Here is a 57,257-nt window from a genome sequence, read left to right as displayed (position 1 = left end):
ATGGGGTCGACGATTCCAACGGCGAGACGCTCTTCCTGCGCTTTGAGGGGGCTGATCTCGCCGACTGACGGTGTGAACCGCTTTTTGGACGGCCCTGTACATTCCGCTACGTGGCCGTCCTCGCGGGCAGACACTCCGGGTCTCCGTGCTTTCCGTCCCCGGGCGATTGTGTTATCGCCGCCAATGCCGGCCTGCCGCGCATTCGTGGCGTATAACGGCCGATGCCAGCCAACGGATTTTCGCCCATGCAAGATGTCGCCAGGCCTGTGAGCGCCACGCCCTCTGATTTCTTTTCTGCCTCTCTGCGCGATGCCGATCCGGATATCGCCGCAGCCGTGAAGGCCGAGCTCGGTCGCCAGCAACACGAGATCGAGCTGATTGCGTCAGAAAACATCGTCTCGCGCGCCGTCCTGGAAGCGCAGGGCTCGGTTCTGACGAACAAATACGCTGAAGGTTATCCGGGCCGCCGCTATTACGGCGGCTGCCAGCATGTCGACGTGGTCGAAAACCTGGCGATCGAGCGCGTTACGAAGCTCTTCGGATGCAATTTCGCCAACGTGCAGCCGAATTCCGGCAGCCAGGCCAATCAGGCGGTTCTTCTCGCGCTCGCGAGCCCGGGCGATACCGTTATGGGCCTCAGCCTCGATGCGGGAGGTCACCTGACCCACGGCGCCAAGCCGAACCTTTCCGGCAAATGGTTCAACGCCGTGCAGTACGGCGTCCGCAAGCAGGATGGGCGGATCGACGAGGACGTCGTGGCCGAACTTGCGCAGGAGCATCAGCCGAAGATCATCATCGCTGGCGGCTCGGCTTATAGCCGCGAGATCGACTTCAAGAAGTTCCGCGAGATCGCCGACAAGGTCGGCGCGTATTTCATGGTCGACATGGCCCACTTCGCTGGCCTCGTCGCGGGCGGTGCCCATCCGAGCCCGTTCCCGCACGCGCATGTCGTGACATCGACGACGCATAAGACGCTGCGCGGTCCTCGAGGCGGTCTCGTTCTGACCAACGACGAGACGATCGCCAAGAAAATCAACTCGGCCGTTTTCCCGGGACTGCAGGGTGGGCCGCTCATGCATGTGATCGCCGCAAAGGCTGTCGCTTTCGGCGAGGCGCTGCATCCGCAGTTCAAGGAATATGCGAAGAACGTCGTTGAGAACGCTAAAATACTTGCAGAAACGCTTCAGCGCGGCGGCTGCGACATCGTCTCCGGCGGCACCGATACGCACCTTCTTCTGGTCGATCTGCGCCCCAAAGGCCTGACCGGAAAAGTGGTCGAGACGGCACTCGGCCGTGCCAATATCACCTGCAACAAGAACGGCGTTCCCTTTGATCCCGAGAAGCCGACGGTCACCTCCGGCATTCGCCTGGGCACGCCGGCAGCGACCTCACGGGGCTTCGGTACGGCGGAATTCAAGCAGGTGGGCGAGCTGATCGTGGAAGTGCTCGACGGGCTTGCCGCCAATGGCGAAGACGGCAACGAGGCTGTCGAAGCCTCGGTGCGTGAGCGCGTCGCGGCTCTCACCGATCGCTTCCCGATTTACAACGACTGAGCGAGGCGTCATGCGCTGTCCCTATTGCGGGGCCGACAATTCGCAGGTGAAGGATTCCCGGCCGACAGAGGACGGGAATGCGATCCGCCGGCGGCGTATCTGCGGCGATTGCGGCGGCCGTTTTACGACCTTCGAGCGCGTGCAATTGCGCGAGCTCACCGTCGTGAAAAAATCCGGTCGTCGCGTACCCTTCGATCGCGACAAGCTGATGCGTTCGGTTCAGGTCGCGGTGAGGAAACGCGACGTCGACCCGGATCGCGTCGAACGCATGGTGTCGGGGATCGTCCGACAGCTCGAATCGCGCGGTGAATCGGAAATTCCTTCAAGCGACATCGGCATCCTCCTCATGGAGGGCCTGCGTCGTCTCGATGACGTGGCCTATGTACGTTTTGCCTCCGTCTATCGCGATTTCCGCGAAGCCAAAGACTTCGAGGAGTTGCTGACGGAAATCAGTGGCGGACGCCACGACGATCTCAATCGCGACATCAAGGAGCGTTTGGAGCTTCCTGAGCGTCCTTTCGACGACGATGTCTGAGGCGCAGCCTCGGGATCTCGACAGCCGCTTTCTTGCCTCAGCCATCAGGCTCGGTCGGTTGTCGCTCGGAGAGGCAGCGCCAAACCCAGCCGTGGGCGCCATTGTTGTGAAGGATGGCGCCGTCGTCGGGCGAGGGCGCACCGCGATCGGCGGGCGCCCGCATGCCGAGACGGCGGCACTTCTCGAAGCCGGCGACAAAGCGCGGGGAGGGACATTGTACGTCTCTCTGGAGCCCTGTGCCCATCATGGCCGTACGCCCCCTTGCGCGGACGCGATCGTTGCAGCCGGCATTGGCCGCGTGGTGATGCCGATCCGCGACCCCGATCCGAGGGTCGACGGCAAAGGTGTTGCAAAGCTCCGTGCTGCCGGCGTCGAGGTGCGGGAAGGTCTCCTGGCTGAGCCCGCCAGGGATGCCCATCAAGGATATCTGACGCGCACCACAAAGGGCCGGCCTTATGTTCTTCTCAAGCTCGCTCTCTCAGCGGACGAAGGTATCGGCCTCACGGGGCACGGACAGATTGCCATCACCGGACCGCTCGCCCGACGCCACGTGCAGGTATTGCGGAGCCGGGTCGATGCCATTCTCGTCGGCGCTGGAACCTTGCGGGCGGACGATCCGCTTCTGACATGCCGGCTGCCGGGCCTATTGGCGCGTTCGCCGATTCGATCGGTCTTGAGTCGGTCGGGCGTTTTGCCCGAGCATGCCAAGATGTTTGTCGCAGGCCCTGACACCTGGGTCTTGAGCCCGAAATCTCCATCTCTTGTCATGCAAGAGCTGATCGATGCGCGAGACGGAGCTCTGCGCTGGCTTCAACTCCGGGCCGAAAGCGATGTGCCCGCAGAAGCGCTCGCTCAGCTCGGGGCGTGCGGCGTCAACACGTTGCTTCTCGAAGGCGGGGCGCAAACGGCCTCGGCCTTCCTTAAGGCGGGCCTCGTCGATGAGCTCCTGCTTTTCCGCAGCCCCATTCTATTGGGTGAGGAACGCATTGCCGCTTTTCCCGACAGCTCAGTTTCCGATATGATCACCCCGTTTCGGGCCGTTGAGCAGCGGCATTTCGGACCCGATGATTTCACCCGCTACAAGCGAGCAGCCTAATGTTCACAGGCATCATCACCGATGTCGGCGAAGTCCTGACCACGTCCGACCTTGCGGCCGGGCGTCGCTTCGAAATCGCCACCGCCTATGATCCTGAAACGATTGCGATCGGTGCGTCGATCGCCTGCGCCGGCACCTGTCTGACGGTGATTGAGCTCGGCACGACCCAAGGCGGCGGGTGGTTTGCCGTCGAGGCCTCGACCGAGACTTTGGAGCGCACCGCCCTTGGCAGCTGGCAGACGGGAACACGGATCAATCTTGAACGCGCGTTGCGCGCCTCCGACGAACTCGGCGGCCACATCGTGACCGGACATATCGATGGGGTGGCCGAGATCATCGGGCGGGCGGACGAGGGCGACATGGCGAAGTTCACCTTCGCCGTTCCCGACGATCTCGCCCGTTTCATCGCCGAAAAAGGCTCCGTTGCTCTTGATGGCACGTCGCTCACCGTCAACACGGTGGAAGGCGCAACGTTTACCATCATGCTCATTCCTCACACGCTCCAGGTCACCACTTGGGGCGAAAAGAAAGTCGGCGATCACGTCAACCTTGAGATCGATCTCATGGCGCGCTACCTCGCGCGTCTTCAAAGCGCATAAGGCTTCGGCAAAACTCAGATGAGTCATTTCCTTTTGATTGAGGCGCGGTTCTACCGCGACCTCTCAGACGAACTCGCTCGCGGCGCGATCGCGGAGCTGGAACGTCGTGGCGCTACGTACGATCGTATCGCCGTCCCGGGCGTCCTCGAAATCCCGGGCGCCCTTTCTATGGCCTTGATTGCGGCCGAAGAGGGAAACATAAGCTCTTATGACGGTTTCGTTCTCCTCGGCTGTGTGATCCGCGGAGAGACGTCGCACTACGATATCGTGGCCGTGGAATCGGCGCGCGCCGTGATGGATCTGGTGTCTGCCTATGGTCTTGCGCTCGGAAACGGCGTCTTGACGGTCGAAAACGGCGATCAGGCATGGGCCCGGGCCGGCGTTGAGGGAAAAAACAAGGGTGCGGCTGCGGCCGCGGCGGCCTGTGAAATGGCCGAGTTGCGCGAAAGGTGGGGCCTTGCCTGAGAGTGAGCCAGCCATAGCGGCCCGAGGGGCCAACCAACGCGGCGCTGCACGACTGGCTGCCGTACAGGCCCTCTATCAGATGGATGTGGGGCGGGTGAGCCTGCCCCGTGTCGTCGCGGAGTTCGAAGCCTTCCGCCTTGGCCAGGAGATGGAAGGCGAGACGCTGCGCAGCGCCGATGCCGCATTTTTCCGTCTGCTCGTGGCAGGCGTCGTCGAGGAGCAGGAGGTCATCGATCCCCTCATTCACGCGACGTTGCCGCCTTCCTGGCCTTTGGCACGCCTCGATGTGACGCTTCGCTCGCTGTTGCGCTGCGGCGTCTATGAGCTGAAGTCGCGTCGCGACGTTCCGGCCCGCGTCGTCATCAGCGAATATCTCGACGTGGCCCATGCCTTCTTCGAAAAGGAAGAGCCGGGGCTTGTGAACGCGGTGCTCGACAAGGTGGCGCGGGATGTCAGGCCGGACGAATTCGGCAAAGCGGGTGCCGGCTAAATCTTCATGGATGAGCTGGAACTGATTGACCGCTTTTTCCGACCACTCGCCGGAGAAGGTGCGCTTGGGCTTCTAGATGACGCGGGATTCGTGAGCCCGTCTTCAGACCGGGATCTTGTCGTTACCAAAGATATGATCGCGGAGGGAGTGCATTTCCTTCCGGGTGATCCTCCAGAAACCGTGGCGCGCAAAGCATTGCGGGTCAATCTCTCGGATCTTGCGGCCAAAGGGGCAAAGCCCCTCGGCTATCTTCTCGCCCTTGCCCAGACCCCCGGTTGCGACGAGGCCTGGCTGAGGGCGTTTTGCGACGGTCTTGCCAGCGATCAAGAACGGTATCGCATCTCGCTGATCGGGGGCGACACGATCGCATCCCCGGATCGCGTGACGGTCTCGATTACGGCGATCGGCACGCTGCCGAAAGGCCGAATGGTGCATCGCTCCGGCGCGAAAGCTGGCGACATTCTGTATCTCTCCGGGACGATCGGCGGATCCGGCGCCGGTCTGGCGATTCTTCAAAACCGTGCGGATGCAGATCTACTTGCAGACGACAGGGCGCAACTCGTTCTGCGTTACCGCGAGCCACAGCCACGCACAGATCTGGCCGAGGCCGTCTGTCGCCACGCCAGCGCCGCGCTCGACATTTCTGACGGACTGGCCGGCGACGCGGACAAGCTCGCTTCCGCAAGCGGCATCCGTGCCGTGATTGAGGCACAGAACGTTCCGCTCGACCCGGCTTTAAGCCAGCTCTTCGGCCACGGCTTCTCCTTGGAGGAGGCGCTGACCGGCGGGGATGATTACGAGATCCTGGCAGCGATCCCGCCAGGCGAGGAGGGGGGCTTCAAGGAGGCTGCGGCGCGCGCCGACATTCCCGTGACGGCCATTGGCTGTGTCGAGGCGGGTGGCGATCGCGCCGTGATTTTGAAAGACGGGCAGGAAATGGCGTTTTCCCATAGGTCTTTCGTGCACGGCAGCCATTGATGGACAATTCCCCCGACGCCGCCTTTCACCCGCAAGTGGACAACCGGGTCGCCCGGCGCAATGTGGTGGTCCTCGCCACGGCTCAGGCCATTGCGGGCGCCGGAGCGCCGATCAACTTTTCCATATCTTCGCTTGCGGCTCACATGCTCTTGGGGCCGGACAAGTCCTGGGCGACTTTGCCGCTCAGCGCCTTCGTCGTCGGCACCGCGATCGGCACCATGCCGGCCGCGCTGCTGCAGCGGCGAATCGGGCGTCGTTTCGGGCTCATCTGCGGAATGCTGATCGGCGCGATGGGCGCACTCATGGAAGCGGTGGCCGTCACGGTCTTCTCGTTTCCAATCCTGTGCCTCGGCGTCTTCATGATGGGATTTACCGCCGCCTTCGTGCAGCAGTTTCGTTTCGCTGCCGCTGATACGGCCAGTCCATCCTTCCGGCCGAAGGCGATGTCGTACGTGCTGATCGGCGGCGTGATGGCGGCCATTATCGGACCTCAAACCGTCATCCACACCCGCACGGCTTTCCCGATCGAATTTGTCGGTGCTTATGTCGGCGCTGCCGGACTGATGGTGCTTGCGGCAATTGTTCTTGCGTTCTTGCATGCTCCGGCCGTGACGGCCGTCCACACCCATGCAGGACGACCGTTGCGGAAGATTGCTGCGCAGCCACGCTTCATCGTGGCCGTCGCCTGCGCCGTGACGGCCTATGCCCTCATGAATTTGATGATGACGGCCGCGCCGCTGGCGATGGTCGGCTGCGGCTTTCCGACCGATGCGGCGGTTCTCGGCATCCAGTGGCATGTCATCGCAATGTTCGCTCCAAGCTTCTTTACAGGGTCATTGATCCTGCGCTTTGGAGCAGAGCGCGTGGTTGCGGCGGGACTTGTGCTTCTCATCCTGTGCGGCTTCATCGCCTTTCAAGGCATAGATCTCATCAATTTCTGGGGCGCTCTCGTTGTTTTGGGCGTTGGCTGGAATTTTGGGTTTCTCGGCGCGACAGCACTTGTTGCAAGCACTTATGAGCCGGTCGAGAAGGAGAAGGTGCAAGGCCTCAACGACCTGCTTGTCTTTGCGACGGTGGCGCTGGCCTCGTTTTCTTCCGGTCAAATCCTGTCTATCGGCGGCTGGTCTGCAGTGGCGCTGACCGTGATACCGATCGCCGTCGTCGCTCTTCTTGGGCTTGCATTGCTTCTTTTGCGGCGTGGTCGCCAGGAGGCGTCCCGCTAAACCAAGCGGGTAGCGCGATTTTGCAGCCCTTGACGGGGCTTGTTCTTTCGTCAATACCCCGCCGCGATACAGGAAGCCGCCCCCGGCTCTGTCGGAGGGTTCGGCCTCCATTCCCGGTCGGCAATCCGCCGGCCATCTTCCGGGGGAAATCAATGATTTTGCTTTATTTCGTCATAGCATGCGGTGTCTTGGCCATCGTCTATGCCATCTGGGCGATCCAGTCCGTGATGGCGGCCGATGCGGGCAATGCGCGCATGCAGGAGATCGCGGGCGCGATCCGTGAGGGTGCGCTCGCATACCTCACACGCCAGTACACGACCATCGCCATCGTCGGTGTCGTCGTGTTCATCCTGGCGTGGTGGCTTCTTTCCGCAGAGGCTGCGATCGGCTTCCTGATCGGTGCGGTGCTCTCTGGAGCTGCCGGCTTCATCGGCATGCTCGTATCTGTGCGTGCGAACGTACGGACGGCGCAGGCCGCGTCGATCTCGCTCGGTGGCGGTCTTGAGATCGCCTTCAAGTCGGGTGCCATCACGGGTCTTCTCGTGGCCGGTCTCGCGCTTCTCGGCGTCTCAGGCTACTTCACCATCCTGACTCAGTTCATCGGCTATGGCCCGACTGAACGCGTCGTGATCGATGCTCTCGTGGCCCTCGGCTTCGGCGCTTCGCTCATCTCCATCTTCGCCCGTCTCGGCGGCGGCATCTTCACCAAAGGCGCAGACGTCGGTGGCGATCTCGTTGGTAAGGTCGAGGCCGGCATTCCGGAAGACGATCCCCGCAACCCGGCCACGATTGCCGACAATGTCGGTGACAATGTCGGCGACTGCGCGGGCATGGCGGCCGACCTTTTCGAGACTTACGCGGTGACGATCGTCGCCACGATGGTTCTGGCCTCGATCTTCTTCACGGGCGAGCAGGCGACGACCCTGATGCTCTTCCCGCTGTTGATTGGCGCGACCTGCGTCATCACTTCGATCGCCGGCACCTTCTTCGTGAAGCTCGGCGCCAACAATTCCATCATGGGCGCGCTCTACAAGGGCTTCATCGCCACCGCCGGTCTCTCAGCGGTCGCTCTGGCGCTGATCGTGCTCTTCTTCACCGGCTGGGGCACGCAGTTCACGAGCCCCGTCGGTCCGTCCTTCTCGGGCGGCAGCCTGTTCTTCTGCGGCATCGTCGGTCTCGCCGTGACGGGCCTGATCATCTGGATCACCGAGTACTACACCGGCACCAACTATCGCCCGGTGCGCTCGGTCGCTGACGCCTCCGTCACCGGACATGGTACCAACGTCATTCAGGGCCTCGCGATCTCGATGGAATCGACGGCGCTTCCGGCGATCGTCATCATCGCGGGCATTCTGGCCTCCTATGGTCTTGCTGGCCTCTTCGGCATCGCCATTGCCGTGACGACGATGCTGGCGCTTGCCGGTATGGTCGTTGCCCTGGACGCTTTCGGCCCCGTCACAGACAATGCCGGTGGTATTGCCGAGATGGCGGATCTGCCGGCCGAGGTGCGCAACACGACCGACGCCCTCGATGCCGTCGGCAACACCACGAAGGCGGTCACCAAGGGCTACGCGATCGGCTCTGCCGGTCTTGGCGCTCTGGTGCTCTTCGCGGCCTACACCTCGGACCTCCACTTCTTTGCCGAAGAGGCGGCGCCGGGCACCTTCTTTGACGGTGTCAGCGTCGACTTCTCGCTGTCGAACCCATACGTCGTCGTCGGCCTGCTCTTCGGCGGTCTGCTGCCTTATCTCTTCGGCGGCATCGCGATGACGGCAGTCGGTCGCGCGGGCGGCGCGGTCGTGGAGGAAGTCCGTCGGCAGTTCCGTGAGAAGCCCGGCATCATGCAGGGGACCGAACGTCCGGATTATAAGCGCGCGGTCGACATGCTGACCAAGGCTGCGATCCGCGAAATGATCGTGCCGTCTCTGCTGCCCGTCCTGTCGCCGATCGTCTGCTTCTTCGTGATCTACCTGATCGGGGGCAAGTCGAATGGCTTTGCGTCTCTCGGCGCCATGCTTCTGGGCGTGATCGTGACCGGCCTTTTCGTCGCCCTCTCCATGACGGCCGGCGGCGGTGCCTGGGACAACGCCAAGAAGTACATCGAGGATGGACATCACGGCGGCAAGGGCTCCGATGCCCACAAGGCTGCGGTGACCGGCGATACGGTGGGTGATCCTTACAAGGACACGGCCGGACCGGCGGTGAACCCGATGATCAAGATCACCAACATCGTCGCGCTTCTGCTTCTGGCCGTCCTGGCCCACTAAGCAGATTGCTCGAAACAAAAACGAGGCCCCGCGGTACGCCGCGGGGCCTTTTTTGTGTCTGCAGCCCAGCGCTTGGTCGTGGTCAGACGAGGCCACACTATCCCCGTATCCCCACCTAGAAGCAGGCTTTCAGGGCGGGATCGTCGTTGTAGATCGCCATTGCACTTGCGGCTGGTCGCCCCTTGGCCCGGCACGCCTGTCGCGCTTGACGCATCAATGCGCATCATCATCCGCAGAGCCAGCACGTTTTGGCCACCACTCCGGGCACGGCGTGAGGGGCATCAGGTTGCGCGGGCCAGGTCGCCCCGAAGGATTTTGCGCGATCCGCGCCGGCTCATTTGAAGCACAACGCCGCGTCTTCTTTTTCAGGCGTCGTCGAATCGTCGAGCCAATCATCCACCGACGTTTTGTCGAGGCTTGCGAGCTCGTTGGCATAAGCGTGGATGAGGTCGGAGAGCACGGCATATTCGGTCCGATGCACCATGTATTCCTGCTCATTGACCTCCGATTTCCCGTCCTCTTCGTGGCGCATGTAGAGCGTCGTATAATAAATAAAGACGCGCGGTCGTGAGAGGTTGGAGAAATCGATCGTCGACTGCGAAAACAGATTGCGCCATTGCTCCGACTTGCTTTCACCGAACACTGATTTCGCCATGTCGGTGATATCCTCTTTGAGCTTCTCCTGGTCTCCGGCGCTGACCGAATCGTAAAGGCTGACGACTTGATCGATCAGCTTGTTGTAGTCCTTCGAATAGAAGGTCTGTTTGACGTAATCATGCTTCTCAAGATGAAAGAAAGGCGTGTCGTCGACCTCGGTGATATAATCATTGTATCGCTCATAGAGATCCTCTGGCGGACTGCTGGCCGGGTGAAAGTTTGAGCGCTTCTGCGCATGGTTCATGATGCTCGATATCGCGGTCGGGAGATTTTGTGGCTCGGAGTAGATCTCAGTGCCATTGGCCTGGGGATCGGAATTGTCATCCCCAAGAGTTGAGCCGCGTGCGGTCGCGGCCGCGGCATCATCACTGAGCCTGGTTGCCGTCCGGGATAGGCGAGGAACGACATGGATCCATTCGGCGACGATTTGCGGGATCGTTACGGTGGCCATAGTGTTAACCTCCATCGCAGGGAATGACGGTGTTTGCGTTGTATTGATATATTAAGGAAGCACCGAAATGTGAGTGTACATACGATGAAGATAAGTCCTCACGGATCGGATCCGAGAAGAAAATAGAGCATAAAATAGATAGAGGAAGGGTATATTGTGATCAATCCCGTAATACATATAGAATCAAGCAAATGTGATAGTATTATATACTAAAAATGGAAATAATTATAAGAAATATTGACGTTCTGCTGAATGCGGGAGGGACGCCATCGCCGGGGCGAAGAACGCGAGATGTCGTGGGCATGAGCCGAATTCGGCCAGCGGCCCATTGGCTCAGACACTAAAAAAGGCGGCCAGATAGGGGCCGCCTTTTGTTGATCCTGCGTGATGCAACGCTCGACCAAAGCTCTTCACGCAGGAGCTTTGGTCGGCTGAAGCTAGCCGATGAGCGGCATCGTGTGTCTAGAACGCCACCCGTCCAGCAGCCGACAGAAGCTGAGACACGAACGAGAAGTCCTTGCCGGCGGTCGGTGTGGTGCGAGAGACGAAGTCGAAGACCTTGCCGTCCTTCAAACCGTAATTCGCGACGCGCGTGACCGTCTGGTCCTTGTCGAAATAGACAGCGAGAACGCGCTGGTCGACGATATGCGGGTTCAAGAAGGCGACAGGTCGCGAAGCCGTCTGCGAGATGTAATAGAACACCTCGCCTCCGAAGTCGGCCGTCGTGGAGGGGGTGCCGAGCACGATAAGCACCTGGTCGCGGCTAGATCCTTCCGGAATCTGTTCCAGGGCGAGCTCGTTGGCGATATAGCCGCGGTGCTGGGTTTGCCCGATGCAGCCCCCCAGGGCGCCGGCTGCGGCGACCGAAACGAGAAGGGCGAGAACGTGAGATTTTTTGGTCATTGGCGGTCCCGTTGAACTCCGCTTGCTAGCGGGGTGAATGCGGCATTGCAATGGCCTTCGCGGGGCTCTGCCGCATTGTCTTGAAGGCTTAGAAGGGCATAGATCGCACGATGGGTTGGTTTAAAAGCCGCAAACGGCAGGAGCGCGAGCGCGCAGCGGTACTTTATGGCGCGACGGCTGCAGCTTCGCGTCATCCGCAACTCTATGAAGAATTTGGTGTCGATGACACGGTCGACGGTCGCTTTGAGATGCTCTCGCTGCATCTTTTCGCAGTTGTCCATCGTCTCACTTTCGGGCCGGATCCAGAGCCTGAGCTTGCTCGGCTGACCACCGAAGCCTTTGTCGTCGACATGGATGCCACGTACCGAGACATCGGTGTCAGCGATCGACGTATCCCAAAGCGGATGAAAACGCTTTTTTCCTCCTATGGCGGCAGGCTCGGGGCTTATGGCTCAGCGTTGTCTGCAGAGGGTGATGCGCTTGAAGGTGCGATTGCACGCAATATCTTTGTTGGAGAAAGTGATTCGGGTGCGTCCCGGCGCCTGGCGCGATATCTGCGTGCGCTGCTTGCCTGGCTGGACGATGTTCCCAGTGCAACCCTGAAAGATGGGCGCATCGTATTCCCGGACCCCATCAGCCTCGTTGCGGAGAACAGTTAAAATGAACACCGCGTCTTTCGCCAAGCCGCTGCGCCTGGTCGAGATACCCGCCTCGGGACGCAAACTGCATTTGGAGGCGTCCCCCGCCGAGCGCGAAAAGATCGCCGCTCAGCTTGGTATCCCCTCTGTGGAAGATCTCTCTGCCGAGGTCGGCGTGACGCCGATGGCGGGCGATCATTACCGGGTTGAGGCGCACATTTCCGGCCGTGTGACGCGGCGTTGCGTCGTGACTTTGACGCCCCTAGAGGAAGAGGTGTCGGAAGATGTGCACCTTGTCCTGCGGCCGCCCAAGCCCGGCGAATCCCGAGATGGCGGCGGCGAGGCGAACGGTGATCGCTCCAGCGATCCTTTCGACGTGGAAGTCGACGGGGCCGAGGACACGGAACCCTATTTCGGAGACAGGGTCGACCTCGGCGCCTTGCTCGTCGAATATGTGGCGCTTGGTCTCGACCCCTATCCGAGGGTTGCAGGAGCGGAATTTAAGGAACATGTGGAGGATGATACGGCGGAGGCGTCGCCATTTGCCGTATTGGAGCGTCTGAAGCAGCAAAGTAACTGACGCACCTTACCAGCCTTTTTCTCCAAACGGCTTGTCATGACCGGGCGAGTGGGTATTGTCCCGCGGCCGGCGACCCGACCAGAAGAAAGCGATGCCGTCACCTCTCACCATCTCTCTTGACGCCATGGGCGGCGATGCCGGTCCCGAAATGGTGATCCCGGGCGCAGCCGTGGCGTTAAAGCGTCGGCCGGATCTGCGTTTCATTCTTTATGGGCAATCAGAAGCGGTTGAGCCCTTGCTCGCCCGCTATCCCGATCTCGTCGCCGCCTCGCGCTTCGTGCATTGCGAGATTTCCGTGCGCATGGACGACAAGCCGAGCCAGGCGCTTCGTCTCGGCCGCTGGAAGTCGTCGATGTGGCGGTGCGTGCAGGCCGTGCGGGACGGGGAGGCGGACGTTGCCGTCTCTGCCGGAAACACCGGCGCCCTCATGGCGATGTCGAAATTCTGTCTGCGCACGCTTCCCGATATCGATCGGCCGGCGATCGCGGCGATGTGGCCGACATTGCGCGGCGAGAGCGTCGTCCTCGACGTCGGCGCCACGATCGGCTCGGATGCGAAGATGCTCGTCCATTTCGCCGTCATGGGTGCGGCCATGGCCCGGGCTCTCTTCGGGCTGGAGCGGCCGACGGTCGGCCTTCTCAACATCGGTGCAGAAGAGGTGAAAGGTGTCGAGGAGGTGCGCGAGGCAGGCCATATTCTGCGTGCCATCGACCATCCCAATTTTGAATATTATGGCTTCGTCGAGGGCGACGATCTCGGCAAAGGGACGGTCGACGTCGTCGTCACCGAAGGCTTTTCGGGCAATATCGCATTGAAGACCGCCGAGGGGACCGCACGACAGCTCGCTGAATATCTTCGTTCGGCGATGACGCGGACGCTGTCTGCTAAGATCGGCTATTTCTTCGCGCGCTCAGCCTTCGCACGGCTGCGCGAAAAGATGGATCCGCGCAAAGTCAACGGTGGCCTTTTCCTCGGCCTCAATGGCCTCGTCGTGAAAAGCCATGGCGGTACGGATTCCGAAGGCTTTGCCGCCGCCATCGAGCTCGGCCGCGACATGGTCCTCGGAAGCCTCACCAGCAAGATCGCCAACGATTTGGAATACACCCTCGGATCGATGCGCAAGCAGTTCGCCGAGCAAACGGCCGCGCAGGCACAGACCGCATGAAACGCTCCTTGATCGCCGGCATTGGCAGCGCCCTGCCGGAGAAAGTCCTTACCAACCGCGATCTCGAAAGCATCGTCGACACCTCGGACGAATGGATCGTACAGCGCACCGGCATTTCAGAGCGCCATATCGCCGCCGAAGGCGAAACGACCTCAGATCTTGCGCTGGCCGCCGCTGAGAAAGCACTCGCGGATGCGGGCCTGACCTCTTCCGACATCGATCTCATTGTTCTGGCGACCGCCACCCCGGATCAGACATTCCCGGCGACCGCCTGCACGGTGCAGGATCGGCTCGGCATGCATCACGGATACGCGTTTGATGTGCAGGCCGTATGCTCGGGCTTTTTGTTCGCGCTCACCACGGCCGATGCGCATTTGAAGGCCGGATCGGCAAAACGTGCACTCGTCATCGGAGCCGAAACATTTTCGCGCATTCTCGATTGGAGCGACCGCGGCACCTGCGTCTTGTTCGGTGACGGGGCCGGTGCGGTGGTGCTGGAAGCCCATGACGCGGACGAGGAGACGTCGCCCCGGGGCCTTCTCACCGCGCATTTGCGTTCAGACGGGCATTTTCGCGACAAACTGTTCGTCGACGGGGGCCCGAGCTCGACGAGAACCGTCGGCCATTTGCGTATGGAAGGCCGCGAGGTTTTCAAGCACGCGGTCGCGACCATCACAGATGTCATCACCGACGCATTCGAGGCGACAGGCGAATCGGCGGAAACAATCGACTGGTTCGTTCCCCATCAGGCCAACAGACGCATCATCGATGCCAGCGCCAAGCGACTCGGCATCGCCGAGGAGAAGGTCGTGGTGACGGTGCAGCACCATGGCAACACCTCCGCAGCCTCAATCCCGCTGGCGCTTGATGTCGCAGTGCGCGACGGACGCATCAAAAAGGGCGACCTTGTGCTGCTTGAGGCGATGGGCGGCGGCTTCACTTGGGGCTCAGCTCTGATACGCTGGTAGCTGGTGACACGCATCGGGGGGTGCGTGTTGACCTCATTTCGACAGGCGAATACGTTGCTTAGGGACGTGCAGGAGGCGTGTTGCGTGGAGGCAAATGAACTTCGCCCAGAAGGGCGCACCGTCACGCGAGCCGATCTCGCAGAGGCGGTTTATCGGGAGCTTGGCCTTTCCAGAACGGAATCGGCTGCCATGGTGGAAATGGTGCTCGCGGAGATTTCAGACACGATCGTATCGGGGGAAACGGTCAAGCTTTCCTCGTTCGGTTCATTCGTCGTGCGCAGCAAGGGGCAGCGCGTCGGCCGCAACCCGAAAACGGGCAAGGAAGTGCCGATTCCGCCGCGCCGCGTGACTGTCTTCAAGCCAAGCAACATCATGAAGCAGCGCATCAACGAGTGCCTCGCCCCGGAAGAAGAGACGGGGGGAGCTGCAATCAGCACCGGTGCCGACGCCGGCAATGCCCGGCGTCTCAAGGCCGCTGAAGCAGACGTCGCGACGACGTGAGCGTGAAATCACCGGACGCGTTCAGGACGATCAGTGAAGTTGCGGAGGACCTCGATCTTCCGCAACACGTCCTGCGTTTCTGGGAAACGCGCTTCACTCAGATCAAGCCGCTGAAGCGCGGCGGCGGAAGGCGTTACTATCGCCCTGAGGACGTCGATCTTCTCAAGGGAATTCGCCTTCTTCTTTACGGCGAAGGCTTCACCATCAAGGGCGTGCAGCGTCTTCTCAAAGAGAAGGGCGTGCGCTTCGTCATCGCCGTTGGGCAAAGCGGCAATGTGGAGACGGTGGCGCCGGTCGAGGCCGATTTCGACGCCGAGCGGCCGAGCGATGAGGCCCCGGCGAGGGTCGAGCCGATGCGCGAAGAAGCCGGCGACGAGGACGACGAATTGCAGCCGTCCTTGCTGCGAGAAGAGGCAGAAGAGCCCGTCTCTCGCCGCGTCGACCACCATGGCCGCGAACGTCTTCAAGCCGTGCTCAGCGATCTGCTTGAGGCGCGCCGGATCCTGCAGGACGCAGCCGCCGGCTGACGGGACATCCCGGCCGGGCATCGTTCGCACGGCATGCCGCGCTGGCGGCGTAATCTCATTTCAAAATCAGTGGGGAATGGTCGGAGCGGCGGGATTCGAACCCACGACCTCTTGCGCCCCATGCAAGTGCGCTACCAGGCTGCGCTACGCTCCGACGCGCGCGAACTATAGAGAGCACATAGGCCCGACGCAATGCTCATAAGGCGCAGTTTTCGGGGATTCTTTCGCCCTCCTACAGCGCCTCGATGTGGGCCGAGGACGAGACACGATATGCTACGAAATCAGCAAATCTTAAGGCTTTCCCGCCTAACTCGTTCACATAGAACGTCTCCCCGCGAGAACCGGGCTTTCATGCAGCCAGACGCCTATCGTCCACGTCTTTATCCGACCTCCGTAAGGAACTTCGTTTTCTTTCTGGCGGTGCTGGCGATGAACTATACGCTGTCGCGGCCGTCGCCCGTCGACCTTCTATTCATGCTCTCGCTCGCATTGTCGATTATGGTGCTGCAGAAGGTCCGGCTGACTTTCTTCATTTTCTTTGCGCTGTTGCTCTTGTGGACGCTTTCGTTCTGGTACGCCTCGTTCCCGTTCTTCGGCGATCCTGATGTCCGCCAGGAGGCCTTCAAGAAAACCTTCGTCGTGGTTCTCGGCATAACGGCCTGCTACGTTTCCATGGATTGGGGGCCGCGGCAGTTGCATACGTTCATGCGGGTCTACGTCGTCTCCTGCGTGACCGCGGCGATTCTCGGGATCGTGGGCTTTGCGCTCGGCATCGAGGCGCTGCTTTGGGACGGCCGCTCGAAAGGCTTCATCGACGACCCGAACATGTATGCGTCGTTTCTGGTGCCGGGTGTGGTGATGGCGATCTACCTGGTCCAGCAACGACTGTGGCCGAGGGCCGCGCTTTTCCCAATCATCGGGATCCTCTGCCTCGGCGTATTGCTGTCATTCTCAAGAGCGGCGACCGTGTCGCTCATCCTGTGCTGCTCCGGCTATATGGTCTTCATCTATCGACAGCATCTCCTGAGGCTTTTGGCCTACGCTGCTGCCATGGCGGTCTTCGGCGGCATTATTCTCGGCACCACGATCGTCGTCTCGCCGACCTTCACGAAGAAATTCGAGCAGCGCGCCACCTTGGAGGAATCTTACGATGCAGGGCGCGAAGGCCGCTACGGCCGCTATGCACGTTCGATCCCGATGATCCTCAGCAATCCGGTCGGCATCGGGATCAATCAGCAGAACCTGATTTTTCTGGAGCCTATCCATAACATCTGGCTGAGCTCTTTCATGAATTACGGCTGGCTCGCAGGCTTTTCGTGGCTCGCCCTGATCTTCCTGTCGGTCCTTTTTGGCCTGGGGAATTACCGCATGACGGCGCATCCGGCAGCCGTCGCCGTTCTTGTGGCCTTCATGGCGCCGCTCATGTGCGCATCGCTGCATGAAGGCGAGCACTGGCGCCATCTCTGGCTTCTTCTCGGCATCCTCTGGGGCTTCAATCCCGCGCGCTTTCACGAGGAGGCCGGGGCGAAGAGGAATGCCGTCAGCTCGCGTAGCGTCGTGGAATCAATGAAGCAGGCAATCGCCAGCAACAGACGGCCCGCCCATAACGAGGGCCGCACCGTCTCTTCATAGAGAAGCCGAAGCCCGAAAGGGTGCGCGTGCCGGGCGGCGCTCTCGCTTGGAGCAGGCGAGAGACACGTGAGGCTCGGAATGCCTTGCTCCATTCTCTCGCGATCGGCCCCACTGAAGAAACGGACGTGTGCAACGGAGCCGGGGAGTGGACTTGGAGAGGCCGTCTAGATCTAGAAAGCGGCGAGCTTCATCCCCGCGCTGCCCTCAATAGGCGTTCTCGCCGGTAACGAGCCGGATCGGCGTCAAAAGCAGGATGTAGAGATCGAAAAGCACCGACCAGTTCTCGATATAGAACTGGTCGTGCTCGACGCGCCGCTCGAGCTTTTCCTGCGTATCGGTCTCGCCCCGCCAGCCATTGACCTGGGCCCAGCCGGTGATGCCCGGCTTGACGCGATGTCGGGCGAAGTAGCCATCGACCACCTGCTCGTAAAGCTGGTCGGCGGCTTTGGCCTGTAAGGCGTGCGGGCGGGGACCGACAAGGGACAGATTGCCTTTCAGCACATTGAACAATTGCGGCAGTTCATCGAGGCTCGTCTTGCGGATGAAGCGGCCAACGCGCGTCACCCGCGGATCGTCCCGGCTGACGAGCTTTGCCGCGTTCAGGTCCACCTGATCGACATACATCGAGCGGAACTTGAAGACCTTGATCAGCTCGTTGTTGAAGCCGTAGCGGTCTTGACGGAAGAGAACGGGCCCACGGCTGTCGAGTTTGATCGCGGCAGCGACTGCCAGCATGACCGGAGACAGGGCGACGAGGGCGAGGCTGGCAAAGGCAATATCGAACATCCGCTTGACGACGGAATCCCATCCGGCGATCGGCCGATCGAACAGATCCAAAAATGGCACAGAGCCGATGAAGGAATAGGAGCGCGGGCGGAACCTCAGGCGTGACGTGTTCGCGGCCATGCGGATGTCGACCGGCAGCACCCAGAGCTGCTTGAGCATTTCGAGGAGCCGGTTCTCGGCCGTCAGCGGCAGCGCGATGATCAAGAGGTCGATCTGCGCCTGGCGCCCGAATTCGACGAGTTCGTCGATTCGGCCGAGCAGCGGGTAGCCTTCCTGGATGGCCGGCGCACGATCACCGCCGCGGTCGTCGAAGATCCCGCAAATGCGGATGTCATTCTCGGGTTCGGCGTCGAGGGCACGGATCAGCGAGACCGCTTCTGGGCCGGCCCCGACGAGAACCGCGCGTCGCTCCAGGAGACCAACGCGGGTCCAGACGCGTACGAGACGCGCGAGCAGAATGCGTGCTGCCGCGAGCGCCACAAAGCCCAGAAAAAACCAGGCGCCGAGCCACAGACGGGAGAAATCGTCGCCGATCTTCAGAAAGAACGCGACCAGGGTGAAGCAGGCGAAGACCACCGCCCAAAGACCGGCTGCACGACCGATATGTTTCAGCGGATGCCGGTAGGCGGGCAGCGTATAGCCTTTGAACGTGCCGATCAGCGAGATCGTGAAAACCGGCAGGAGGATGAGTGGCAGGAGATAGCGGAGAGCCAACTCACCTTCGCTTGGCGTGACCCAGAAATAGTGGATGAGGGTGCCAAGGCCGACGAGGGCTGTGAAGTCCGCAAGGCGCAGAAGGGCTGCCAGAAAACCGGCCGAGACCGGGCGATATTTAAGGTTTGCGGCAACACGCGCTGCGGCGAGGTTGAGAGCCGAGCGACCTGCTCCGGGCCGCTTTGTGCCAGGCTCATTCTCCGCCGGTGCATTGCTCGATGTCACTGTCTAAAATCCCGCTTCGGCCCCGCCGGTAGCTGTCTGTCTTGCGCGATTTTATTCAATCTGTTCCGCCTGCTAGAGTTAATCAACTCGGATCAGAACAGGCGCTCCCCGACATAGACGGTATCACCGGCACGAATCGGCTGGGTAACCGCGAGGCGCCCTTCGTAGAGGACGCCGTTCAGCTGCCGGCTCAGCCGCACCACCCGTTCATTTGCACGGGGCGTGAAGCCTCCAGCTACCGCGACGGCATTCTCTACGGTCATGCCTGGCACATAGGGATATTGGCCAGGGCTGCCCACTTCGCCAAGAATAAAGAAGGGACGATAGGAGGCGACCTCGACGGTCACGTCGGGATTGCGGACGAAGCGGCTCGACAATGCGCTTTGAATGCGCCCCTCAAGCTCGTCGGTGCTGGTGCCGCGAGCCGCGATCTCGCCCACGAGGGGCATCGTGACATAGCCGGCCTGATCGACCTTGTAGACGTTGGTGAGCTCGCTCTGGTCGAAGACGACGATGCGGAGTTCATCGCCGGTATCCAGTCGATACGGCCCTTTCACTGTGGGTGACCCAGTCGCCAAAGGTGCGCGCTCGCCCATACAAGATGCGAGAAGACAAACAAGCGTGATTATAATGGCGACACGAACCGCGTTCATTGCGAGCACCCAGCCTATGATCGGCTGAAATATGCCGGCCCATAGTTAATGTCGCGCTAAAATTGCCTGTAGCTGAAGGCATGGCGGTCGTTAACCGCCTCCTAACCGTAATCGACGCATCTTGCCTTCAGCCTGCAAGGAGTCGCCACGCTATGGCCGAGCCGCGTCCTATGGAAATGGACATTTCTGCAATTGCCGCCGCGCTGTGGCGTCGCGCCTGGCTTTTTGGCCTGGTGGCGGTCCTCGTGGGGGCAGGAACCTATTTCGGTCTCTCGCTCGTCGACCCGCTTTATACTGGCGACGCCCGCATTTTGATCGAGGCGCGGGAATCCCCGCTGACGCGGCCACGCGACTCGGGCGCAGAGAATCTGACAGTGCAGTTGGACGAATCGGCAATCGCGAGCCAGGTCGAAGTTCTGCGCTCGCGCGATATCGCCAATACCATTATCGACAAGTTCGACCTGACGCATCGACCGGACTTCGATCCGGCGCTGTCACCGTCTCTCATTGATACAGTCCTGATCGCCTCCGGCCTCAAAAAGGGCCCGGCGGAGAATACGATTCGGCAGCGCGTTCTTGAGACGTACTACGAGCGCCTGTCGGTTTATTCCGTCGTCAAATCGCGGGTGATCGCAGTCGAGTTCAACGCGCATGACCCCGAGCTTGCAGCTCAAATCGCCAATGCCGTGGCGGAAGCGTTCGTCAACCTGCAAAGCGAAGCGAAGAGGCAGTCGACGTCAGCCGCGACAGCATGGTTGCAGACCGAGATCGACCGCTTGCGCGAGCGGGTCGAGGAGGCGGAAGGCGCAGTCGCGGCCTATCGCTCCGAAAACAACCTTTTCGACGTCAATACGTCGAGCCAGCCGGAAACGACCTTGCAGAAGCAGGAGCTGAGCGAGCTCAATGCGGAGCTCGGTCGTGCCAAGGCCGCACAGTCTGAAGCGCAGTCGCGAGCCGAACTGCTGCGCTCCTTGCTGCGTGAGGGCAGTTCCTTCGATTCCGCCGAAGAGGTTCTGAATTCCCAGCTGATCCAGCGGCTCCGCGAGCGCCAGGTCGCCTTGCGTGCCCAGATCGCGGAACTGTCGACGAGCCTTCTGCCGCAGCATCCGCGTCTGCAGGCGCTGCGCAGCCAGCTGGCGGATCTCGATGGGCAGGTTCGCACCGAAGTTCGCAAGATCCTGCAATCGCTGGAGACCGCCGCGCGCGTCGCAAGCGCCCGTGTGACTTCGCTCGAAGCCAGGCTGAATGAGGCGAAAGCCGCGGTTGCCCGCTCCAACGAGGAGAGCATCGAGCTTCGCGCCCTGGAGCGCGAAGCTGCCGCGCAGCGTGACCTCTTGGAGACCTTCCTCGGACGCTACAGAGAAGCGGCGGCACGCACCGATTCCAATTATCTGCCGGCCGACGCACGGATCATTTCGCGGGCGATCCCGCCACGGCGTCCGTCCTGGCCCAAAAAAGGGCTGCTGACCGCTGCAGCCGTTCTTGGCTCCTTGTTCCTCGCCATGGCCATCGTCATCGTTCGGGAATTCGCGTCTGGTCGGGCGTTTCGCCCGCTGGACGACATCGAAGTGCCGCCGGCCGGAGAAGTTCCGGCCGAGCCTCTTCTGGTTCTGGGCGCCATTCCCCCGGGTGGAACGCCGAGCCTCGATGCGGCTAAGGAAATTCCCGGCCTGGCAGAGCTCGCCGATCTCATTGCAACGGAGGGTCTCAAGACGGTTCTCTTTGCAGGAGACGGTGGCTCGACCGCTGGCGATGCAGCGCTGGGTGCGTGCCGTCTCGCAGTTCGCACGGCGTCGCTGCGCATCATTCTTCTCGATATCGGGGTGGAGCCCGCCTCGGCACTCGACCGCGACGGCGGGCCGGGGCTCGGCGACCTGTTGAGCGGCGAGGCGCCTTTCGGAGACGCCATCCGGCTCGACGGCGACAGCCGCGTCCATTTCATTCCTCTTGGATCGATGGCCGAGGACCCGCCCTTGCAACGCCTCAGCCTCGTCATCGGAGCTTTGAGCAACACGTATGACCGCGTCGTTCTCCTGGCCGACCGCTTCGAGGATTGGCCGAGCGACTATGTTCGTCCGGATCTTGCTGTCCTCGTCTGCGACGAAGACATGGGAGCCGAGGCACGCCGCAAACTTCATCGCCAGGCGATGGCGGCGGGTGCTCGCAACGCCATTCTTCTGCAGCGCTCGAATGAAGCGGGTGCAGAGCCGGAGGCGGCGGACGAGGCGGCTTGAAAGGCCGACGCAGCGAGTACGAAAGTGGGGGCATGAGGTGAGCCTACGTCACCAGGGGATTCGCGCGGCGCTGAACACGCTCGCCTTCACCAAGGCGACACGATGGTTGCCGACGGAGCCGAAAGGCAGTGGCCTCGTTCTCACTCTCCACGAAGTGAAGCCGGAACCTCCTGCTGCGTTTGCGCCCAATGCCGGGCTCGTGATCGCGCCCGATTTTCTGGATGCGCTTTTGAGACTTCTAAGGCAGGCGGACCGGCGCATCGTGCCGCTTGGCGAAATGGTGGCCAATCAGATGGCGGGGCGCGCGTCGCCGAATGATGTGGCGATCACGCTCGATGACGGCTTCCGCAACAATCTCGAGAAGGCGCTTCCCGTCTTCCGGCGCCATCGGACGCCGTTCACCACGTTCATCTGCGCGGGCTTTTGCGACCGCAGTGCTGCGCCCTGGTGGGTCGCTCTGGAACGCATGATCGCCGCGAATTCTGAGTTCGGTCTGGAAGGTGAGGGGCCGGGGCGTATGCCGACCTCAACAACCGCTGAGAAATATGCAGCTTTCGCCGCATGGCGGCAGGCTCTGCTGGTCGACCTCGATGGCGTGCAGCACCGTGAGGTCATGGCGCGCCTTTATGAAGCCCATGATTTCGATGCACACGCGCTGACGGACGAATTGGTTCTGGATTGGGATGGGGTGCGCCTGCTTGCAGAAGAGCCGCTCGCGACGATCGGCGCCCACACCATGACCCACCCGGCGCTCGCCAGGTTGCCTGCGGATAGCGCGCTGGCGGAGATCAAGGAAAGTGCCGACCGCATCGCAGACGAGACCGGGGAAAGGCCCGACCTTCTTGCCTATCCCTACGGATTTCCCGGCGCTGTCGGCGGGCGCGAGGCCGCACTTGCAGCACAGGCGGGGATGAAGGCCGCCTTCCTGACGAAGCCTGGCACGCTTCGACCCTCTGCCGATCCGCGTTTTCTGCCGCGGGTTTCGCTGAACGGTTATTACCAGGATGTCGGCCTTCAGGAGATCTTGCTCGCCCCGGGGCTGTGGCGGATCGCAGAGCCGCTCATGCAGGCGAAAAACGCACTTAGGCGCGGTCGGGACGTGCCATCCACCAGATGATAGCCCCGGCCGGGACCACCCAGGCGATCCCGGCAACCGCATAATAGGCCAGTTGCACGAGCCCGCTGGTGCCGGGAAGCTTCGCGGCTCCGATCGTCATCGCGGTGAGGCTGTAGAAGATCACCCACACGACAAGAAAAACGGTGCCGATCGGTTTACGGTATTTCTGACGCATAGAGGCAGCTAGCCGCAATGGACGTCGTTTTCAATCTCTTGTGCCGGGCCGCGGTGTCGCGTAGGCGAGAACTGGCTCACAGGCCTATCAGATGGGACGACGCCGATGTCCTTTGACGACAGCATTTTGCCCTTGGCGCAGAGTTCCTTCGAGACGCGTTCCGAAAAACTTGGGTCTTCCTGGATGCGGCTGCGCAGCGTCAGGCTTTGGCTGGCGATCCTGACCTTTCTGGTCTTCGTTATGGTGCTTGTGGGGGGCATGACCCGGCTGACCGATTCCGGTCTTTCGATCACCGAATGGAAGCCGGTCGTGGGCGCCGTGCCGCCCTTGTCCGGCCAGGCCTGGAGCGAGGAGTTCGATCGTTACCGGGCGACATCCCAATACGAACTGATGAACCGGGGCATGAGCCTTGGCGAGTTCAAGCGGATTTACTGGTGGGAGTGGGCGCATCGCCAGTTGGGTCGGTTCATCGGCGCAGTTTATCTCGTCGGCCTTGTCGGCTTCGCCATCGCCGGGAAATTGACGCTGCGGCTCGGCCTGTGGCTTTTCGCTGGCGGGCTCCTCCTCGGACTTCAAGGTCTGGTCGGCTGGATCATGGTCGCGTCGGGTCTGAAACCGGGAATGATCGCGGTCGCGCCCGTCAAACTGTCATTGCATCTGACGCTCGCAAGCCTGTTCTTTGCATTCTTGGTCGCCACGCATGCGCGCCTCGGTGGGGCCGAAGCTGTGCGGCGCGCAACCGCAGGCACCGTTGTAGCCTGGGTCATCGCTGTCGCCGCGCTCGTTCAGATCGCCCTCGGTGGTCTCGTCGCAGGCCACGATGCCGGCCTGACCTACAACACCTGGCCGCTGATGGACGGGCGCTTCGTGCCCGCCGGTCTTCTTGCGATGCAGCCGCTTTGGCACAATTTCACCGACAACATCACGACCGTTCAGTTTGATCATCGCATTGGCGGCTACGTGCTGGCCGCACTTGTGATCGGATACGGTCTGTGGCGCCTTGCCGTGCGCAGATGGTCTTCGGATCTGACGCTGATCCTCGCCGTCGTCGTCTGCCAGGTTTCTCTCGGAATTCTGGCGCTCCTTCTCGTCGTTCCCTGGCCGATCGCGCTCGCCCACCAGGCGATGGCGCTGGTCCTGTTCGGGCTGCTCGTACGGCATGCGGCAAGGCCCACCGCCAGCTGAGCATCTTGACCTGCCGGAGCTGGTAAGCGACTGTTGTCGCTTGGAGATTTCGCATGAATGACATGTCGCCGGTGAGAACCGGCAATTCCGCCTGCCCGCACGATTGCCCTTCGACCTGCGCGCTTGACGTGGAAATTCTGCCCGACGAGCGCGTCGGCAGGCTCAGGGGCAATTCTGAGAACGATTATACGGCCGGCGTGATCTGCGCCAAGGTTGCGCGCTATTCGGAGCGCCTGCACCACCCGGACAGGCTCACAAAGGCCCTGAAGCGCAAGGGCGCCAAGGGTGATGGCGCATGGCAGGAAATCTCCGTCGAGGATGCGCTCGACGAGATTGCCGAGGCTTTCGTTAGGGCCGAGACGAGACACGGGTCGGAAGCCGTCTGGCCCTATTATTACGCCGGGACGATGGGACTGGTGCAGCGCGACGGGCTCGACCGCCTTCGCCACGTCAAGCGCTATTCCGGAGAGTTCGGGTCGATCTGCACGAACATGGCATGGACCGGCTATATGGCGGGGACCGGCAGCCTGACGGGACCCGACCCGCGTGAGATCGCAAAAGCCGATCTCGTCGTCATCTGGGGCACCAACGCGGTCGCGACGCAGGTCAATGTGATGACCCACGCGACGACAGCAAGGAAGACCCGGGGAGCGAAGCTCGTCGTCGTCGACGTTTATGAAAACGCCACAATGCGGCAGGCGGACCTCGCGCTGTGTCTGAGACCCGGCACCGACGCGGCTCTTTCCTGCGCCGTCATGCATATTCTCTTCCGCGACGGTCACGCTGACTGGGACTATCTCAATCGCTACAGCGATCGCCCTCAGGATTTTGCCCGTCACCTTGAGGAAAAGACGCCGGAATGGGCATCTGCCATCACCGGTCTTGCCATCGAGGATATCGAGACGTTTGCCGCCTGGATTGGCAAGACGCCAAAAACCTTCATGCGCCTTGGCTATGGCTTCACGCGCAGCCGCAATGGCGCCGTCGCCATGCACGCCGCCTCATGCATCGCGACCGTTACGGGCGCGTGGCGACACGAGGGGGGAGGGGCATTTCACAACAACGGCGGCATCTATCATCTCGACGAGACGATGATCGCCGGCCTGGATCGCCTCGATACATCAGTGCGCATGCTCGACCAGTCGCGCATCGGCCCGATCCTTTGCGGCAATGAAGCCGATCTCAAGGGCGGTCCGCCCATCGGCGCCATGCTCATTCAAAACACCAATCCCATGAACGTGGCGCCTGACCAGGAACAGGTGCGGCGCGGCTTCCTGCGCGACGATCTCTTCGTCGCCGTGCACGAACAGTTCATGACGGACACGGCAGAAATGGCCGACATCGTCCTGCCGGCGACGATGTTTTTGGAGCATGACGATATCTACAAAGGCGGAGGTCATCAGAACATTCTGTTCGGACCGAAACTCGTCGACCCGCCGCAGGGCTGCCTCACGAACCATCAGGTCGTGACCGGCCTCGCCAAACGCCTTGGTGCCGAACATCCGGGTTTCGCCATGAGCGCACGCGAGCACATCGATTGGCTGCTCAAGGCCTCCGGTTGGGGTGACCTTGCAACGCTTGAAAAGAACAAATGGATCGATTGTCAGCCGGGCTTTGAGGAGGCGCATTATCTCAAGGGCTTCGGCTATCCCGACGGCAAGTTTCGCTTCGCGCCCGATTGGGGTCGTTTCGCTGCGCCGAACCGGCCGCAGGACGGCAAGGCTCTCGGTCCATGGGAATCTCTGCCGGAGTTTCCCGATCAGTGGGAGGCGATCGAGACGGCCGACGAGGCGTATCCGTTCCGCCTCGTCACCGCGCCGGCCCGCTCATTCTTGAATTCCACCTTCTCCGAAACGCCATCGGGCAAGGCGCGCGAGAAGCGCCCCGAGGTGATGATACATCCGCGCGACGCGGAGGCTGCCCATCTGAACGAGGGAGATCTCGTAGAGCTCACCAGCCGGCGCGGTGCCTGCCGGCTGCATGTGCGGCTGAGCGATGGTCAGCAGCGCGGCACTCTCATTGCAGAAGGTGTCTGGCCGAACTCGGCACATCAGGGAGGGCGCGGCATCAATGCTCTGACGGGTGCCGATGCGGTCGCGCCTTATGGCGGGGCTGCGTTTCACGACAATGCGGTGCGAATTGCGCCCTGTGTTGCGGCGGCGCCGCTTGACTGAGGAAGGCGTGCGGAGAATATCGCGCCTCTTTTTTCGGAGATAAAGATGCGCTTCTCAGCGGTTCCTTCTTTCGTTTTCGCGACGCTTGCGCTGGCGGCCTGCCAGGGAGGTTCCGCACCCACCACACTTCCGGCCGGCATGACGCATGAAACGGTGCGCAATCGTCTCGCCGACGCATGCGTTTACGCCGAATGGCGCAAGCGGGAAGGGGATGCGCTCAAGAGTGTGACGAGGGATTGCTCGTGCCTTGCGAAGCGTCTTGAGCCGCAGATGAGCGAGCCCGAAGCTGCAGCCTTCGTCGCCAGCGGTCAGATCCCGAAGACGACCCAGCCCAAATACGTTCAGGCTTTCGAGACCTGCACCCGCTGAGGCGGTTGGTCCTCAATTCTGCGGGGCGTCCGCCTGTGGGACATCGGAGGGCACGATCAAGACGCTGTCCTCCGGCGTCGGCAGTCCCTCGAGAATGACCTTCTCGGCCACGACACGGGCTTTGCGCCCGGCGACCCAGGAAAGCGCAAGCGGGTAGATCCGGTGCTCGGCTTCTAGCACGCGTGCAGCCAGGCTTTCTGCGGTGTCCTCGTCGAGGACCGGCACGGCACCTTGAACGATGATCGGTCCATCGTCCATTTCGGCACGGACGTAATGGACCGTTGCGCCATGCACGCGCACGCCAGTCGCCAGCGCACGTTCATGCGTCCGGAGGCCTCGAAACGACGGCAGGAGCGAGGGGTGGATGTTGATCACCCGATTGCGCCATCCCTCGACGAATTCATCGGACAAGAGGCGCATGAAGCCCGCAAGACAGATGAGTTCGATTCCGGCCTCGCGCAGTGTCGCGTCGAGCGCGGCCTCAAACGCTTCGCGGCTTTCATAATCCCCATGCGGAAGAACCGCGGTCGCAATGCCCGCATCGGCGGCATAGGCGAGACCGGCTGCATCGGCGCGGTTGGAAAGGACCAGCTCGATCGAGGCGGGAAAGCCTGGCTTTTGCGCCGCTTCGACGAGGGCGCGCATATTGCTACCGCGTCCCGAAATCAAAATCGCTGTTTTCACTGTTACTTCTCGTCCAGCGCGAGCTTGCCTTCGAACACGACGGACGAGTCTTCCCGTGGCTCGATCTCGCCGAGACGGAAAGCCTTCTCACCCGCAGCCGTTAGATGCGCCATGATTCGCTCAGCCGCATCGGCCTCCGCGATGACCACCATACCGACACCGCAATTGAAGGTGCGCAAAAGCTCAGCCTCTTCGATCGGGCCGCTCTTGGCGAGCCAGGGGAAAACCGGGGGCAGCGGGATCTCATCGAGATGAATGCGAGCCGCCTGCCCGTCGGGCAAGACCCTTGGCAGGTTCTCCGGCAATCCGCCGCCGGTGATATGCGCCAGCGCCTTGATGGCGCCGGTCTCGCGGATCGCCGAAAGGAGAGGGCGGACATAGATGCGGGTCGGCTCCAGAAGCGCCTCTGCAAGGCTCCTGCCGGGCTCAAACGGTGCCGGCACGTCCCAGGCAAGGCCGTTTTTCTCGACCACGCGGCGCACCAGCGAGAAGCCGTTGGAATGAACGCCGCTCGCAGCAACGCCGATCACGACGTCGCCTTCCTTCACCGCGTGCGGCAGAATCTCTTCCCGTTCGACGGCCCCCACCGAGAACCCGGCGAGGTCATAATCCCCGGCGGCATATAGTCCCGGCAGTTCCGCCGTTTCGCCACCGACGAGGGCAGCACCGGCCTGCCGGCAACCTTCGGCGATGCCCGCGACCACGGATGCCGCCTCCTCGACGGAGAGGGCACCGGACGCGAAATAATCGAGGAAGAAGAGCGGCTCGGCGCCTTGCACGATGAGGTCGTTGACGCACATCGCAACGAGATCGATCCCAACCGTGTCGTGGTGCCCGCTCTCGATGGCGATCTTGAGCTTCGTGCCGACGCCATCGGTCGCCGCCACCAGCACCGGATCGCGGTAACCTGTCTGTTTGAGATCGAAAAGCGCGCCGAAGCCGCCAAGTCCGCCCATGACGCCGGCACGCTGGGTGCTGGCAGCAAGCGGTTTGATGCGGTCGACGAGCGCTGCGCCCGCGTCGATATCGACGCCGGCCTGACGATAGCTGAGTGTGGTGCGGTCTTCCCCCATGGCTCGAAAGCGGGTAGAGGCGATAGCCTGAATTTGCAAGCGGCGTTGTGCCATTTGGCACTGCGTTTTGGCTCCAGGCACCGTTCTCCTTGACCCTTCCAAACTTCATCACTCTCGCGCGGCTCGTCTCCGTTCCGTTGATCGTCTGGTTGATCGTGATCCAGAATTGGACGGGCGCAACGGTCGTCTTCGTTCTCGCAGGGATAAGCGACGGCATCGACGGCCTGATCGCCAAGCGTTTCGGCGCCTCGTCCGATCTCGGCGCTTATCTCGATCCGATCGCCGACAAGGCGCTCCTCGTCTCGCTGTTTCTCGTGCTGGGGTTCCAGGCCGTTCTGCCGCCATGGCTGATTATTCTGGTTGTCAGCCGGGACATTCTGATCGTCGGCGGCGTGATCCTCGCATGGATGCTCGTCAATCCGATCGCGATGCGGCCGCTATGGGTGTCGAAGTTCAACACGACTGCTCAGATCGTTCTCCTCGCGCTGGTTCTGGCCGAACACGCCGGCATCAAATCGCTTTCGATCGCAATCTGGCCGATGATCATCACAACGGCCGGCTTGACCGTTGGCTCGGCCGGTGCCTATCTCGCGGAGTGGCTGCGCCACATGGCCGGCGACGAGCCACGGCGGGAGGAGGGCTGATGTCGGCTCAGCGTCAGGCGATCTTCTGGCTGGGTGCGCTTGCCGCTCTCATCGTGTTTCTCTGGCTTTTCAGCGGCATCTTATTGCCGTTCCTGCTCGGGATGGCGCTCGCCTATTTTCTCGATCCGGTCGCGGACTGGCTTGAGCGGCTCGGCATGAACCGCCTCCTCGCAACGCTTGCGATCCTGATCTTCGCCCTCTTGCTTTTCATCGTCGTCCTGGTCTCGATCATCCCGCCGCTGATCGGTCAGGCGAGCGATTTTGCCGAGAGGCTCCCCAGTCTCATCGAGCGCCTGCGCCATCTCGGCAGCGAGGTGTTCGCCTCGCCGCTCGCCAAATATCTGCCAGCAAGCGGAGAATTCGACGTCGAGCCGCTTCTGAAGAGCGCGGCCACCTGGATGGCCGGTCTGGTTTCTTCGTTGCTCGCCGGCGGTCAGGCATTGATCAGCTTCGTAAGCCTGTTCATCGTGACGCCGGTCGTCGCCTTCTATCTGCTCTACGATTGGGATCGGATGGTGAAGATGGTCGACAGCTATCTTCCGCGCGACCATGCCGATGTCATTCGAACGCTCGCTTCGGACGTCGATCAGGCACTGTCGGGTTTTCTCCGAGGTCAGGGGCTGGTCTGCACGCTGCTCGGTGGTTTCTATGTCGTCAGCCTGACAGCGGTCGGGCTCAATTTCGGGCTTTTGATCGGGGTCGTCGCCGGGGTCATCAACTTTATTCCCTATATCGGCTCGACCGTCGGCTTCATTCTGGCTGTGGGCGTGGCGCTTGTGCAGTTCTGGCCCGAATGGCCCTGGATCGTCGTGGTCGCGGGGGTGTTCGTCACCGGGCAGGTCGTCGAAGGCAACCTTCTGCAGCCGCGCATCGTCGGCCATTCCGTCGGGGTCCATCCCGTCTGGTTGATGTTTGCGATGTTCGCATTCGGCGCCTTGTTCGGTTTCGTCGGCCTGCTTGTCGCGGTCCCCGTCACGGCCGCCATCGGCGTGCTTGTTCGCTTCGGCCTCGAGCAATACCGCGAGAGCCGGATCTATCTCGGCACCGGTGATCCGCCACCACCACCGCCAAGCGGACTGCAGTGACGCCATGAGCTCGCAACGTCAGATCCCGATTCCGCTCGCCCATGAAGCCGCTTACGACAGCGACAGCTATCTGGTGACGGAGGCGAACCGCGCGGCCTATGAGGTCATCATGAGCTGGCCGAACTGGTCCGCGCCGGTCGTGCTGTTGTGTGGGCCGGAAGGCTCCGGCAAAACCCATCTCGCCAGCCTTTGGGCGGAAAGAGCAGGAGCCGTGGTTGTCGCGGGCGCGACGCTTGAAGAGAGAGAGGTGGGCGGCCCCGGCCAGCCCGTTCTCGTGGAAGATGTGGCCGCCGACGAAGTTCCAGAGCGCGCACTTTTCCATCTGATCAACCGGGCGCGTGAAGAAGGTTTTACGATCCTCATCACGGCACGCGAACCTCTCGCGCGTTGGCAGCTGTCGCTGAAAGACCTGATCTCCCGCCTGCGGCTTGCGATCCCCATTTCCATCGACCGTCCCGATGAGCCGTTGTTGCGACAGGTTCTCGTCAAGCTTTTCAGCGATCGTCAGCTTTCGGTGGAGCGCAACGTCATCGACTATATGGTCGTTCGGATGGAACGCTCGCTGCGGGAGGCCCAGGCGCTGGTTGCAGCCATCGACGAAGAAGCACTGAGTGAGGGGCGGCGTATCACGCGCCCCCTCGTCGCGCAGGTTCTCGCGAGCCGAGAAAACCAGGCGATCGGCTCCTGAGGTGCAAGAGCTCGGTTTCCGCAGGTGTCATCCAAGTGTTACCCTCCGCTGCGATCACGCGGTTCGCAGACTGAGAGAGAATTGATGGAAGAGACATCGATAGCCACTGATCCGGGTGATTCTGAGAATGGGACGATCGCCGTAGCGACCAGCGAGCTGCTCGGAGACCCTAAGCGCTTCATCAACCGCGAGATCTCGTGGCTGGAATTCAACCGCCGCGTGCTGGAGGAATCGGAGAACCCAAATCACCCGCTTCTGGAGCGGCTGCGCTTTCTGTCGATCTCAGCGAACAATCTCGACGAGTTTTTTATGGTCCGCGTCGCCGGCCTGAAGGGCCAGGAGCGCGAGAAGATTGCAACCGTCAGCGCCGATGGGCTGACGCCCTCGCAGCAGCTCGCCGAAATCGACCGCAAGGTCGAGGCGCTGGTCAACGATCAGCAGGCGCAATGGATCGTTTTGCGCGAGCTCCTCGACAGGGAGGGGATTTCGATCGTCCGCGGCGAAGAGGTCACCTCTGACGATGCCGAATGGCTTGCGGAATATTTCATGGAGACGGTCTTCCCGGTCCTGACACCGCTCGCCATCGATCCCGCCCATCCGTTTCCGTTCATCCCGAACCTAGGCTTCACGCTCGCGCTCTCTCTGACCGACCCGGTCCATCATCGCTTCATGCGGGCGCTCGTGCGCATGCCGCACACCTTGTCGCGCTTTATTCGCCTCCCGCGCCACAACGAGAAGCATCCGACCCGCTTCATCAGCGTGGAAGAGACCGTCGGCCTTTTCATCGACCGGCTCTTTCCGGGCTACGAGGTCGTCGGGAAGGGCGTTTACCGGGTCATTCGCGATTCCGATATCGAGATCGAGGAAGAGGCTGAGGATCTGGCACGCCTGTTCGAGCGCGCGCTCAAGCAGCGCCGCCGCGGTTCGGTCATCCGGCTGGAGCTCGAATCATCGATGCCGGAAGATCTGCGCGCGGTCGTGCAGCAGTCGCTCTCCGTCGACAATGACGAGGTCTACGTCATTCATGGCCTGCTCGGGATCAAGGATCTCGAACAGCTCGTCGGAATCGATCGTCGCGATCTCAAATTCAAGCCGTATACGCCGCGCTTTCCCGAGCGGATCCGCGAGCATGCGGGCGATTGCTTCGCCGCGATCCAGCAGAAGGACATCGTCGTCCATCATCCCTACGAATCCTTCGATGTCGTGGTGCAGTTCCTACGCCAGGCGGCCAGCGATCCGGACGTGATGGCGATCAAGCAGACGCTCTACCGCACATCAAACGACAGCCCGATCATCAAGGCGCTGACGGAAGCTGCCGAGGCGGGCAAGTCGGTGACGGCGCTCGTCGAGCTCAAGGCACGCTTCGACGAGGAGGCCAACATCCGCTGGGCTCGCGATCTGGAGCGAGCCGGTGCGCAGGTTGTGTACGGCTTCATGGAGCTCAAGACGCATGCCAAGCTGAGCCAGGTTGTGCGTCGCGAGCCCAACGGGCTCGTGAGCTATGTGCATATTGGCACGGGCAATTATCACCCGATCACGGCCAAGATTTACACCGATCTTTCTTATTTTACGGCGGATCCCGCGATCGCCCGCGACGTCGCCCGCGTCTTCAATTTTATCACCGGCTATGCGCCGCCGCAGGATGTCGTGCGTCTCGCTGTGTCTCCCTACACGCTGCGCTCTCGCATCCTCGAACATATCGACGCCGAGATCGGCCACGCAGCTGCAGGGCGTCCGGCCCGCATCTGGATGAAGATGAATTCGCTCGTCGATCCGCAGATCATCGATGCGCTTTATCGGGCGAGCGGCGCCGGTGTGAAGGTCGAGCTCGTCATCCGCGGTATTTGCTGCCTCCGGCCCGGGCTTCCTGGCCTGTCGGAAAACATCCGCGTGAAATCAATCGTCGGCCGTTTCCTGGAGCACTCGCGCATCCTCTGTTTCGGCAACGGCCACGGCCTGCCGTCGGACGAGGCGCTCCTTTATATCGGCTCGGCCGATCTGATGCCGCGCAACCTCGATCGGCGTGTGGAAACGATGGTGCCGATCACCAATCCGACGGTTCATATGCAGATCCTCGACCAGATCATGGTCGCGAACCTGAAAGACAACCAGCAAAGCTGGGAAATCCTCTCCGACGGCACCTCCCGGCGCATCGAGCCGGAAGAGGGGGAGGAACTCTTTAACGCCCATCGCTATTTTATGACCAATGCAAGTCTCTCCGGCCGTGGAAAATCGCTCAAATCCGACACCCCTCGAACCTTCGCCGACCGGCTTGATAATTGAGCCTGACGCGCCCGGCCGCATTGCCGGCTATGGGCCTGTTGCCGTCATCGACATCGGCTCGAACTCGGTCCGTCTCGTCGTCTACGAGAGGATGGCGCGGTCACCGACGCCTCTTTTCAACGAGAAGGTTCTCGCTGGATTGGGAGAGGGCGTTGCGACCTCGCGCCGCCTGTCCGATGCATCTGTCGATAAGGCCCTTTCGGCGCTGAGGCGCTTTGCAGCTCTCTGTCGCCAGATCGGCGTCGTGGAACTCAGTGTTCTGGCGACGGCCGCGACGCGCGAGGCGGAGAACGGCTCGAAATTTATCGCCAAGGTGCGGGACATATGCGGCTGCGACGTCACCGTGCTCACCGGTCCCGCAGAAGCATATTACGCGGCTCTGGGCGTGGTGGACGGCTTCGAGACCCCGGAAGGCGTTGCGGGAGATCTCGGCGGCGGCAGCCTCGAACTCACCAATGTGCGCGGCAGTCGTATCGGCGACGGCGAGACCTTTCCGCTCGGCGGCCTGCGTCTCAAGGACGATTCCGGCGGCGATCTGAAAGCAGCCAAGAAGATCGCGCGCGCGGCCCTCGAAAGCTCCAAGGTCATTCGACATCTGGAAGGCCGCACATTTTACGCGATCGGCGGAACCTGGCGGTCGATCGCCAAACTGCATATGCGCCAGACCGGCTACCCGCTTCACGTCATGCATGGCTACACGCTGGAGACCGATCGCAGCCGTGATTTCCTGAAAAGCCTTTACCGGCAGCCGGTCGCCTCGATCGATTCCATCGACGCCGTCTCCAAGCAGCGGCAACCCCTTCTGGCATATGGCGGCCTTGTCTTGTCGGAGCTGGTGCGCGCTGGCAAACCCGACCGCATCGTCATTTCCGCTCTAGGCCTGCGCGAAGGCTTTCTCTATTCGCGCCTGCCGGCCGAAGAGCAGGAGAAGAATGCGCTCATCGCCGCCGCACGCGAACTCTGCTTTCTGCGCTCCCGCTCGCCGGCGCATTCAGAGGAGCTGATCGCCTGGACGGGCGATGCGATGAAGGCCCTCGGCATCGACGAGACGAAGGAAGAGGAAAGGTTGCGGGCTGCGTCCTGTCTGCTGGCGGATATCGGCTGGCGCGCGCATCCCGATTATCGAGGCGAGCAGAGCCTGAATATTATCGCCCATGCGGGGTTCGTCGGCGTCGATCATCCGGGACGAGCCTATCTCGGCCTGTCGGTTTACTACCGGCATTCCGGCCTGTCGGACGATGAACTCGGACCGGGACTGCGGGAGATCGTCCCGACGCGCTACAAGGAGCGGGCGAGGGCGCTCGCGGCAATCTTTCGCGTCGCCTATCTCGTCTCGGCCTCGATGCCGGGTGTGGTGCCGCGCACCGCCTTGCGTCGCACGGAAAACGAGCTGCAACTCGTCCTGCCGCCCGATCTCAGCGAACTTGCCGGAGGGCGTCTGGAGACGCGGTTGAAACAGTTGGCGGCCCTCGTGGGTCTGGAGAGCCGCATCGTCATAGACGGCTGAGAGGTTATTCGGCCGCGGCCTGCATATCGTCGACCTGTACGGCGCGCACACGCCCATTGCCGAGCAGGAGCGCCATCTCTCCGCGCTTCAAAGCGAGCGCCCGTTCCCCGAAGAGCTGCCGCCGCCATCCTTTCATGGCCGGCACATCGGCATGATCGTCGGCTGCGATCTTCTCCAGTTCATCGACTGTCGCGACGAGCCGCGAGGCGACGCCGTGCTCTTCTGAGACCATCTTCAAGAGCACTTTGAGAAGCTCGGCCGACGCGCTTGCATGCTCCGGGGCCGGGCGCGGTTTCGGGATCGACGGGAGTTCGTCATCCGGGACCGCGAGAGCCTCCTCGACCGCCGCAATCAACGCCTGCGCGGAATGCGAACGCTCGAAGCCGCGGGGCAGGGCCCGCAGCCTTGCCATCTGTTCGGCGTTCCGCGGCTGCTGCAGTGCGATCTCGTAAATCGCCTCGTCCTTCAGGACGCGCTGGCGCGGGACGTCGCGGCTCTGCGCTTCCTTCTCCCGCCAGGCGGCAACCTTCTGCATGACAGCAAGTTGACGCGGCTTCCTGACCCGCATCTTGAGCCGCTTCCAGGCATTTTCGGGGTGTGTCCGGTAAGTCTCGACGTCGTTGAGAACGGCAAGCTCCTCGGCGACCCAATCGCTGCGCTTCTGCTCCTCCAGATTGGCTTTGAGGAAGCGGTAGACGTCGCAAAGATGCGTCACGTCCGAAACGGCGTAATCGAGCTGCTTTTGGCTGAGAGGTCGACGTTGCCAATCCGTGAAACGGGAGGATTTGTCGATCCGCACGCCCGTGACGCGATAGACGAGCTGATCGTAGCTGATCTGATCGCCGTAGCCGCACACCATGGCCGCAAGCTGTGTGTCGAACAGAGGCTGTGGGACCGCGCCGTCAAGCTTGACGAAGATCTCCACATCCTGCCGTGCAGCATGGAAGACCTTGGTGACCTTCTCATTGCGCATCAGCTCAAAGAAGGGCGCAAGATCGAGCCCTTCAGCCAGAGGATCGACGATGACCGCGACCTCGGGATCCGCCATCTGGATCAGGCAAAGGCGCGCCCAGAAAGTGGTCTCACGGATGAATTCCGTGTCGATGGAGACAAAAGGCGAGGCGGAAAAGCGGCGGCAGATCTCCGCAAGCTGCTCGCTTTCGGTGATGACTTGATAATCGTTTTTGGCACTCATTGAGCTGCTCTATAGCGAATCTGAAAGCAGCTGTCGCCACGCTTTCGTGGCGCACCTTAGGAGATTCTCGCGCTTCGCAGGAGGGTTCATGCGGCCCATCCCGCCGGATCCCCCGGGTGTGACAAGCACTCCATCTGAGGCGGCGGCTCCCTTGACACAAGCCCGAGCTTCTGTGCTTCTCCGGCCGAATTTGTCCGTTTCGGACCACTGTCTCAAAACCCGAAAGAAGCGGTATCATGCATCGCTATCGTTCCCACCATTGCGGCGCGCTTCGCGCCAGCGATGTCGGTGAAAATGTTCGTCTCTCCGGCTGGGTGCACCGCGTGCGCGACCACGGCGGCCTGCTCTTCATCGATCTGCGCGATCACTATGGTCTGACGCAGATCGTTGCCGATCCCGATTCGCCCGCCTTCACGAGCGCTGAAAAGCTGCGCGCCGAATGGTGCGTGCGCATCGACGGCGAGGTGAAGGCACGTGCCCCCGAAGTCGTCAATCCCAATCTGCCGACGGGCGAGATCGAGGTCTTTGCCAACGAGATCGAGATCCTCTCCGAAGCGCCGGAGCTGCCGCTGCCGGTCTTCGGCGAGCCGGAATATCCGGAGGACACGCGCCTGCGCTATCGTTTCCTCGATCTGCGCCGCGACACGCTGCATAAGAACATCATGAAGCGCTCGGCCGTGATCTCGCGTCTGCGCGAGCTTATGGGCGGGGTAGGCTTCAATGAGTTCCAGACGCCGATCCTCACGGCCTCGTCGCCCGAAGGCGCGCGCGACTTTTTGGTGCCGTCGCGCATCCATCCGGGCAAATTCTACGCGTTGCCGCAGGCGCCGCAGCAGTTCAAGCAGCTAATCATGGTGGCGGGCTTCGATCGCTACTTCCAGATCGCGCCCTGCTTCCGCGACGAGGATCCGCGCGCCGACCGTCTGCCGGGCGAGTTCTACCAGCTCGACATCGAGATGAGCTTCGTCACGCAGGACGATGTCTTCGCGGCGATGGAGCCGGTGATGCGGGGCATCTTTGAGAGCTTCGCGGACGGCCGCGAGGTGACGCAGGTCTTCCCGCGGATCGCCTATGCCGATGCCATCCGCAAATACGGGACCGACAAGCCGGACCTCAGAAACCCGATCGAGATGCAGGCGGTGACGCAGCATTTCGCCGGCTCCGGTTTCAAGGTTTTCGCCGGCATGATCGAGCGCGACCCGAAGGTGGAAGTCTGGGCGATCCCGGCTCCCGGCGGCGGCTCGCGCGCTTTCTGCGACCGCATGAATTCGTGGGCCCAGGGCGAGGGCCAGCCTGGCCTCGGTTACATTTTCTTCCGCAACGAAGCAGACAAGCTGACGGGCGCTGGCCCGGTCGCGAAGAATATCGGTGAAGAGCGGACGGAAGCGATCCGCAGCCAGCTCGGTCTCAAAGAGGGCGACGCCGTCTTCTTCGTTGCGGGCAACCCCAAGATCTTTGCGGACTTCGCGGGCAAGGCGCGCGACCGTGCGGGCCGTGAGCTCAATCTCATCGACGAGAACCGTTTCGCACTCGCCTGGATCGTCGATTTCCCGATGTACGAATGGGACGACGAGGAGAAGAAGGTCGACTTCTCGCACAACCCGTTCTCCATGCCGCAGGGTGGCCTTGAAGCGCTCGAGACCAAAGACCCGCTGACCATTCCGGCCTACCAGTATGACTGCGTCTGCAATGGCTACGAGATCGCATCTGGTGCGATCCGCAACCACAAGGCGGAGATCATGAAGAAGGCCTTCGCAATCGCCGGTTATCCGGAAGAGGTGCTGGAGGAGAAGTTCGGCGGCATGCTGCGGGCGCTCCAGTACGGTGCACCTCCGCATGGCGGCATGGCGGCGGGCATCGACCGCATTGTCATGCTTCTCGTCGGCGCGAAGAACCTGCGCGAAGTGACGATGTTCCCGATGAACCAGCAGGCGCTGGATCTCTTGATGGGCGCGCCGTCCTCCGTGACGCCGAAGCAGCTCCGCGAGCTCTCCATCCGCGTGACGGCGCCTCAGGACTGAGGCCTACAAGATTGATGTTGGGAGCCGCCAACGGCGGCTCTCTCGTCTTCTCGATGCTTTCCCATATCACAGAACACCCTGTCCCGCTGGCCAAGACGCGAGCGGGACAGCCTTTGATCGGAGGCCCGTCTACTTGAGGACGGGCAGTTCCGGCGCCGTCTCACGTGTCTCCAGCGATGCGCCGACCAGCTTGAGCAAGGCTTCCGGATCGTCTTGCGCGCCCACAAGCGCCGAGAAGGGCAGGGGCGCCCGCGGTGCCAGCGTCAGAACGAGCGTGTTCCCCTTTTCCAGGAAGTCCTTGAGAGGGTCGGCCAAGAACTGGGCGATCTTCGGCTGAACCGCACTGGCAATCAGGAACGGCAGCGCACCGACGATTTGCTCTTTGTACTGGTCGGCCGGCTGACCCTGCTTCTCCGCGGCCAAGGCGAACGACCGATCGATCAGCGAGTGGTCGGTGAGTGCGACGGTCATCTGCTCTAAACGCAGCTTCGACAGAAGCGCGAAGAGCGCCGCGGGATCATCGCTGTTCTCCATCTGCTGCATCATCAGATCGAGAACCCACTCCTCGGTGAGACCCGTAACCTTCGCGCCGAATCGCAATCCCGCAGCATCCGCAACCTCTAGGGCCGTGGTCGTCTCCAGTCTTCCATCCTCGCTGAGCTCGCTCGCCCCATCGATGTCGATAAGGAGTCCGTCATAGCCAAGGCCGTCGAAGAAAAGGGCTGACTTCGGATCTCGGCGCAGGAGAGCGCCTGGCACGGAGAGATCGGAGATTTTGAGCTCCCCCCGTTCTGGCAGAAGACGATCCGACGGGACGCTCTTCGTCTGTATGCGATCGACCGAGATGGCCAGAATCCGGCTCTGGCCGACGGCCAGCCCCTCCATGTCCAGACTGCCGATCTGCGGTGCCATCTGAAAGGGAAGGGTGGCAAAAGCCCGTCTCTCTTCCTCCGTCAGGGAACCGGTTTCGGCCTCTTCCAGAGCAGCAAAGGCCTCCGGGTTCGGCAGCGGAAAAACGAGATCGTTGAGCGCAAAGCGATCGAGCTTGACATATGCGTCGGGAAAATCCGTCAGCAATGCCGTTCCCCACGCCCGTTCGAAACCGTCTCGCGTGAGGTTCGACATACCGATCTCGGCAATTTCTGTGCGGCCCGCCTCTTCGCCTGTCTTTTCCGCAATCAGGCGGTCCAACTTGAATTCGCCGAGCCGCATTGCGTCAAAGAAGGTCGTGACGGCTTCCATGACCTCCAGGTCGTCGGTGTCTGCGTCGGTTCCGCTATCCGCCTCTTGCATCGCCTGCTCGAAGGTCGCGATGTAAGGCTTGTCCGGGCGGCGCGTCTCAATGTCGGACAAGGTCATGTCATCAATGGAGACCCGCAAACCCTCCTCGGTCGTGATGCTGAGGCCCGCATAGGAAATTTCAGAGACGGCATTCTGCCATTCATTGGGTGCGTCGCCGGCTGATCCGGTGACATCGTCGGAAAGCAGACGCAGCACGCTGTTAAAATTTGTTCCCTCGACACGCACCGAAGCGATGCGAGCCGTGGCGGGATCGTCGCCCTCCGTGCGCATCGTGATCGGGCCGACCGCCGAATGGGCGATAACACCGTCCTTCCAGTCGCGGAGCTCGAGCCCTTCATAGGTGATGCTCTGCTTCCGCACCGTTGTCAGGCGCGGCAGGACAACCTGATGAAACTCCGGGATCTCGGCGTGTTCGACCGACACCTCCGAAAGACGCTGATAGAGCGTCCGCAGCGAAGAGAAGGGGCGATCCTGATCGAAACTCATATCCGCCAGGCTCGGCACGGCGATGCCGGTCATGGAAAGGACCGGGGCATCGAAGGCCACATCTTCGCCAACGACGCTCAACCCCGCGGCCTGAATGCTATCGGCCGAGAGCCCTCCTGCAGCCTCCCGGGGCTGCCCCAGCCGCAGCTCATCGAAGGTGATATCGAGTGGTGGCTCGGTGCGAACGAAATGCACACCGGTTCCCACGACGATATCGTCATCGCTGGTGATGCTGCCGACGCTCGCGCTCCAGCCCGGAACGCCATCGAGCTCGCTCACGAGGTCACGGAACACCTGCTCGCCGACCGGATCCGCCAAGGCTCCGGTCGGCGGCAGCACGGTCAGAGCCAAAATGAGCGGTGTGCGAACAGAAAAGAAACAACGCATAAAACTATCTCTCGGCTCTGACGGGTCTGCAGTTAGCGGCTCTGGTTGGCGGTAACCGAAATGTTCAAGACATCCGGAAGGGTCTGCGGGGCGGAGCCCGCAATCTGAAGGATCTCGGCACCGGACATGGGCTTATCCGGAGCCATCGCGACCGTCAGCGACTGCGGATCACGCAGGAAAGTGCTGACAGCGTCGGAGACCTTCTTCTGGAAATCGGCGTTCTGCATGGCGCTCAGCATGAAGGGGACCGCGGCCGCCAGCTGTTCCGCATATTTGTCGCCGTCCATGCCCTGCTGCTTGCCGTAATAGTCGAGAATGCGCCCTGTCAGCGAATCGTCTTCGTAGCGCAGCGTGAAGTCGGAGACATTCATCGTGGCAATGCCTGCCATCGGCTGCGCGGCGGTTTCCGCGCCCGGCATCGCGACGTTGCCGAGATTGCCATCGATCATCAAAGTGCCGCCATCCTTAAGGGTGAGCGCCACCTTGTCGAGCTTCAAATCCTGGCTTTCGGGATCACGCGAGCCGGCCCATTCGACGTTAAAAGCGAGCTCGTCGTAGCCGAGATCGGAAGGCTTCATTTTCTGGTCGGCCGGAACATAGCTGCCGGGAACCACCAGATCCTCGACGCTACCCTCGCTCGTCTGCGGCACGCCGTCGACGATATCCTCGCTCGTCATCGTGAAGCCGGACACGGTGACAGGCTCATTGCGGTCTTTCGGCGTGACGCTGACGTCGCTGCCGACGAGGCGATGGAACAGCAGTCCCGGCGTTTCCTGCTCAGCTTCCGGCGTTTCGCCGAAAGTGGCTTCTTCAAGCCTCACATTGCCGATCGTGCCAGTCGCATCGCCGGAGAGAGAGCCCCCGTTGAAGACGATCTCGTCGGCCGTGTAGCCGTCGTCTTCCTGGGCCACGCCCGTGAGGGTCACCTCGTCGAATGCAATCACGGTGCCGCCGTCGCTCGGCGTCAGCGTGAGGCCGTTGATGGCGACCTCATCGCCACCGCCCGAGACGTCCCCCTCATGGGAGACCGTCATCTTGCCGCCCTGTGTCAGGGTCGCTTCGAACGCTTTGGCAACGGCATCCGCATCCTGAGCGAACGCTGTGCCGGTGAGGCTTAGGAAACCGGCGGCGAGAGCCGGAATGACCAGGGGAGTATGAACGCGCATAGTTGTCCTTCGCGGTATGGAATCATGCGGCGCATCATGATGCGCCGTTTGCCGAGGGCAAGGGCACGCTCTCACATCGGGTCGAGACAACAATACGGCAAGGTCAGCACTTCATTTTGACGTAGGAGCCTGGAGCATCCTCAAGTGCCTGGAGCTTGCGCCCGCCGATGTCGCGGGCGTCGACCCGCTTATCATCGAGTGTCTCGATCCAGCGCTGCCAATCTGGCCACCAGGAACCCGGCTTCTCTTCGGCCTTTTCCATCCATGTTTCGATGTCGCCATCGGCGTTGCCGTCGATCCAGTATTGATATTTGTTCTTCGCCGGCGGGTTGATGACGCCCGCGATATGGCCTGAGCCGGTGAGGACGAAGCGCACGGGTCCGCCGAAAAACTGGCTGCCAAAGAACACCGATTTTGCCGGCGCGATGTGGTCCTCTTTGGTGGCGAGATTGTAGATGGGGATCGTCACGCGGCTGAGATCGAGCGTCTTGTCGGCGATCTTCATGCGCCCCTGCGAGAGGTTGTTCTCAAGGTAGCAGTTGCGCAGATAGAAGGAATGGTTCGCCGCGGGCAGGCGGGTGGAATCGGAATTCCAGTAGAGAAGGTCGAAAGGCAGCGGCTCTTTGCCGAGCATGTAGTCGCTCACGAAATACCGCCAAATCAGGTCGTTCGATCGCAAAAGATTGAAGGCCGTCGCCATCTTCGAGCCGTCGAGATAGCCCCGCTCGGCCATGTCTTCCTCGATCGTTTCGATCTGCTCCTCGTCGGCAAACAGCTTCAGATCGCCCGAATAGGTGAAGTCGACCTGGGCAGCGAACATCGTCGCACTTGCGATCCGCTGCTTGCTGCGTCCCTTTGCGAGGTAGGCGAGGGCGACGGCGAGAAGCGTGCCGCCGACGCAATAGCCGATGGCGTTGACCTTGCGCTCACCGGTGGCGCGCTCGACGACGTCGAGGGCATAGAAAATACCCTCCTTCATATAATGCTCGAAGGTCTTGTCCGCGTGCCGCCGGTCGGGATTGACCCACGAAATGACGAAGACCGTGTGCCCCTGTTCCACCGCCCAGCGGACGAAACTCTTCTCGCTGTTGAGATCGAGAATGTAGAATTTATTGATCCATGGCGGCACGATCAGGAGCGGTCGCTTCAAAACGCTCTTCGTCGTCGCCTCGTACTGAATCACCTGGCAGAGCTCGTTCTGGGCAACGACCTTTCCAGGCGTCGTGGCGATGTTCTCACCGATCTTGAACGCCGTCGCGTCGGTCTGGCGCACGCGCAGATCGCCTTTGCCGGCGGCGATATCCTCCGCCAGCATGTGCATGCCTCGGACCAGATTTTCTCCGTTGCTCTCGGCGGTGGCGCGGAGCACCTCGGGGTTGGTCATGGCGAAATTCGAGGGCGACAGCGCATTGGCGATCTGCTGCACGTAAAAGCGTGCTTTCTGACGCGTGTGCGGATCGACGTCCTCCGCATCCTCAACCAGGTCCTCGGCCCAGCGCGAGGTGGCGAGATAGAGTTGTTTCAAGACATCGAACATCGGGTTCTGCGACCAATCCGGATCGGCAAACCGCTTGTCGGCCACTGTGGCCTGCTGACTGTCTGCTCCATCGCCCATCGTTTTGCGCAGGCCGCTGTTCCAGATCGACAGATACTGTGCCCAGAGCTTGGTCTGCGCTTCGATGGTTCGCGCCGGGTCGGACATCCAATATTGCCCGACATGGCTCATCGTCTTCATGATTTCGGCCGTGTGTTCGGCCATCTGATCGGCCCCCGTCTGTCCCGTCTCGCGAGGTCGCAGATAGGCCGCGAGCGCCTTTCCGCCTTCCTCGAAGGCACGAGCCATATTGCGGGCAAAGACTTCCGGGTCCGCAGCGATGTAAGAGGTGGGCAGCGGCTTGTCCGGCCGTTCCTCTGTGACATCCTCCCGCTCTTTGCGTGATTTTTTCTCCGCCATCCTGACACAATTACCTTATTAGGGGTGATCCGAGCGCCTTATGCGATATAGCACAGCAGCCAGCTCCTTCGAACTCAGCAAGGCCGAGAGCGTCAATTGCGTTTCCTAGCTCAAAACTGTCATCAGAATCGCTCACATCCCGTCGGCGGATTAAGGGCGCTGACCGTTGCTGCCCTCGCAGTCTTCGCGCTGACTGCCTGCGAAAGCCCAGCACTTACCGGACTTAAGGAGAGCAGCACGCCGCCGCAGAGGCCGAGTGACCCTCAAAAGGCGGCGGCATACGACCGCACTGTCGCAGACATTCGGGCACGCGCGGCCGCCCAAGACGCAAACCCTCAAGAGTTTCCGGGTGTCTTCGACACGGCCGTGCCGCCGAATATGCTCGTGAGACCGACCCGCAACGTCGCCGCGCTGAAAGCGGAGCTTGAACAGATTGCCGCCGCTCGCCGCGGCGCCAATGGCCGCAGGCAGCAAGAACTCGCTGCCCGGGAGGGGGAGTTGCGACGCCTCGTTCAGCAAAATCAAAAAGAGACGGCTGAGAAAATTCGCGAAAACTCTACAAACGTGCAATAACGTCACGGCGGTGAAGCTGGCGTAACCAAACCAGTCTTTGCCTGCAAATGGATGAAGGACAATGGACGAATTTCACAAGATCAAACGGCTGCCACCCTATGTTTTCGAGCAGGTCAACAGGCTCAAGGCCGCCGCTCGAGCCGGTGGCGCCGACATCATCGATCTTGGCATGGGCAATCCAGATCTTCCGACGCCGGCCTTCATCATCGAGAAGCTGATTGAGACCGTCCAGAAGCCGCGGACCAATCGCTATTCGGCCTCGAAAGGCATTCCGGGACTTCGACGCGCACAAGCCGCCTATTACGAACGCCGCTTTGGTGTGAAGCTCGATCCGGAACGCCACGTCGTTGCTACGCTCGGCTCGAAGGAAGGCTTCGCGAACATGGCTCAGGCCATCACCGCACCGGGCGATGTCGTTCTCGTTCCCAATCCGAGCTATCCGATTCACGCCTTCGGCTTCCTGATGGCGGGCGGCGCGATCCGTCACGTGCCGGCAGAGCCGGGACCGGAGTTTTTTCAGGCGCTGGAACGGGCCGTGCACCATTCCATTCCGAAGCCGATCGCCGTCATCCTTTGCTATCCGTCCAATCCGACGGCGCATGTTGCGGATCTCGAATTTTACCGCGACGTCGTCGCCTTCGCCCGGCGCAACGATATCTTCGTTCTCTCCGATCTTGCCTATGCGGAGATTTATTTCGACGACAATCCTCCGCCGTCGGTTCTGCAGGTGCCGGGCGCGATGGATGTCACCGTTGAATTCACGTCGCTGTCGAAAACCTTCTCCATGCCCGGCTGGCGCATGGGGTTTGCCGTCGGCAACGAACGGCTGATTGCGGCGCTTGCGCGGGTGAAGTCCTATCTTGACTATGGCGCCTTCACGCCCATTCAGGTGGCCGCGGCCGCGGCGCTCAATGAAGAAGCTAGCCCGGCCGACGAAGCGCGCGAAATCTACAAGAGCCGGCGCGACTGCCTCGTTGAATCGTTCTCGCGCGCAGGGTGGGACATTCCGGCGCCTGCGGCATCGATGTTCGTATGGGCGCCGTTGCCGGAACGGTTTCAGGGCGTGAGTTCGCTGGAATTCTCTAAGCTCTTGATTGAGAAGGCGGATATTGCCGTCGCTCCAGGCATCGGCTTCGGCGAGCATGGCGACGGTCACGTCCGAATTGCGCTCGTGGAAAACGAGCAACGCATCCGCCAGGCGGCGCGGAACCTTCGGCGTTTTCTTGCCACGGCCGATGAAACGTTGCACAACGTCGTCCCGCTCAAGGCGAACGCCTGACAATTACCAATTCTCTCCGGGAAGGCATCCATGGATCAGCCGCTCAGGCTCGGACTGGCCGGGTTGGGCACGGTCGGCACATCCGTCATTCGGCTTCTTCGAGATCATGAAGAGGCGCTGACGGATCGTGCCGGACGGCCGTTGCGGCTTGTCGCCGTCTCCGCGCGCAACCCGAACAAAGACCGGGGCATCTCGCTCGACGGGCTCAGCTGGCACAGCGATCCCGTCGCACTCGCCTCGTCACCGGACATCGACTGCTTCATCGAGCTGATCGGTGGCGAAAACGGTGTCTGCAGAGAGGCAACACGCGCGGCCCTCGACGCCGGGAAGTCGGTGGTGACGGCGAACAAGGCGCTTCTGGCGAAGCACGGGATCGAACTTGCCGCCGCGGCCGAGAGTGGCGGCGGCGTGCTCGCCTTCGAGGCGGCGGTCGGTGGCGGCATACCGATCGTAAAGGCACTGCGGGAAGCGCTGGCCGGCAATCGCATCACCCGTCTCTTCGGCATCTTGAACGGCACCTGCAATTACATCCTGACACGCATGGAAGCCGAAGGGCTGAGCTTCGAGCAGTGTCTCGCCGATGCGCAGGAACTCGGCTACGCGGAAGCAGACCCGAGCTTCGATATCGACGGGCTCGACGCGGCTCATAAGCTCGCCATTCTCACCTCTCTGGCATTCGGGGTGGAGCTCAACAAAGACGCCATCTTCGTGGAAGGCATTGCCTCGATCACCGCGGAGGATATCGCGGCCGCAGAAGAACTCGGCTACCGGATCAAGCTTCTCGCCGTCGCCCAGGAAACGGACAGCGGCATCGAGCAGCGCGTGCATCCGACAATGCTGCCGAAGAACTCTCAGCTCGCACGGATCTCCGACGTCACCAATGCGGTTGCGGTCGAAGGCGACTTCATCGGGCAGGTGGTTCTGTCGGGGCCGGGAGCGGGTGGCGACGCGACCGCGTCCGCCGTCGTTGGCGATATCGTCGATTGCGCCCGCGGCTTCCGCGCTCCGCCTTTCGGGCGCCCGGTGGCAAGCCTCAAACCGTATCAGAGAGCCCGGATGCGGGCCCATCCCGGCGGGTACTATCTGCGTTTGTCGGTGCCCGACCGCGTCGGAGCCTTCGCGGCGATCGCGCGCGCCATGGCCGATGGCGGCATCTCGCTCGATTCGATCGTGCAGAGAAATCGCCCCGCGGGCGCGGCGCCGCGCGGCAATCCCGATCATCTGCGTTCTGTCACCATCATCACCCACGATACGACCGAGCAGGCCGTGCGTGACGCATTGGGCCGTATCGAGGGGGAGGGTGACATTGTCGGCCGGCCCCAAATGATCCGGATTGAGGCGCTTTGAGCGCCAGAATTTTGAGGGAGGGCTAAATGGCCGATATCGATTTGTCCGCAATGGACCGGGTTCTGACTCTGGAGCTGGTGCGTGTTACCGAGCGCGCCGCCGTTGCGGCCGCCATGATGCGTGGACGCGGCGATGAAAAGGCGGCCGATCAGGCGGCTGTCGACGCGATGCGCAACGAACTGAACCGCCTGTCGATTCGCGGCCGTGTCGTCATCGGTGAGGGCGAACGCGATGAGGCGCCGATGCTGTTCATCGGCGAAGAGGTCGGCAACGGCGATGGGCCTGAGGTCGACATCGCACTCGACCCGCTGGAAGGCACGACGATCTGCGCAAAGAACCTTCCCAACTCTCTCGCTGTCATTGCGATCACGCATCGCAATGGCCTGTTGAATGCGCCTGATGTTTACATGGACAAGCTCGCCATCGGCCCGGGCTTTCCGGAAGATTTCATCGAGCTCGATATGCCGCCCGCGGAGATCGTGCGCCGCATCGCCAAGGAAAAGGACGTCCGTGCGCATGAGCTTACGGCGTGCATTCTCGACCGGCCGCGTCATCAGAAACTGATCGAGGCGGTGCGTGAGACGGGTGTAGCCATTCGCCTGATCGGCGACGGCGATGTCGCCGGCATCATTCATACGACCGATCCAGAAACGACCGGGATCGACTTTTACATTGGCTCCGGCGGCGCTCCTGAAGGTGTTCTGGCCGCAGCCGCTTTGCGCTGCATGGGCGGACAGATCTGGGGCCGTCTCACCCTCGATACGGACGAGAAGCGCTCCCGCGCCGAACGCATGGGGATCAGCGAGCCGCGCAAGATCTACTCCAAGGAAGACATGGCGTCAGGCGACGTGCTCTTTGCAGCCACAGGCGTGACGGATGGCAATCTTCTCCAGGGTGTCAGCTTCCGTCGCGGCGTCGCCATGACCCACACGATCGTCACGCGCTCGCATACGGGCACGCAGCGTTGGGTTCGTGCCAAGCATATCGTCGAGGACAAGTTCGAATTCATCGACTGATCCTCAGCGTCCAGGCAAAACGGCGGCCTCCGGGCCGCCGCACCGTCGCCAGAAAGACGGGGACCGTCATCGATCGCTTATGGCGCGGCGGTAGCAGCGGGACAGCTGCTGCCGCATAATGCGCGCATGTGGGGTCGACCCGAATCATCTGGTAATCTTGAGGCGCCGGGCATTTGCCTCGGCGTCGAATCCTCTCTCAAGGGGCGCGCCTGGCGCATGCGTTTGGATGCGCGGGGCGAGGCGGCAGCGACGGCTCTCGCTCAGCGTACGGGCTTGTCTGAAAGCATCTGTCGCGTTCTTGCCGGACGCGGCATCTCGGACGACGGTGCGGAAGCGTTTCTCGGTCCGTCGCTGAAGACAGACATGCCGGATCCGTCCTGCCTCATGGATATGGATCTGGCGGCCGGGCGCCTCGCAGACGCCATCGAGCGCCGCGAAAAGGTGGCCATCTTCGGCGATTATGACGTGGATGGCGCCACCTCATCAGCCCTTCTGTCCGACACGCTCTGCGGGCTGGGGCTCACGACCGAAATCTACATTCCCGACCGCCTGATCGAAGGTTACGGACCGAACCCGGAGGCGATCGACCGTCTCATCGATACCGGTGCGGAGCTGATCGTCACGGTCGATTGCGGCGCGACGAGCTTCGAAGCTTTGGAGCGGGCGCATGCCCGTGGCGTCGACGTCGTCGTTATCGACCATCATCAGATGGGGCTCGATCGACCGAAGGCCGTCGCTCTCGTCAATCCCAACCGGCAGGACTGCCTGTCGGGCCTCGGCCATCTTGCAGCGGTCGGTATCGTCTTCATGACGGCTGTCGCGCTCCTGCGGGAATTGCGCCGCCGGCGCTACACGGGGGCTCTGCCGGATCTCCTCTCGGGCCTCGATCTCGTCGCCCTTGGCACGATCTGTGACGTCGTTCCGTTGACGGGCCTCAACCGAGCTTTCGTGACCAAGGGTCTCGTTGCCTTGCGCCATGGAGGCCGTCCGGGATTACAGGCTCTCGCAGCCGCGGCGCGCCTGAAAGGACCTGTCGAAACCAGCCATTGCGGCTTTCTCCTCGGACCGCGCATCAACGCCGGCGGGCGCATCGGTGACGCCGGTCTCGGCGCGCGCCTCCTGACGACGCGGGACGCCGCCGAAGCTGAGAGCATCGCCGTCACGCTTGAACGCCTGAATGCGGAACGTCAGGCGATCGAGGCGGAAGCCGTCGCCGAGGCATGTGCGCAGGCAGACGCTGCCATCACACGGACGGGCGAAACGCCGTCCATTCTCGTCGTCGTCGGTGAGACCTGGCATCCGGGAGTTGTCGGTCTCGTCGCCTCGCGCCTCAAAGAACGCTTCCAGCGTCCGGCTCTCGCCATCACCTTTGACGGGCCGAGCGGAAACGGCACGGGGTCTGCCCGCTCGATCGCGGGCGTCGATCTCGGAGTAGCCGTTCGCGCCGCACTTGCGGCTGGATTGCTGGAAAAAGGCGGCGGACACAAAATGGCGGCGGGAGTGACCGTTCGCAGAGAAAAGCTCGAAGAGCTGCAGAGCTTTTTAATCGCGGAGCTGGAAAGACCCGTCGAGACGGCGCTCATCGATGATTGCATGAAGATCGACGGCCTCATCACCGCCGATGGGGCAAGCCGGGAGTTCTTTGCCGAGATCGAAAAATGCGGCCCGTACGGCGCCGGACACCCATCGCCCGTCTTTGTTTTGCCCGCCCATCGCATTGCCTATGTCGATACCGTCGGCAACGGACATATCCGCCTCGAACTTCGCTCCAGCGGCGGCGGACGGATCAAGGCGATGGCCTTTCGCGAAGCCGAAACGCCACTTGGCCGCGCGCTTTTGTCCTCACGAGGGGAGGCGATGCATATCGCGGGCACGCTCTCGCTCAATCGCTGGGGCGGACAGGAGAAGGTGGAAATGAAGCTTCTCGACGCAGCCCCCGTTTAGGAGCCGACGGCTAAATGGCCTCGCCTCAGCCGGCCGGTCTTCCTTGTTCGATACCGCGACGTTTCGCAGATGCCGGGCGTCCGTATGCCTGCGCGAGAACAATTCTCTAATTATTCCTATGATGCTACCCTATCCGCTAATTTTGGGGGTGTCACATGCTGAAAACCTTGTTCTCAATCGCTTGTCTCGTTACTTTCGGCGGCGTCGCACAGGCCGACTGCTTCGACGGGCTCGGTTGCACCGACACGCATCGTTTCGAGCAGGGCGCCTTACGCACGATGCGGTGCGGTGACCTCTGGTATGTCCGCAATCGGATTTTCGACGAAAACGGCTATTGCTTCAGCACCGCGCGCGGACGGGCAAACTTCGACAATTCGGATTGCTGGGAGCCTGATCAAAGCCGCGTCAGAATGAGTGCGATCGAGCGAGGCAACGTCGACGCGATCGTTCGCGCCGAGCGAGCGTTTGGCTGCCGGTAACAGCTGCCAAGCACTTTACGCGTCGAAGAGGGGGCTCGTCCGCACAAGGCCTCAGCCTTTCAAGCGCTTCGCGTGCCAGTCCAGGTGATCTGCCATGAAGGTGGAGATGAAATAATAGGAATGATCGTAGCCGGGCTGCATCCGAAGCGTCAGCGGGATGCCGGCTTCTGCGCAGGCCTTGTCGAAAAGTTCGGGCCTCAGTTGTTCAGTCAGAAAATTGTCGCCCGTCCCCTGATCGACCAGGAATTCCGGAAAGCGCGCGCCATCGGCGATCAGGGCGCAGGCGTCATACTGCCGCCAGCTCTGTTCATCGCGCCCGAGATAGGCGGGCAACGCTTTCTGGCCCCAAGGCACATCGATCGGTGCAACGATCGGGGCGAAGGCCGAACATGCCCGATAGCGCTCGGGATTTTTGAGCGCGAGCGTCAACGCTCCATGCCCGCCCATCGAATGGCCGAGGATCGATTGCCGATCGGCATCGACGGGGAAGTTCGCGGCAATCACGGCCGGAAGCTCGTCCCGGATATAGCTTTCCATGCGGAAATGCCGGGCCCACGGCTCTTCCGTTGCGTCGAGATAGAAGCCCGCGCCCTGACCCATGTCATATGCGTCGTCATCGGCAACGTCCTCCCCGCGCGGCGAGGTGTCCGGACAGACGACGATCAGGCCGTGTTCCGCCGCCGCCCGACGGTATTCGCCCTTCTCCATGACGTTGGCATGGGTGCAGGTGAGCCCTGACAGATAGGTGACGACAGGGCAGGGGGCGACCTTCGCCTGTGGCGGAACGAAGACGGCGAAGGTCATCTCGGTTCCGGTCGCTTCAGAGGCATGGCTGTAGACGCCCTGTGTGCCGCCATGAGCGGCCCAGGTCGAAATGGTCTTCACGGTGATCTCCCTTGGCTGCGGCGACGGACGCCTCAATAGACGACGACGCTGCGAATCGATTCGCCCGAATGCATCAGATCGAAGCCGCGATTGATCTCTTCGAGAGACAAGAGGTGCGTGATCATCGGGTCGATGTCGATTTTTCCCTCCATGTACCAGTCGACGATTTTGGGAACATCGGTCCGCCCCCGTGCGCCGCCGAATGCCGTGCCTTTCCAGGTGCGGCCTGTCACCAGTTGGAAGGGCCGCGTGGAAATCTCCGCGCCCGCAGGTGCCACGCCGATGACGATCGACTGACCCCAACCACGGTGCGCCGATTCGAGCGCCTGACGCATGACGGTGACATTGCCGGTGCAGTCGAACGTGTAGTCGGCTCCGCCGATCTGGTCTGCGCCACGCTTCGTCAGGTTCACGAGATAAGGGACGAGATCCTCGCCAATCTCCTTCGGATTGACGAAATGCGTCATGCCGAAGCGCTCACCCCACTCTTTCTTGGAATTGTTAAGATCGACGCCGATGATCATGTCCGCCCCGACGAGCCGCAGCCCCTGGATGACGTTGAGGCCGATCCCGCCGAGGCCGAAGACGACGGCAGTGGCCCCGGGCTCGACTTTTGCAGTGTTGACGACGGCTCCGACGCCTGTCGTGACCCCACAGCCGATGTAGCAGATCTTGTCGAAGGGGGCGTCCTCGCGCACTTTCGCCACCGCAATCTCGGGCAGCACGGTGAAATTCGCAAAGGTCGACGTGCCCATGTAGTGGTGCAGCGGCTTGCCATCGATGGAGAACCGCGAGGTCCCGTCGGGCATCAATCCCTGACCCTGCGTGGAACGGATCGCCGTGCAGAGGTTGGTCTTGCGGGACAGGCAGGAGGGGCATTCGCGGCATTCGGGCGTATAGAGCGGAATGACGTGATCGCCCGTTTTGACGCTCGTGACACCGGGCCCGACATCGACGACGACGCCGGCGCCCTCGTGCCCGAGAATCGAGGGAAAGAGCCCTTCGGGATCTGCACCAGACAATGTGAATTCGTCGGTGTGGCAAATTCCGGTCGCCTTCACCTCGACCAGCACTTCGCCCTCTCTCGGGCCCTCGAGCTGGACATTGGTGATCTCGAGGGGTTTGCCGGCCTCAAAGGCCACCGCGGCGCGCACATCCATATTGGGAACTCCTCCAAAGTCTGCAGGTCCATTTGCAAGGCAATCGCTTCTCGACAAGGCCACGCCGCATGGATCAGATGCATTTTCGTCGGCAAAGCCACTTTGACCCGACGCCGGGCTTGCGCTCTTTTCGCTTGTCGAGGCGCGCCTTGCTCACATAAACGGGCACCACCGCAAGAGGGGGGAAGTTTTCTCGAATGTTCCGTAAGATATTGATCGCCAATCGCGGCGAGATCGCCTGCCGCATCATTCGTTCAGCCCAGAAGATGGGAATTGCCACTGTTGCGGTCTATTCGGAAGCGGACCGAAACGCGCTGCATGTGGAGATGGCGGACGAGAAAGTCGCGATCGGCCCGGCTCCCGCTTCTGAAAGCTATCTGAAGCTCGACAAGATCATCGAGGCTTGCCGCCAGACCGGCGCCGAAGCCGTTCATCCGGGCTACGGTTTCCTCTCAGAAAACGCGAACTTCGCCAAGGCTCTGGCCGAGGCCGGCATCGTCTTCATCGGCCCCCCGATCGGTGCCATCGAAGCCATGGGCGACAAGATTACCTCCAAAAAGGTCGCCAAAGAGGCGGGAGTGAGTGTGGTGCCCGGTCATATGGGCCTGATCGAAAGCGGCGATGAGGCCGTGCGTATCTCTGCCGAAATCGGCCTGCCGGTCATGCTGAAGGCATCCGCGGGCGGTGGCGGCAAGGGCATGCGCGTGGCCTGGAACGAGCAGGAAGTGCGCGAGGGTTTCGATCTTGCGCGGCGTGAAGCCAAATCCTCCTTCGGCGACGAACGAATTTTCATCGAGAAATTCGTCGAGCAGCCCCGTCACATCGAAATCCAGGTCCTGGCCGACAAGCATGGCAACGTAATCCATCTGGGCGAACGCGAATGCTCCATTCAAAGGCGCAACCAGAAGGTGATCGAGGAGGCGCCGTCTTCCTTCCTCGATCCGGAGACGCGCGCCGCAATGGGGGCTCAGGCCTGCGCTCTCGCGGCCGCCGTCGGATATGAAACGGCCGGCACAGTCGAGTTCATCGTCGACCGCGATCGCAATTTCTATTTCCTGGAAATGAACACCCGGCTGCAAGTGGAGCATCCGGTGACAGAGCTCGTCACCGGCCTCGATCTGGTCGAATTGATGATTCGCGTCGCTGACGGCGAAAAGCTCCCGCTTGCGCAGGAAGACGTCGTTCTGAAGGGATGGGCGATTGAAGCTCGCCTCTACGCCGAGGATCCGTTCCGCGGGTTTCTCCCCTCGACAGGTCGCTTGCGCCGCTATCGCCCACCGGAGGATGCCGCGCATGAAGGCACCATCATCCGCAATGATACGGGTGTCGTGGAAGGCTCCGAGATCACCCTCTTTTACGATCCGATGATCGCAAAGCTCTGCACCTATGCAGAGGGTGAGGGCACGGCCGCACGCGAAAAGGCGATCGACGTCATGTCGGATGCGCTCGACGCGTTCACGATCACCGGTATTCGCAACAACATCGCCTTTTTGAGCGGTCTGATGGCGCATCCGCGCTTCCGCCGCGGCGATCTCTCCACCGCCTTCATCGCCGAAGAATACGGCAAGAGCTTCGAAGGTGCCGATGCAACCGACGAGGATCTGAGGATTCTCGCGGCCATCGCTACCTGCGTTCAATTGATCGAGCGCGTTCGGCTGGACGATCTTTCGGGGCGCTTGCGTCCGCATCCCGGCACCATTCGCCCCGATTGGGTGGTTTTGATCGACGGTGAGGCCGTCGACATCACCATCACATCGGGGATGCCCTCGATCCCGTTCGACGTCGAAATGATCGTCGACGGCATCGAGCATCGGGTGGTGACGGCCTGGAAGCCGGGCGATCTCCTTTGGCACGGCATCGTCGACGACAAGGAGGTGTTCGCCCAGATCGAACGCCGCGGTGCTGCCTTGCGTGTCGAGCGTCGCGGTGTCGCCCGAATGACGCAGCTCCTGCGTCCCTCGGTCGGCCAGATCTACCGCCACATGCCCGAAAAGGCGGTGAGCGAGCTCGACAATCGCCTGGCCTGTCCAATGCCGGGGATCGTCGTGTCGCTTCCAGTTGAGGAAGGACAAAAGGTCGAGGCCGGCGAGACTCTCGCCACCGTCGAGGCGATGAAGATGGAGAACGTGCTCCGGGCCGAGCGCGATGTCGTCATCAAAAAGATCTGCGCGGCTCCGGGCGACGTCGTGGCCTTCGATCAGGTGCTCATCGAGTTCGAATAAGCCGCCTGAATGATCACAACCGGGAGGGGGTTTCACTCGTCAGATTGCGCGCGATAAAATTGGGTGTGACAAAAAGGGAGACTTATCCCCGATGTGGCTCCTGAAAAGCATCCTTCGACAGTTCGTGCGCAGTGGCCGGCTCACTCTCATCGACGCACAAGGTCGCGAGCATCTTTTTGGCGGCGAGAAGCCCGGCCCGGTTGTGACCATGCGCCTGCATGATCCGAAACTGCATTGGCAGATGGCGTTGAATCCGGAGCTCGTCGCTCCGGAAGCCTACATGGACGGGACTCTGACATTTGAAAACGGCGCTACCGTCCATGACTTCTTGAGGCTCTTCTCGATCAATCAGGACTACCTTTCGGCACACCCGGCCCAAACAGTCGTCAACACCGGCTACCGTGCCCTGAGACGCTGGCATCAAAACAATATGCCGGGCCGGTCGAAGCAGAACGCCAAGCATCATTACAACGTCAAGGAGGACGTCTACCGCCTCTTTCTCGACGAACGGATGCAGTATTCCTGCGCTTATTGGCGCGACCCGGAGAATGAGACACTTGAGGAGGCGCAGCTCGCCAAGCTGCGCCATATCGGTGCGAAACTTCGGCTCCAGCCCGGAATGAAGGTCCTGGAGATCGGGTCCGGATGGGGAGGTCTTGCGATCTTCCTGGCCGAGACCTTCGATGTCGAGGTCACCGGCGTCAATCCGGCAACGGAACAGCTCGCGGCGGCCCGCCGCTGGGTCGAAGAAAAAGGTCTGTCCGACCGGGTCAAATTCGTCGAGAAGGATTACCGCGAAATCGAAGGCGAATATGACCGCATCGTCTCGGTCGGAATGTTCGAGCATGTCGGCTATCGCTTCTACGACGCCTTCTTTCGCAAGGTTTTCAGTCTGTTGAAGCTCGACGGTTTCATGGTGCTGCACTCGATCGGCCGCATGTCACCGCCGGGAATCACGGGGCCATTCCTCAACAAGTACATTTTCCCAGGCGGCTATGTGCCCGCCATATCGGAGGTTTTCGCGTCGACTCAGCGCAACAGGCTTTGGGTCTGCGACGCGGAGGTGCTGCGCCTCCACTACGCCTACACGATCAGAGAATGGTCCAATCGTTTCCAGGCGAACCGCGACAGGGCAATCGAGTTAATGGACGAGCGCTTCGTGCGGATGTGGGAATTCTATCTGGCGGCAGTGGAGCTCGGCTTCGTGCACGGCTCCAACATGGTTTTCCAGCTCATCCTGTCCCGCCAGAGGGATGCCGTGCCGATTGTGCGGGACTGGATCCAAGAGAGCGAAGAGCACCTGCGCCAAGGTTCCCTCTTCGCCGACGCAGCACAATAACCTCAAAGGCAAAGTGATCGTGGCAGAAAAGACCGTTCGAGTGGTCATAACAGGACGCGTCCAGGGCGTATCTTACCGGGCGTGGACCAAGGGGAAGGCGAGGGATCTCGGCCTTTCCGGCTGGGTCGCTAACCGGAGTGACGGGGCCGTGGAGGCCGTGTTTACGGGCTCGGTCGATGACGTCGACAAGATGCTCGCCGCGTTGCACTCCGGCCCGGCTCTGGCCTTCGTTGACGCGGTACAGGTAGTTGCAGCCGATAAGCCTCAAAGCGGGCCCTTCCGCGTGGAGCATTTCGATCGTTAACATTGAGTTAATTTTGAATTAACGTTTCAACTCGTCGTTAGGATCGGCTTGCGCCTGCAAGGCGAACGGGTTGGGGTGATGCCGTCTTCTAGAGGCTCAAGGCTGCGCTTGGCGCTCTTCTGCGGGCTCGCACTCGCTGCGGTCACAGCATCGGGCCTGGCGGCCGGCAGACCTTTGGACGGTCGCAATGCCATCTTTGCTGCGGATCACTCCAGCGACAGAGTGGCCAATGTGCGCCTGCATTTCATGCCCGAGGACGATCCCCGCGAGGGGCACGTGAAAGTCCTCCTGACACCCGAAAGCCGGCCTCTGTCCTTTTTCGAGGCCCGTCAGGCCGTTCAGCAGGCGTTTCTCGAGACCTTGAAGGAGCCGGGGTTGCCCGACAACCTGACCCGGGTCTCCGTGACGGTTCAGCTCGCGCCTGCCGGCAACGAGCCGGAACAAAGTCGCACCTACCTCTACATTCGCAAGACGGCCAAGACCTGGACGGTGATGGCCGCGCCGTAGCTCCTGGTCGTGCGCGCTCTTACCGATTGCGGGCGAGGGAGCCGAAAACTTCCTCGAAGGCCTCGATGAGAGCCTTATCCGCATCAGCCATATTCGCAGAGATGCCGAGATCTTTGAGGCTGGTGACGCCGTAGCCCGTGATTCCGCAAGGGACGATCCCGGAGAAATGCTCAAGATCCGGGGCCACGTTGAGTGATATCCCGTGAAAGGTGACCCAGCGCCGGACCCGCACGCCCAGGGCCACGATCTTGTCTTCGGCTGGGGAACCGTCGAAGAGCGCCGGCTTATCCGGCCTTTGCACCCAGATTCCCACCCGGCCGTCCCGGCGTTCTCCGGTGACCCCGAAGCGTGCCAGCGCAGAGATAAGCCACGCCTCCAGGCAGCGCACATAGACGCGGATATCCCTCTGCCGCCTTTCCAGGTCGAGCATCACATAGGCGACCCGCTGACCGGGCCCATGATAGGTGTATTGCCCGCCTCTGCCGGTCTTGAAGACCGGAAAACGCTCAGGCGTCAGAAGGTCTTGAGCGCGAGCGCTCGTTCCGGCGGTGTAGAGCGGGGGATGCTCAAGAAGCCACAGGCATTCTGGAGCCTCTCTAGCGCGAATCGCGGCAGCGCGCTCTTCCATGAAGGTCAGCGCGGCCTCGTACGGAATCGGTTCGCCTGAAATTTTCAGCTCGACCGGCGCTTCTTCATGATCGGGCCACAGGCTTTCGGTCTGTCTCTCACTTTCGGCAAGAGATTGGACGCCCCGCACGGGGGCTTCAGGCAATGAGGTCATGGGGATCACATAATCCTCAGCGCAAACAAAGGCGAGAGGGGGCAAAGGCGAGGGGTTGCAAGGGCCCGAGGAGGCAAAGCCGAGGG

General features: G+C 61.7%; 52 protein-coding genes and 1 tRNA gene (1 of these 53 cut by a window edge). 38 read left to right on the top strand and 15 right to left on the bottom strand.

What is annotated here, in order from left to right; all coding sequences use genetic code 11:
• The 10 genes from BLP76_RS10565 to BLP76_RS10520 all read left to right on the top strand — a co-directional run.
• Positions 1-68, top strand: the 3' portion of a protein-coding gene (locus BLP76_RS10565; RefSeq protein WP_092812413.1) for an esterase-like activity of phytase family protein. Its footprint begins 2,122 nt before the window's first position; only the last 68 of its 2,190 coding nucleotides appear in the window; its start codon lies beyond the left edge, outside the window; the stop codon is at positions 66-68.
• 177 nt (positions 69-245) lie between these two features.
• Entirely contained in the window at positions 246-1,553 is a 1,308-nt protein-coding gene (glyA, locus tag BLP76_RS10560; RefSeq protein WP_092812411.1) for a serine hydroxymethyltransferase, read from the top strand.
• 10 nt (positions 1,554-1,563) lie between these two features.
• The gene (nrdR, locus tag BLP76_RS10555; RefSeq protein WP_092812409.1) at positions 1,564-2,088 is read left to right on the top strand and encodes a transcriptional regulator NrdR; all 525 of its coding nucleotides are present in this window, start codon (positions 1,564-1,566) and stop codon (positions 2,086-2,088) included.
• A complete protein-coding gene (ribD, locus tag BLP76_RS10550; RefSeq protein WP_092812407.1) occupies positions 2,081-3,184 on the top strand; it encodes a bifunctional diaminohydroxyphosphoribosylaminopyrimidine deaminase/5-amino-6-(5-phosphoribosylamino)uracil reductase RibD in 1,104 nt (367 codons plus the stop codon). The genes nrdR and ribD overlap by 8 nt, the downstream gene beginning before the upstream one ends.
• Positions 3,184-3,783, top strand: a complete 600-nt coding sequence (locus tag BLP76_RS10545; RefSeq protein WP_092812405.1) for a riboflavin synthase — start codon at positions 3,184-3,186, stop codon at positions 3,781-3,783. The genes ribD and BLP76_RS10545 overlap by 1 nt, the downstream gene beginning before the upstream one ends.
• An 18-nt stretch (positions 3,784-3,801) precedes the next feature.
• The gene (gene ribH, locus BLP76_RS10540; protein ID WP_092812403.1) at positions 3,802-4,248 is read left to right on the top strand and encodes a 6,7-dimethyl-8-ribityllumazine synthase; all 447 of its coding nucleotides are present in this window, start codon (positions 3,802-3,804) and stop codon (positions 4,246-4,248) included.
• Positions 4,241-4,738, top strand: a complete 498-nt coding sequence (gene nusB / locus BLP76_RS10535; RefSeq protein WP_092812401.1) for a transcription antitermination factor NusB — start codon at positions 4,241-4,243, stop codon at positions 4,736-4,738. The genes ribH and nusB overlap by 8 nt, the downstream gene beginning before the upstream one ends.
• Before the next feature lie 6 nt (positions 4,739-4,744).
• Complete coding sequence (thiL, locus tag BLP76_RS10530) at positions 4,745-5,716, top strand: thiamine-phosphate kinase (RefSeq protein ID WP_092812399.1); 972 nt, start codon at positions 4,745-4,747, stop codon at positions 5,714-5,716.
• Positions 5,716-6,939 (top strand): MFS transporter, encoded by a 1,224-nt coding sequence (locus BLP76_RS10525; protein WP_092812397.1) that lies wholly within the window; start codon positions 5,716-5,718, stop codon positions 6,937-6,939. Before thiL ends, BLP76_RS10525 begins: the two co-directional genes overlap by 1 nt.
• A 152-nt stretch (positions 6,940-7,091) precedes the next feature.
• Positions 7,092-9,206, top strand: coding sequence for a sodium-translocating pyrophosphatase (locus tag BLP76_RS10520; RefSeq protein ID WP_092812395.1), 2,115 nt, complete (start codon positions 7,092-7,094; stop codon positions 9,204-9,206).
• 334 nt (positions 9,207-9,540) lie between these two features.
• Here BLP76_RS10520 and BLP76_RS10515 read toward each other — a convergent pair whose 3' ends face one another.
• Positions 9,541-10,314 carry a hypothetical protein gene (locus tag BLP76_RS10515; RefSeq protein ID WP_092812393.1) on the bottom strand — a complete coding sequence of 258 codons (774 nt, stop codon included), beginning with the start codon at positions 10,312-10,314 and terminating at the stop codon, positions 9,541-9,543.
• Positions 10,315-10,776: 462 nt separating this feature from the next.
• A complete protein-coding gene (locus tag BLP76_RS10510; RefSeq protein ID WP_092812391.1) occupies positions 10,777-11,217 on the bottom strand; it encodes an outer membrane protein assembly factor BamE in 441 nt (146 codons plus the stop codon).
• 110 nt (positions 11,218-11,327) lie between these two features.
• On the opposite strand from BLP76_RS10510, the gene BLP76_RS10505 reads away from it, so the two are divergent.
• From BLP76_RS10505 to BLP76_RS10480, 6 genes are all read left to right on the top strand, one after another.
• The gene (locus BLP76_RS10505; protein WP_092812389.1) at positions 11,328-11,876 is read left to right on the top strand and encodes a ubiquinol-cytochrome C chaperone family protein; all 549 of its coding nucleotides are present in this window, start codon (positions 11,328-11,330) and stop codon (positions 11,874-11,876) included.
• A 1-nt stretch (position 11,877) separates the two neighbouring features.
• Positions 11,878-12,435: a YceD family protein gene (locus BLP76_RS10500; protein ID WP_170130439.1), complete on the top strand. Its 558-nt coding sequence runs from the start codon at positions 11,878-11,880 to the stop codon at positions 12,433-12,435.
• A gap of 91 nt (positions 12,436-12,526) precedes the next feature.
• Positions 12,527-13,600: a phosphate acyltransferase PlsX gene (gene plsX, locus BLP76_RS10495; protein WP_092812385.1), complete on the top strand. Its 1,074-nt coding sequence runs from the start codon at positions 12,527-12,529 to the stop codon at positions 13,598-13,600.
• Positions 13,597-14,568, top strand: a complete 972-nt coding sequence (locus BLP76_RS10490) for a beta-ketoacyl-ACP synthase III (RefSeq protein WP_092812383.1) — start codon at positions 13,597-13,599, stop codon at positions 14,566-14,568. Before plsX ends, BLP76_RS10490 begins: the two co-directional genes overlap by 4 nt.
• Before the next feature lie 84 nt (positions 14,569-14,652).
• The gene (locus BLP76_RS10485) at positions 14,653-15,069 is read left to right on the top strand and encodes an integration host factor subunit alpha (protein ID WP_092812381.1); all 417 of its coding nucleotides are present in this window, start codon (positions 14,653-14,655) and stop codon (positions 15,067-15,069) included.
• On the top strand, positions 15,066-15,596 hold the full coding sequence (locus BLP76_RS10480; RefSeq protein ID WP_171904390.1) for a MerR family transcriptional regulator: 531 nt from the start codon (positions 15,066-15,068) through the stop codon (positions 15,594-15,596). The genes BLP76_RS10485 and BLP76_RS10480 overlap by 4 nt, the downstream gene beginning before the upstream one ends.
• 77 nt (positions 15,597-15,673) lie before the next feature.
• Here the strand turns inward: BLP76_RS10480 and BLP76_RS10475 are convergent.
• A tRNA-Pro gene (locus tag BLP76_RS10475) sits at positions 15,674-15,750 on the bottom strand.
• A 197-nt stretch (positions 15,751-15,947) separates the two neighbouring features.
• Between BLP76_RS10475 and BLP76_RS10470 the strand changes: the two genes are divergently transcribed.
• A complete protein-coding gene (locus BLP76_RS10470) occupies positions 15,948-17,228 on the top strand; it encodes an O-antigen ligase family protein (protein ID WP_170130440.1) in 1,281 nt (426 codons plus the stop codon).
• A gap of 204 nt (positions 17,229-17,432) precedes the next feature.
• On the opposite strand, the gene BLP76_RS10465 is transcribed toward BLP76_RS10470, so the two are convergent.
• A complete protein-coding gene (locus BLP76_RS10465) occupies positions 17,433-18,953 on the bottom strand; it encodes an undecaprenyl-phosphate glucose phosphotransferase (RefSeq protein ID WP_092812377.1) in 1,521 nt (506 codons plus the stop codon).
• A gap of 92 nt (positions 18,954-19,045) precedes the next feature.
• Positions 19,046-19,606: a polysaccharide biosynthesis/export family protein gene (locus BLP76_RS10460; protein WP_092812375.1), complete on the bottom strand. Its 561-nt coding sequence runs from the start codon at positions 19,604-19,606 to the stop codon at positions 19,046-19,048.
• A gap of 152 nt (positions 19,607-19,758) precedes the next feature.
• Between BLP76_RS10460 and BLP76_RS10455 the strand changes: the two genes are divergently transcribed.
• Both BLP76_RS10455 and BLP76_RS10450 read left to right on the top strand, forming a co-directional pair.
• On the top strand, positions 19,759-21,840 hold the full coding sequence (locus BLP76_RS10455; RefSeq protein ID WP_170130441.1) for a GumC family protein: 2,082 nt from the start codon (positions 19,759-19,761) through the stop codon (positions 21,838-21,840).
• A gap of 37 nt (positions 21,841-21,877) precedes the next feature.
• Positions 21,878-22,957: a polysaccharide deacetylase family protein gene (locus BLP76_RS10450; RefSeq protein WP_170130442.1), complete on the top strand. Its 1,080-nt coding sequence runs from the start codon at positions 21,878-21,880 to the stop codon at positions 22,955-22,957.
• Here the strand turns inward: BLP76_RS10450 and BLP76_RS10445 are convergent.
• Positions 22,923-23,132 (bottom strand): DUF2842 domain-containing protein, encoded by a 210-nt coding sequence (locus BLP76_RS10445; RefSeq protein ID WP_092812370.1) that lies wholly within the window; start codon positions 23,130-23,132, stop codon positions 22,923-22,925. The genes BLP76_RS10450 and BLP76_RS10445 overlap by 35 nt on opposite strands.
• Before the next feature lie 105 nt (positions 23,133-23,237).
• Between BLP76_RS10445 and BLP76_RS10440 the strand changes: the two genes are divergently transcribed.
• The 3 genes from BLP76_RS10440 to BLP76_RS10430 are packed head-to-tail and all read left to right on the top strand — an operon-like array spanning position 23,238 to position 26,860.
• Complete coding sequence (locus BLP76_RS10440; protein ID WP_092812368.1) at positions 23,238-24,317, top strand: COX15/CtaA family protein; 1,080 nt, start codon at positions 23,238-23,240, stop codon at positions 24,315-24,317.
• A gap of 53 nt (positions 24,318-24,370) precedes the next feature.
• On the top strand, positions 24,371-26,491 hold the full coding sequence (locus BLP76_RS10435) for a molybdopterin-containing oxidoreductase family protein (RefSeq protein WP_092812366.1): 2,121 nt from the start codon (positions 24,371-24,373) through the stop codon (positions 26,489-26,491).
• Positions 26,492-26,536: 45 nt separating this feature from the next.
• Positions 26,537-26,860 (top strand): hypothetical protein, encoded by a 324-nt coding sequence (locus BLP76_RS10430; RefSeq protein WP_092812364.1) that lies wholly within the window; start codon positions 26,537-26,539, stop codon positions 26,858-26,860.
• 12 nt (positions 26,861-26,872) lie between these two features.
• Here the strand turns inward: BLP76_RS10430 and purN are convergent, their stop codons facing one another.
• Positions 26,873-27,505 carry a phosphoribosylglycinamide formyltransferase gene (gene purN, locus BLP76_RS10425; RefSeq protein WP_092812362.1) on the bottom strand — a complete coding sequence of 211 codons (633 nt, stop codon included), beginning with the start codon at positions 27,503-27,505 and terminating at the stop codon, positions 26,873-26,875.
• Between the two features lie 41 nt (positions 27,506-27,546).
• A complete protein-coding gene (gene purM, locus BLP76_RS10420; RefSeq protein WP_092812360.1) occupies positions 27,547-28,617 on the bottom strand; it encodes a phosphoribosylformylglycinamidine cyclo-ligase in 1,071 nt (356 codons plus the stop codon).
• 89 nt (positions 28,618-28,706) lie between these two features.
• Here purM and BLP76_RS10415 point away from each other — a divergent pair, with 89 nt between their 5' ends.
• The 5 genes from BLP76_RS10415 to BLP76_RS10395 all read left to right on the top strand — a co-directional run bounded on the left by BLP76_RS10415 (position 28,707) and on the right by BLP76_RS10395 (position 34,824).
• Positions 28,707-29,261 (top strand): CDP-alcohol phosphatidyltransferase family protein, encoded by a 555-nt coding sequence (locus BLP76_RS10415; RefSeq protein ID WP_092812785.1) that lies wholly within the window; start codon positions 28,707-28,709, stop codon positions 29,259-29,261.
• Positions 29,261-30,346: an AI-2E family transporter gene (locus BLP76_RS10410; protein ID WP_092812358.1), complete on the top strand. Its 1,086-nt coding sequence runs from the start codon at positions 29,261-29,263 to the stop codon at positions 30,344-30,346. The genes BLP76_RS10415 and BLP76_RS10410 overlap by 1 nt, the downstream gene beginning before the upstream one ends.
• 4 nt (positions 30,347-30,350) lie before the next feature.
• A complete protein-coding gene (locus BLP76_RS10405; RefSeq protein WP_092812356.1) occupies positions 30,351-31,034 on the top strand; it encodes an HdaA/DnaA family protein in 684 nt (227 codons plus the stop codon).
• Between the two features lie 84 nt (positions 31,035-31,118).
• On the top strand, positions 31,119-33,317 hold the full coding sequence (locus BLP76_RS10400; RefSeq protein ID WP_092812354.1) for an RNA degradosome polyphosphate kinase: 2,199 nt from the start codon (positions 31,119-31,121) through the stop codon (positions 33,315-33,317).
• Positions 33,313-34,824: a Ppx/GppA phosphatase family protein gene (locus tag BLP76_RS10395; protein WP_280139935.1), complete on the top strand. Its 1,512-nt coding sequence runs from the start codon at positions 33,313-33,315 to the stop codon at positions 34,822-34,824. Before BLP76_RS10400 ends, BLP76_RS10395 begins: the two co-directional genes overlap by 5 nt.
• 4 nt (positions 34,825-34,828) lie before the next feature.
• Here the strand turns inward: BLP76_RS10395 and rnd are convergent, their stop codons facing one another.
• Complete coding sequence (rnd, locus tag BLP76_RS10390) at positions 34,829-36,019, bottom strand: ribonuclease D (protein WP_092812350.1); 1,191 nt, start codon at positions 36,017-36,019, stop codon at positions 34,829-34,831.
• A 236-nt stretch (positions 36,020-36,255) separates the two neighbouring features.
• On the opposite strand from rnd, the gene aspS reads away from it, so the two are divergent.
• Positions 36,256-38,040 carry an aspartate--tRNA ligase gene (gene aspS / locus BLP76_RS10385; RefSeq protein ID WP_092812348.1) on the top strand — a complete coding sequence of 595 codons (1,785 nt, stop codon included), beginning with the start codon at positions 36,256-36,258 and terminating at the stop codon, positions 38,038-38,040.
• A gap of 129 nt (positions 38,041-38,169) precedes the next feature.
• Here the strand turns inward: aspS and BLP76_RS10380 are convergent, their stop codons facing one another.
• The 3 genes from BLP76_RS10380 to BLP76_RS10370 all read right to left on the bottom strand — a co-directional run bounded on the left by BLP76_RS10380 (position 38,170) and on the right by BLP76_RS10370 (position 43,335).
• Positions 38,170-40,215 carry a hypothetical protein gene (locus tag BLP76_RS10380; RefSeq protein ID WP_092812346.1) on the bottom strand — a complete coding sequence of 682 codons (2,046 nt, stop codon included), beginning with the start codon at positions 40,213-40,215 and terminating at the stop codon, positions 38,170-38,172.
• Positions 40,216-40,247: 32 nt separating this feature from the next.
• On the bottom strand, positions 40,248-41,381 hold the full coding sequence (locus BLP76_RS10375) for a hypothetical protein (protein ID WP_092812344.1): 1,134 nt from the start codon (positions 41,379-41,381) through the stop codon (positions 40,248-40,250).
• A 103-nt stretch (positions 41,382-41,484) separates the two neighbouring features.
• A complete protein-coding gene (locus tag BLP76_RS10370; protein WP_092812342.1) occupies positions 41,485-43,335 on the bottom strand; it encodes a PHA/PHB synthase family protein in 1,851 nt (616 codons plus the stop codon).
• A gap of 96 nt (positions 43,336-43,431) precedes the next feature.
• Between BLP76_RS10370 and BLP76_RS10365 the strand changes: the two genes are divergently transcribed.
• The 6 genes from BLP76_RS10365 (at position 43,432) to BLP76_RS10340 (ending at position 49,973) form a co-directional block, all read left to right on the top strand.
• Entirely contained in the window at positions 43,432-43,908 is a 477-nt protein-coding gene (locus BLP76_RS10365) for a hypothetical protein (protein WP_092812340.1), read from the top strand.
• A 61-nt stretch (positions 43,909-43,969) separates the two neighbouring features.
• Entirely contained in the window at positions 43,970-45,187 is a 1,218-nt protein-coding gene (locus BLP76_RS10360; RefSeq protein WP_092812338.1) for an LL-diaminopimelate aminotransferase, read from the top strand.
• 30 nt (positions 45,188-45,217) lie between these two features.
• On the top strand, positions 45,218-46,534 hold the full coding sequence (locus BLP76_RS10355) for a homoserine dehydrogenase (RefSeq protein ID WP_092812336.1): 1,317 nt from the start codon (positions 45,218-45,220) through the stop codon (positions 46,532-46,534).
• Positions 46,535-46,560: 26 nt separating this feature from the next.
• A complete protein-coding gene (glpX, locus tag BLP76_RS10350) occupies positions 46,561-47,550 on the top strand; it encodes a class II fructose-bisphosphatase (protein ID WP_092812334.1) in 990 nt (329 codons plus the stop codon).
• A 216-nt stretch (positions 47,551-47,766) separates the two neighbouring features.
• A complete protein-coding gene (gene recJ, locus BLP76_RS10345; protein ID WP_244514540.1) occupies positions 47,767-49,494 on the top strand; it encodes a single-stranded-DNA-specific exonuclease RecJ in 1,728 nt (575 codons plus the stop codon).
• A 155-nt stretch (positions 49,495-49,649) separates the two neighbouring features.
• Positions 49,650-49,973, top strand: a complete 324-nt coding sequence (locus BLP76_RS10340) for a YARHG domain-containing protein (protein ID WP_092812330.1) — start codon at positions 49,650-49,652, stop codon at positions 49,971-49,973.
• Positions 49,974-50,024: 51 nt separating this feature from the next.
• Here the strand turns inward: BLP76_RS10340 and fghA are convergent, their stop codons facing one another.
• Both fghA and BLP76_RS10330 read right to left on the bottom strand, forming a co-directional pair.
• A complete protein-coding gene (fghA, locus tag BLP76_RS10335) occupies positions 50,025-50,864 on the bottom strand; it encodes an S-formylglutathione hydrolase (protein WP_092812782.1) in 840 nt (279 codons plus the stop codon).
• 26 nt (positions 50,865-50,890) lie between these two features.
• Complete coding sequence (locus BLP76_RS10330) at positions 50,891-52,018, bottom strand: S-(hydroxymethyl)glutathione dehydrogenase/class III alcohol dehydrogenase (RefSeq protein WP_092812328.1); 1,128 nt, start codon at positions 52,016-52,018, stop codon at positions 50,891-50,893.
• A gap of 197 nt (positions 52,019-52,215) precedes the next feature.
• Between BLP76_RS10330 and BLP76_RS10325 the strand changes: the two genes are divergently transcribed.
• From BLP76_RS10325 to BLP76_RS10310, 4 genes are all read left to right on the top strand, one after another.
• A complete protein-coding gene (locus BLP76_RS10325) occupies positions 52,216-54,240 on the top strand; it encodes an acetyl-CoA carboxylase biotin carboxylase subunit (protein ID WP_092812326.1) in 2,025 nt (674 codons plus the stop codon).
• A gap of 91 nt (positions 54,241-54,331) precedes the next feature.
• Positions 54,332-55,579, top strand: coding sequence for an SAM-dependent methyltransferase (locus tag BLP76_RS10320; protein WP_092812324.1), 1,248 nt, complete (start codon positions 54,332-54,334; stop codon positions 55,577-55,579).
• A complete protein-coding gene (locus tag BLP76_RS10315; RefSeq protein ID WP_171904388.1) occupies positions 55,494-55,883 on the top strand; it encodes an acylphosphatase in 390 nt (129 codons plus the stop codon). Before BLP76_RS10320 ends, BLP76_RS10315 begins: the two co-directional genes overlap by 86 nt.
• 108 nt (positions 55,884-55,991) lie before the next feature.
• The gene (locus BLP76_RS10310) at positions 55,992-56,390 is read left to right on the top strand and encodes a hypothetical protein (RefSeq protein ID WP_092812320.1); all 399 of its coding nucleotides are present in this window, start codon (positions 55,992-55,994) and stop codon (positions 56,388-56,390) included.
• A 19-nt stretch (positions 56,391-56,409) separates the two neighbouring features.
• Here the strand turns inward: BLP76_RS10310 and lipB are convergent, their stop codons facing one another.
• Complete coding sequence (gene lipB / locus BLP76_RS10305) at positions 56,410-57,171, bottom strand: lipoyl(octanoyl) transferase LipB (protein ID WP_092812318.1); 762 nt, start codon at positions 57,169-57,171, stop codon at positions 56,410-56,412.
• Between the last annotated feature and the right edge of the window lie 86 nt (positions 57,172-57,257).

The sequence above is a fragment of the Afifella marina DSM 2698 genome, from assembly GCF_900102695.1.
In the GTDB taxonomy this organism is placed as follows: domain Bacteria; phylum Pseudomonadota; class Alphaproteobacteria; order Rhizobiales; family Afifellaceae; genus Afifella; species Afifella marina.
The sequence above is the reverse complement of the archived record's forward strand: the minus strand, read 5'-3'. Positions and strand labels throughout refer to the sequence as shown.

Excerpts from the sequence above, each read along its gene's own strand:
- glyA (WP_092812411.1), top strand. The coding sequence starts at position 246 with ATGCAAGATGTCGCCAGGCCTGTGAGCGCCACGCCCTCTGATTTCTTT.
- nrdR (WP_092812409.1), top strand. The coding sequence starts at position 1,564 with ATGCGCTGTCCCTATTGCGGGGCCGACAATTCGCAGGTGAAGGATTCC.
- ribD (WP_092812407.1), top strand. The coding sequence starts at position 2,081 with ATGTCTGAGGCGCAGCCTCGGGATCTCGACAGCCGCTTTCTTGCCTCA.
- BLP76_RS10545 (WP_092812405.1), top strand. The coding sequence starts at position 3,184 with ATGTTCACAGGCATCATCACCGATGTCGGCGAAGTCCTGACCACGTCC.
- ribH (WP_092812403.1), top strand. The coding sequence starts at position 3,802 with ATGAGTCATTTCCTTTTGATTGAGGCGCGGTTCTACCGCGACCTCTCA.
- thiL (WP_092812399.1), top strand. The coding sequence starts at position 4,745 with ATGGATGAGCTGGAACTGATTGACCGCTTTTTCCGACCACTCGCCGGA.
- BLP76_RS10525 (WP_092812397.1), top strand. The coding sequence starts at position 5,716 with ATGGACAATTCCCCCGACGCCGCCTTTCACCCGCAAGTGGACAACCGG.
- BLP76_RS10520 (WP_092812395.1), top strand. The coding sequence starts at position 7,092 with ATGATTTTGCTTTATTTCGTCATAGCATGCGGTGTCTTGGCCATCGTC.
- BLP76_RS10515 (WP_092812393.1), bottom strand. The coding sequence starts at position 10,314 with ATGGCCACCGTAACGATCCCGCAAATCGTCGCCGAATGGATCCATGTC.
- BLP76_RS10510 (WP_092812391.1), bottom strand. The coding sequence starts at position 11,217 with ATGACCAAAAAATCTCACGTTCTCGCCCTTCTCGTTTCGGTCGCCGCA.
- BLP76_RS10505 (WP_092812389.1), top strand. The coding sequence starts at position 11,328 with ATGGGTTGGTTTAAAAGCCGCAAACGGCAGGAGCGCGAGCGCGCAGCG.
- BLP76_RS10500 (WP_170130439.1), top strand. The coding sequence starts at position 11,878 with ATGAACACCGCGTCTTTCGCCAAGCCGCTGCGCCTGGTCGAGATACCC.
- plsX (WP_092812385.1), top strand. The coding sequence starts at position 12,527 with ATGCCGTCACCTCTCACCATCTCTCTTGACGCCATGGGCGGCGATGCC.
- BLP76_RS10490 (WP_092812383.1), top strand. The coding sequence starts at position 13,597 with ATGAAACGCTCCTTGATCGCCGGCATTGGCAGCGCCCTGCCGGAGAAA.
- BLP76_RS10470 (WP_170130440.1), top strand. The coding sequence starts at position 15,948 with ATGCAGCCAGACGCCTATCGTCCACGTCTTTATCCGACCTCCGTAAGG.
- BLP76_RS10460 (WP_092812375.1), bottom strand. The coding sequence starts at position 19,606 with ATGAACGCGGTTCGTGTCGCCATTATAATCACGCTTGTTTGTCTTCTC.
- BLP76_RS10455 (WP_170130441.1), top strand. The coding sequence starts at position 19,759 with ATGGCCGAGCCGCGTCCTATGGAAATGGACATTTCTGCAATTGCCGCC.
- BLP76_RS10445 (WP_092812370.1), bottom strand. The coding sequence starts at position 23,132 with ATGCGTCAGAAATACCGTAAACCGATCGGCACCGTTTTTCTTGTCGTG.
- BLP76_RS10440 (WP_092812368.1), top strand. The coding sequence starts at position 23,238 with ATGTCCTTTGACGACAGCATTTTGCCCTTGGCGCAGAGTTCCTTCGAG.
- BLP76_RS10435 (WP_092812366.1), top strand. The coding sequence starts at position 24,371 with ATGAATGACATGTCGCCGGTGAGAACCGGCAATTCCGCCTGCCCGCAC.
- BLP76_RS10430 (WP_092812364.1), top strand. The coding sequence starts at position 26,537 with ATGCGCTTCTCAGCGGTTCCTTCTTTCGTTTTCGCGACGCTTGCGCTG.
- purN (WP_092812362.1), bottom strand. The coding sequence starts at position 27,505 with ATGCGCGCCCTCGTCGAAGCGGCGCAAAAGCCAGGCTTTCCCGCCTCG.
- purM (WP_092812360.1), bottom strand. The coding sequence starts at position 28,617 with ATGGGGGAAGACCGCACCACACTCAGCTATCGTCAGGCCGGCGTCGAT.
- BLP76_RS10410 (WP_092812358.1), top strand. The coding sequence starts at position 29,261 with ATGTCGGCTCAGCGTCAGGCGATCTTCTGGCTGGGTGCGCTTGCCGCT.
- BLP76_RS10405 (WP_092812356.1), top strand. The coding sequence starts at position 30,351 with ATGAGCTCGCAACGTCAGATCCCGATTCCGCTCGCCCATGAAGCCGCT.
- BLP76_RS10400 (WP_092812354.1), top strand. The coding sequence starts at position 31,119 with ATGGAAGAGACATCGATAGCCACTGATCCGGGTGATTCTGAGAATGGG.
- rnd (WP_092812350.1), bottom strand. The coding sequence starts at position 36,019 with ATGAGTGCCAAAAACGATTATCAAGTCATCACCGAAAGCGAGCAGCTT.
- aspS (WP_092812348.1), top strand. The coding sequence starts at position 36,256 with ATGCATCGCTATCGTTCCCACCATTGCGGCGCGCTTCGCGCCAGCGAT.
- BLP76_RS10380 (WP_092812346.1), bottom strand. The coding sequence starts at position 40,215 with ATGCGTTGTTTCTTTTCTGTTCGCACACCGCTCATTTTGGCTCTGACC.
- BLP76_RS10375 (WP_092812344.1), bottom strand. The coding sequence starts at position 41,381 with ATGCGCGTTCATACTCCCCTGGTCATTCCGGCTCTCGCCGCCGGTTTC.
- BLP76_RS10370 (WP_092812342.1), bottom strand. The coding sequence starts at position 43,335 with ATGGCGGAGAAAAAATCACGCAAAGAGCGGGAGGATGTCACAGAGGAA.
- BLP76_RS10360 (WP_092812338.1), top strand. The coding sequence starts at position 43,970 with ATGGACGAATTTCACAAGATCAAACGGCTGCCACCCTATGTTTTCGAG.
- BLP76_RS10355 (WP_092812336.1), top strand. The coding sequence starts at position 45,218 with ATGGATCAGCCGCTCAGGCTCGGACTGGCCGGGTTGGGCACGGTCGGC.
- glpX (WP_092812334.1), top strand. The coding sequence starts at position 46,561 with ATGGCCGATATCGATTTGTCCGCAATGGACCGGGTTCTGACTCTGGAG.
- recJ (WP_244514540.1), top strand. The coding sequence starts at position 47,767 with ATGCGTTTGGATGCGCGGGGCGAGGCGGCAGCGACGGCTCTCGCTCAG.
- BLP76_RS10340 (WP_092812330.1), top strand. The coding sequence starts at position 49,650 with ATGCTGAAAACCTTGTTCTCAATCGCTTGTCTCGTTACTTTCGGCGGC.
- BLP76_RS10330 (WP_092812328.1), bottom strand. The coding sequence starts at position 52,018 with ATGGATGTGCGCGCCGCGGTGGCCTTTGAGGCCGGCAAACCCCTCGAG.
- BLP76_RS10325 (WP_092812326.1), top strand. The coding sequence starts at position 52,216 with ATGTTCCGTAAGATATTGATCGCCAATCGCGGCGAGATCGCCTGCCGC.
- BLP76_RS10320 (WP_092812324.1), top strand. The coding sequence starts at position 54,332 with ATGTGGCTCCTGAAAAGCATCCTTCGACAGTTCGTGCGCAGTGGCCGG.
- BLP76_RS10315 (WP_171904388.1), top strand. The coding sequence starts at position 55,494 with ATGCCGTGCCGATTGTGCGGGACTGGATCCAAGAGAGCGAAGAGCACC.
- lipB (WP_092812318.1), bottom strand. The coding sequence starts at position 57,171 with ATGACCTCATTGCCTGAAGCCCCCGTGCGGGGCGTCCAATCTCTTGCC.